This window comes from Leptospira ainlahdjerensis (genome assembly GCF_016919175.1).
In the GTDB taxonomy this organism is placed as follows: Bacteria; Spirochaetota; Leptospiria; order Leptospirales; family Leptospiraceae; genus Leptospira; species Leptospira ainlahdjerensis.
Genome location: NZ_JAFFPU010000033.1, coordinates 115,343 through 161,308, shown reverse-complemented (window position 1 = coordinate 161,308; position 45,966 = coordinate 115,343). Strand labels below are relative to the sequence as shown.

Here is a 45,966-nt window from a genome sequence, read left to right as displayed (position 1 = left end):
ATTTGAATAACTCAGCGCAAAGCTTTCCTATGGGTCGCTTTGAATAACTCAGCGCAAAGCTTTCCTATGGGTCGCTTTGAATAACTCAGCGCAAAGCTTTCCTATGGGTCGCTTTGCGGGGGGAAAGGCTTCCCCCTCGCTTCAGCCGCAAATTGCGGCTTTCGCTCCCCCCTTCGCCGGGAGATCTTTTTCTGTTCTAAGCCCGGACCCCAATTTTTTTGATTTTGAATAAAGCTTTATGGAGACATAGAAACATTCAAAATTTTGAATATATCTGATTTTGAATGTTTCACTTTGTTTCCGGTGTTATCGCCGTTTCGCTCCGTTCGAAACGTTAGATAGATCGCCGGAAGCCGAGGAAGGTAGGACGACCGTCTTAGGGAACGCATTTGTCGGAGTTACGACAACGCTGTGGAGGAGAAATTTTTCTTGAAAGAATTAGAATTTTCTGATAGAGGAAAATTTCCCGATTTTTCCCACCGACCCACCTCCTCCACCCAATTTGGGTGGGGCGCGCGACTTTCACGGAAAGATCGTCGGAACAACGACAAAATCAATCCTCGAAGGTATTTTTTTTTTCTTATGAAAGTCGGAGCTTTGCTTTTAAGGACAAGTCAGAGAAACTTGAACCTCGGAGCGAGGCGCGTTTTCGGGAACGGTGAACGTGGTTTCTCTCACGACCGTCTCCGGGTATCCGTCTACCCGAGCCGTATCTCCTAAACAACGGATTCTATAATCGCCCGCATGAATGTATTTCATCCGAGTCTGAGCTCCTTGAACGGGAGACGCGATCAAAGGCAACTTGGTATCGATATTCGTCTCGCCCAGACGGTAGATCCCGTAGTAGTGTGTCGTGGAGGCGGTTCCGCCTAATACGACTAAGTTGGAAGCGATTTCTGGACGAATGATCCTCGAACGAAGGAGAAGTCCTCCTCCCATATTGGATTGACCGTTGTGATCCGCATCTCCCTTCCAGTCGCTTACGGCGACTATCGTTCGAACTCCACCCAAACCGGAAACGTAGGAATGAACCATAAGGTTTTCTTTCAGATTCATTCTTACTTCCAGAATATAGGGGTCGAATCCCGGATAAACGAGCATATCCCGATCACCTTCCTCAACCGTATAAAGAAGAGGAAACACAAGAGGAGGAAAAAGAGTCTGAGTCGTCGCATCCGCTGTCGGAAGATAACTCATCCTAGGAACAATATTCACTCCGGGGACTCTATAATTGTCGAATAAGGTTAGATTGGAAAACGTTAGACCAGGTTCGTTTGCCCATGCGGTAACAAGGGAGCGAAGATACATCCCCGTATAATAGTATTGAACTGGGCCGTTTCCAAAAGCGCCCCAATCGGTTGCGGAAGTGGGATCGTTCGAAGGATAGGCAACTCCCTCCCCGTTGAAAAATTGAACTGCTTTGAGTTCCCCGTCGTTCAAACGACAAGAATTGGAATTTGTAGTATAAGGAATCGTACAAAAAACCTGACGATTTGGGGCGATTTCATCCCAGAATTTTTTCGTATCTTTCACGTTCTTGATCAAACTCAGATTCAAAAGACCGTCTTGGTATTTGGTGGACATTCGGATTTCACCGATATCGATAAAGATCGGGAGTCCGGCGGCGGTCGGAATTCCTGTCGTATCAAAAACGGGATCTAGTCCCGCGCCGTTTGCGTCTTGATAGATCTGTCCCGTTCCATTGGAATACGACTCAAAACTGATCGGGTTATCTGTGGCATAGGTTCCCTTTGCAAGAAGAAGCATTCTTTGATTGAAAAGAGTGCTAATCACGGGATCACTCGAACCCTTTCCACTCCAATTCCCCACACGGCAAAAGAATAGAAAAGAGCCTGAAATCAGGAGAACAAATAAAAAAGAAGATCGGTTCATAAGAATATACTCACCATCAATCCGAATTGGAAAAACTCAGCGTCTACAACCCTATAATAGTTCGGGTTCGGCAGTCTGGAATCGCTGTAAGGACTCGCATATAAGTATTTCGATTCTGCGGGAGCGTCCAGTTGAGATTCGTAGATCTTATTGTAATCGATTCGAATTCCAATCCGAATCTTTTTCCCCGCGACAAAACTAGTCTCCAAGCCGATTAGCATCATCGGGTCCCAACGAGAAGTGTTGGAAGGTCTCGCGACGACAAACGCTTCTCCGCCGCCGGCTCGAATGATAAAAGAGATTGGAAGATCAAGAGGAATCTTATAACCTAACGCGAGATAAACGGGAATCGTAGTCAGAGCTCTTTCCGTAGCGGAAAGGTAGTTGGCGTAAAAAGCCCCCATCTCCAAGTAAAAAATCCAAGGCCAAGGGATTCTAAAAAAGAAACCTCCGCCGAGTGTGGTATCCAAATATTTCTGAGTTTCGGTTCCGGGCCAAGGATTGGAAGCTCCCATCCAAACGCCGACTTCCGGTTTTCGATTGTCGTAGAACGAACCCGCGTTTTTTTCCGTCTCTTCTTCCTCTGTCTCCGTTTCTTCGTCTTCTTTGGAAACGATTCCACTCGAAGGTAGACTTCCGGATTGAGCCACCGGTTTCGGAATAAAATCGGAAAAGAATTTATTTCTTATAAAGTCGGGTTGATATCCGCCCAAGAGTTCGAAAACTCCCGGCTTTTTCGGGGACGCCGAGAGAATTCCCGTAAGAAAGAATAAAAAAAGAAAAAGGGAACGTTTGATAAAAGTTCGAGAAGAATAAGATAACATGGTTAAGGATCCAAGTCCCGAAGGGAATACATCGAATCGATCTCAGGATAGGAATCGTAATATGCCCTTATAAAATAAAGACCGTGAGGTGGAAGAGTGATACCGGCAATCGTTCTGTCCTTGGAAGAAAGGATCTGGAGAATGTTTGTATCTTTTCGTTTGCCGTTTGCGATTTCCAGAAGGGTACCCGTAAGAATCCGAATCATATTGTGAAGAAAACCGTTCGCCCGAATCCTTACTTTGAAGAGACCGTCAAATTCCGCGCTTCGTTCCAGTTTTGCCTCTAAAATCGTCCGAACCGTGGAGCGGCCTTTCATGGAGACAGCCTTCGCTAAACTTCGAAAGTCGTGTTCTCCCTTTAATAGTTCCAGTTCAGCCTCCAAGCGTGGAACGTCAATCTTATGTTGATACCAGAATGCTCGATTTTTCCAGGTTGGTCTCGGAAACTTCGTATTGAGAATGAGATATTCGTATTCTCTTGCGTTGCAGGAAAATCTGGAATCAAAATTCTCATCTACTTCCGTCATGGAAAGAATGGAAACGCCCGGATCGGTGAGCGCATTCAGACTCAAAAGAAACTTGCTGAAATTTCGTACGGTTTTCTGGGTTTTGAAATTGACCGTCATTCCTCGAGCATGGACCCCCGTGTCCGTCCTTCCGGCTCCGGAGATATCGATTGGTTCCTTGAGAAGAATGGAGGCAGCTTTTTCCAGATTTTCTTGGACGCTTGGCTGTTCTTTTTGAATTTGAAAACCGTTAAAACAAAGACCGTCGTATTCGACGAGGAGGGCGTAGTTTATTTTTCTCCTCCCATTTCTTCGATGATCTTGTTGTATTCGTCGTAAAGCTCTTTCGCCATGTCGATGATTACGGACGGTTTGGACTTGGATCCTTTTCCCGAACCATACAATCTGGAAAGAGTTCTTTTCGCTCTTACCAAAAGATTCAGCTTTGCGGCCGGGTCTTGTGCGAGTTCGTCTTTGAACTTCATCGTAAGATAAGCGGAAAGATAAATCACACCGTCAAAGGCCCAATTCTTATCCGTATCCGGTCCTAAAAGATAGGAAGCCTGATCTACGGGTTCGGAACCGCTTTGCATGATATCCATCGTATCCGTATACCAACTCGCGGACTTTTGATAGAGGAGGTCTCGAATTTTATCGAAACCCATATTCGGAAAATCGTTGTTAAGGTCGTCGAAATACCAGGCCCCTCGAACCGCACAAACCGCTTTTTTTGGGGTAGGGGCCACGGTGACCTTTCGGTTCTGATAACATTCGATTGCAAGAAGATAAGAAGCGGCGCCGAGAACCAGATTTCTTTCCTGATAAAAATCCAAAGGTCCTAAGATCTTTTCGAGATTGGATCGGCGCGTATCGGACTGGGAACGAATCTTTTCGTTTTCCTCCGCGTCTAACGTAGACCAGTCCTTGGAAAAAGCAGAATAAAGACAACGAGGACAGACGCTGATGACATAATCATTCGGGCTGACACGACCGAACTTTCGGTTTTTTTCGTAGAGTCTTCTGAGTTCGATCGTAAGTTTACCGGCGATCAAACGACCGCCACCCTGGAACATATTTTCCTTTTGGTGCACTTCGTGACAGATCGGACAGACCGTATCTTCCTTAGCGCGGAATGAGATCTTTTTTCCTTGTGCGATTGCAGTGGCTGTCATATTCTTATCTTTGAAAAACCCGAAAAAAACAAGCGTAAGCTGTCAATTCGGACACCATTCTAACCGATAGAGTAGGAAGAAAAGCACTAATTTCTGTGTTGCCCCGGGCTTTGAATCCGGAGAAACTTTGGAAAAGGTTAACCGATGAAACGACTGATTCTCATACTAATAGCAATCTCCATTCTTCCCGTTTCCGTATTTGGAGAGGCGGTCTCGAGCAAAGCCTACAAAAAAAGGGTGGAGTTGCTGACTTATCTCCGCGTGATCGAGCCGATCGTACGCAATTACAAAGGTGAGGTTCCCGGAGGGCAGAATCAGCAGAACGCGGGAACTCAGCCTGCGGCCGGAAGCCAAACGGGGACGACAACGCCTGAGCCAGACGGGGACAGAGTGAAGAAATACAAGGAACTGAAGAGGCTCTACCAGGAAGGTCTTCAGTATTACTTTGAAAACAATCACGTAAACGCCTATCGTAGATTTTTAGAAGCGCAACTCGGAACCGAGATGCTTCTGGAAGAACTTTCCCAATACTATGTGGAAAGAAGTGATGAAATTTTGAAAGCTGCTATCGAGAAGAAAAATCAAAACAATCCGGAGGACAGGAACCTCGTGGACATCGCGATTGAGTTGAGTAAAAATTCTTATATCGTTAAAGATATGACGGCGGATCGGGAATCTCCTCTCACAAGAAGAATGTACAACCCGAGAGACTTTCACTACGTAACCAATAAATACGCGATCGAGAAGAATATGGAGACCGGTTACAAGTTTTTAGGTCTTGCGAAAGAAACCCGAAACAATGCACTCAAGATCGAAAAACATCTCGAAAAACACCAGAAATTGCAACCGAGTCATAGAAAGCATAGAATCGAACACTATCTTGCTGCGATTCAACTCTGCAGAGACGCAAGAGCCAATGCGATCAATATCTTCAAATTGAAATATCCTTATGACAATTACTTCCTCTTTAAGAGCGACGCGAAGACCGAGGCGATTCGAGACGACGAAGGAAAAGCGGGTCCGTCCGATGTGGTCACTTTACAAGGCGCGACGTATGACTTCTCTCAAAACCCGACTCTTGAATATGACCATAGGATGAGTCCTGTTTTTGATAGAAGAATTCCGGAAGAATACCGGAGAGATGCGGTGGACGTTTTGGAAAAAATCTATGATGACGAAGTCAAAAATAGAATCTTCCTGAAATGGGATCCTGAAAAAAGAAAACAGTTGATGGGTGAGAAGAAGTAACCCAAAAAAATCGACGTTCCTTTTAGAACTTCGATTCTAAAAAGCTGAATCCTGTTCGGTAAACGAAAGCCCGCCTGCAAAAGCGGGCTTTTTTATTTTCGTCTTTGGATTTTTCTTTTGGAGAATTTCCGTCGGAGCTACGACAATTCTTCCGTGAAACTCGCGCGCCCCGCCCAAATTTCGGGTGGAGGGGTGGGTGGCGGAAAAAACCACAGCGGACCTTCCTCTATCACAAAATTCTAATTTTGCAAGTAAAAATTCCCTTGTAGGAACTCCTACGATGAGCCCCATTTTTTGGGAGAGACAATTCTTGCTTCAGTACCTCCTTTACTCGCGGGTAAGGTTTTGATAGTTGCTTGGAGGAGGAGATTTGGCGAGGGAAAAGGTAAGAATTTCCTGTCCCAGAAAATACGATCTTTGTAGGAACTCCTAAAAAGGAATCAGATTTTGATTGCAATTCCATCCTCGTCTTTCCGGTCTTTCGGTCCAAAACGTTCGAACGGGGAGGGAAACCGCTCTCAAGGTCGATTGATTCTTCGAACAATGGATTCTAAATTCCCTCGAAAACTAGCTTTTCTAAAAATGGAATCCTTCAAAAAATTGCTCACGATGAACCCATTGAAATTTATGGAGAGCCGCTTAGGTCGCTTTCCAAAATCCTATCGCAGGATTGTCTTAAAAACATATTTGATCACACTTCCCCTCGTTTTCAGCCTGGCCTTTCCCAGTCTGATTGCAGGATTATTTTTTGCGATCATTCGCAACCAAGAGAAAAAGAATTTAGCCTTCCTCCGCGGTTCCGCCACTTGGGGTGGAGCGGTTCAGTGGATGACGGGAACCAGATTCCTAAAACTCGGTGAAATCAATATTCCTCAAAAGGGATATATGGTTTTTATCAACCACGTAAACGAACTCGATTTCCCTTACGACTGTCTCGTCGTAAACAAACCCTTTTTGGCAAACCAAGTAATCAAAAAAACCTTGATCGCGTATTGGTGGATGAAGGCGATGGGGTCGCAGGTTTTCGAATCCTCGAAGGCGACGACGATCGCGGTTTCGGTAAGAAGTCTCCTGAAAGGTTTGCACAAGACTTCGTTTATCGTTTATCCGGAAGGACACAATTCTTATACCGAAGAGATCCAACCGATGCAAAAAGGAATGATCAAACTCGCTTTTGAAAATAAAATCCCGGTTGTGGTCGTTTTAAAATCGGGAATCACCGGATATCAAACGAAGGAAAGAGGATTTGTGGTGGCTTATAAACAGATCGGAAATTACGATCCTACAAAGTTCGGAACTTGGGAAGAATTCAGGGACTTCCTTTTTGAAACGATGAGTAGAGAAAAGAAAATTTTAGACGCTTCTCTTTCTTCCGAAGTTCAAAAGGAAACGGTATTGGCCTCTTGATCTCAAAACTATTGATCGCCAACCGTGGAGAAATCGCGGTTCGTGTTATACGCACTTGTAAAAAACTCGGAATCAAAACCGTCGCCGTTTATTCGGACGCCGATCAGGATTCTCCGCACGTAAAACTCGCTGACGAATCGGTCTATGTCGGTGAACCGAGTCCTTCTTCTTCTTATTTAAACATTCCGAATATACTCGAAGCGATTCGTAAGACAAAAGCGGAAGCGGTTCATCCGGGATACGGATTCTTGTCCGAAAAACAGGAATTCGCAAAGGCCCTTGAAAAGGAAGGAATTCTATTTTTAGGACCGACCCCGGAATCGATGGAGCTGATGGGAGATAAAATCAATTCTAGAATCAAGATGGAAGCCGCCGGGGTTCCGGTCGTTCCGGGATACAACGGTCAAAATCAGGATCCGAAAAATTTGGAGAAAGAAGCGCAAAGAATCGGTTATCCTCTGATGATCAAAGCGACCGCCGGAGGCGGTGGAAAGGGAATGAAACGGGTTTATAAACCGGAAGAATTCCATTCTTCTCTCGAATCCGCCCAGAGAGAGGCCCAAAAAGCTTTCGGAGACGGAACCGTCTTTATCGAAAAATACATCGAAACTCCACGGCATATCGAAGTACAGGTGTTTGGTGACAAACACGGAAACGTTATGCACCTTTTCGAGAGAGAATGTTCGATTCAGAGAAGACATCAGAAAGTGATCGAAGAATCTCCAGCTCCGAATCTTCCCGAAAAACTTCGCGACGAGATCTGTCAAGTGGCGGTAAAAGCCGCTCAGTCGATTCATTACATCGGCGCGGGAACCGTAGAATTCATTCTTGGAAAAGACGGAAAATTCTATTTCTTGGAAATGAATACCCGCTTGCAGGTGGAACATCCTGTAACCGAATACATCACAGGACAAGATCTCGTGGAATGGCAGATTCGTGTCGCAGAAGGGAAAAAACTTTCCGAGCTCACACAAGGAAAGGAGATCACTCAGAACGGACACGCGATCGAGGCAAGAATTTATGCGGAAGATCCGGAGAACAACTTTCTTCCGTCCACAGGTATATTAGAATATATTGAATTTCCGGATCGAGAATTTCTCAGAGTGGACACGGGAGTGGAAACAGGATCCTCGATCACGGTGTTCTACGATCCTATGATCGCAAAGATGATCTCTTGGGGAAAAACGAGGGAAGAGGCCGCGACCCGTCTGAGAGAATCCATCGATTCCACGGTGATCTTCGGACCCGTAACAAACACGTTTTATCTTTCCGGAATTCTTTCTCATGATGAATTTAAGAAGGGCCTGACGCACACACACTTTTTGGAAGAACAAACGATCGCGTTTACGCCGGATCGTGAAATTCAAGCCGACGCGTTCTCCTTCGCGGCGGCGGCTCTTTCCGAAAAGAAAAAGTCTTCCGGAATTTGGGAAGCGGTTGGACCGGGAGGTCTTTGGTGATCGAAGAAAATTTTCGTTTTAGACATAGGGACGAAGAAATTCCCGTCCAGGTTCGTTCCAGTTCTCCCGGGGTTACTTCCGTATCGATCCTGTTAGACGGAGTTGCTCATGACTTTCAAATCTCCCGTAACTTTCAGAGCGAGGGGAACGGTTTATTCTCCGGTCCAGGAAATCATTGGAGAATTCTTCGGAGAGGAAATCAGATCTTCATCCACTACAAAGGATGGAATACGAAAATCCTTCTTTCCAATCGGGAAATTCACCTCGAAGAGGGGAGCGGAGGTCTTATCAAAAGTCCGATGCCCGGAAAGGTGATCCGTGTTTTGGTCTCTCCGGGTTCATCCGTCGAAAAAGGGGCGATTCTTGCCATAGTGGAAGCGATGAAGATGGAAAACAATATTCTCGCTCCCGGAGACGGAATCGTGGAAGAAGTCTCCGTCTCGGAAGGAAGTATGGTCTCTCAGGATGATCTGATTCTAAAATTGAACTTAGGTTCTAAAAAATCCTAAGTTTAGAATATTCTAAATATTTGAAATACCGATCAAGACAAGGGTCGGTATTTCAAAATCCCGGATCCGTCAAAATCGGCTCCTTGAAAAAAACGCTTTCGTTTTAGGAATGGATCCTTCTTCTTTCCCAACGGCTTTCGGCTCGAGAGCTTTATCCCAAACCTTCAAAAGAAATCGCTAAAGAATATCCGGAAAGCGCGCCCTAAAAAAAGCGGGAGTTCCTACGGATCCTTTTTTTCGAAACACCTTCCTACTATTAAAAGAAGGATTCTGATTCGATTTGGATTGGAGTCCTACAATTTTTGAAACTCGTCGTCTCGAATCAATGGACGTTCGTTCCAGGGTTTTTGGAAAGCCCTGAAACAGACTCTCCTATAAAAAAATGTTCCATCCATCATCCCGCTCGAAACGTTCGGGACAAAGTATTTGATAACCTTTCGAAAAGAACCGAAACTTTGTTCCAAAACTTAAAATTGTGGGAACTCCACAGCTTTTGTCATCGAATCTATTTCTTAAAAAGGGAAAGGCAGCAAAATGGAGGCCTCTTGGAGAAGCTCCTACAAATTTTTTTCCGTTTTCGGATCGACTCTCAAAGTGCGGAATGTCGAGAGGACGTCCTGGTCTTGTGAGTCGTTCCTTCCTAAAAAAGTATCCTTGGTTTATCTCCTATAAAAACTTCTACTCGATTCTTCTTGGTTTTCTTTTAAGACAGGAAGGGAAGACGTTCCAAGAAGAAAAGAATAAGAAAAATTCTTTTTGGATCAATCTAAGTTGGACCGAACGGTGCGGGCTATGTCGAATTCATTTGGAAACACTCTGCGAAGTTTGCGAAACTCACGGAAAAAAAGTCAGCTGGATCTTTCTTTGGATGCGGGAATTTCGAGTAAACACCTCAGTTTTTTAGAATCGGGGAGAGCCCTTCCGGGTCGGGAGATGGTTCGGAAATTAACGGAGGCACTTGAAATTTCCCATCCTTACAAGAATATATTGTTCCTTGCCGCCGGGTTTTCCTCGGATTTTGAATTTCCTAAAAACGAGGAATCAGAAACGGCGGATCCGATTTTGTTTAAACAGATCGGTGGAACCGCACCGATCTTAATAGTGAATTGGGAAAGCCGGGTCGTTAAGACGAATCCAGCTCTGAAACTTTTGATCTCAGCCTTGAAAGGTTTTGACTTTAGAGCCGAAGGTCTTTCCCTTACCGAGTTTTTGTTGAGCGATTTCGGACTCGGTCCTCATCTTTTGGATTCTCAAGCGCTTAGTCATAGAATTCTTACATGCAGCTATTTGGAGAATTTCGTAAGTCCCTATGAGAGCGCGGTAAAAACTCCCGATCCGGAATCGACTTGGTTTAATAATAGTAACAATGCTCCGATCTCGATTCGTTTAGAATATAATGGAATTATAATGTTTGAAGTTCTTCAGGCCGCGAGCGGACATCCTTTCGAAGTCAATACCCGTTCCCATAGAATTTATACTTGGGTTCCATCCGACCGTTTTACGGAAAACACGATGAGAGACTTGATTTCTAGCGATTCCGATTTTTCCGAATCAGCCGCATGTGAAAAGAGAAACCCACGTTAAGAAAATCTCGAAAATTTAACTCTTTCGTTTTCCGATCTTTGTAAGAATCCTTTGATTCAGAATCAAAAAAACGAAAAGAACTGAAACTTTGAAATCAATTACCTCCTGGTAATTGATTTCAGATTCTAAAACGGTTAGTATGAATCCGGAACAACGACGTCTAAATCGGGCCTTTCCTCTTATCATTCTTCAAGGATATGGATGTAAGAGGGGGAACCAGTGTCCTTAGCAAGATCCAAAGACGAAATATTTTAAATGGGAGTTATCTTTGAAGAAGTTTCTAAAATTCATCTATTCGATCGGCATCGGTCTTATCACCTATGTGCTTTTGGGTCATCTGCTCCATCGTTACGTGTTTCCGGAGCCCTCCGCGATCTCTGATGTTTATCCGATCGTCGGAGACACAATGGAGAATCGCTTTGCCAAAGAACGTTATATCGTCTTAAAGACGGAAAAGGAAACAAACGGAGCTTATGCGGAAGTCGAGTTATATCTCGAACCGGGTGGGGCCATTCCCGAGCCGCATATCCATCCTCATTACGACGAAACCTTTACGGTAAAACAAGGCATTTTGACTTTGATGATCGATGGAGTCGAAATCAAATTGGGACCGGGACAATCTCATACCGTGCCGAAAGGTTTTGTGCATCAGCCGTTCAATCGAGAGGGTAGAATATTTGTGGGAATCGTTCGGGTAAATCCTCCCGCTCTTTGGGCCTTATTCATTACCCAGTTTCACGGTTTTTTGACGGAAAAACAAAAGCCGAGGACGGATCTCGAATTCTTCTTACAAGCGATGTTGGTAACGGACTTCTATGGAGATACGTATTTGGCTTCTCCTCCGATTCCGGTGCAAAAAGTTTTGGCTTTTGTAGTCGCGCCTACGGCGCGTTTGTTGGGTTACCGAAGTTGGAAGAAAGAAAATGCACTGAAGTGGAGACAAAAAAAATAAATCCATTCTGATTCTTTTTTAACCGGAAGAATCAATCGTTTAAAAAATGATTTGCGGACGACCGGTCCGCTTCTTCTTTCGAACCCAAACAAACAAGAAGGCTTGATTTCCAAAGAAAGAATTGAAACCTCGCTTTTTAGTCATGCGATTTTGTACCTTGATTAGAATCAAAAGTTACCGAAGGATACAATTCGGAATTTTTATTTTTGTTTTTTCATTTTCTTGTTTTGAAAATAAAAAAGATCACCTTTGGGCTTCTCCTTCTCAAGAAGAACTTACTTTGGACGAAGCGGAAAAATTCTTCTCAAAACATCCCGATTATATATCCGACGGATTCGATTTTCCGGTCGGAGCGCCGAATGCAAAGGGTTATGTGGACAAACAACCTTTTGGAAAGAATTTTCATCTTGGTGAGGATTGGAACGCAGTCGGTAGAAACGACTATGGAGATCCTGTCTATTCAGTTTCCCACGGAGTTGTCAAGTTTGCCAGAGAAGAAGGGCCGGGTTGGGGGAATGTGATTCTTGTTACACATCGTCTTCCCGACGGAAGATGGATCAACTCTCTCTACGCTCATCTTTCTATGATGTCCGTGAAAAAAGGAGATCGGATTCGAAAGGGCGCGCGCATCGGAAAAATCGGAGACGCAAATCGTCGTTATGGACCCCATCTTCATTTCGAACTCCGCAACAATTTTTTTCTTCCCACAGGCGGCGGTTATGGAAGGGAGCAGAGCGGATATCTCAATCCTAAAGAATTCATTCGAGCTAATCGACGTTATTCAAAAGCTAAGGGGAAAGCATCTGCAAAGTTGAATTCCATACAATCCAATCCGAAGATTCCAAAAAAATCAAAACGTCCTCGGCCTGTGTTGATCCGTTGAACATATTATACCAAATGTTATAAAAAGCTCCTCTGAGACCTAAGATTTACGAACGTATTTCCAAATTCTTGGAAAAATCCTATTGACAGTATGCGCGTGAACAGTTTCCGTTTTGATCTGAAATATAGAAACAGGAACTCCATGAAGAATTTTCTGAAACTCGTAAGTTTTGCATTCGCCTTGCTCCTCCTTTTTGCAGGAAACGTGCAGGCCCAACCCAAAGATCCGAAGGATCCACCCGCAAAAGTGGATGACGTCGGTGTGGACGCCGCTCCTCGGGAGCCGAGAAAGGATCTTCCCTTTCCGATTTCGGAAATGAGACGTCTTTCGGTTCGAGACATCTCTAAAAAGAAAGAAGGTTGGTTTCCGACAGGGCTTCCTCTTTTGAATTCGGATCCGAACGTGGGTGTGGGTTACGGGGTTCGTATTTTTATGATCAACAACGGAAAAAAGACCGATCCGTTTTTTGAATATACTCCGTATCGTTTTAGAATGTTTGCTCAGTATTTTAATACTACAAAGAACAGACAATACCAGGATATCAGTTTCGACGCACCGTATATTTTTGATTCTCAGTGGAGAATGCGAGGAGATTTGATCTACGATACAAATCCGAACACTCTCTATTATGGGGTTGGGGAAAGATCCTTACAAACCCTTTCCTATCAGGAAAGAAATCAGCCCGGGGGAGAGGTTGTTCGTAACGCAACCTATCACAATCGGGAACAAAACATCTTCTTTACGAGACCCGGAGGCCCCGGAGATCCGGTGGACTATCAGGGAACCAACTTTTCGGGTTTACCGGTCAACGACGCGTTTCGTGTAACGGACAGGATGTACAATCGTTATGATATCCGTTCTCCTCAGGCGAACATGAGCGGGGAGCGCAACTTTTTGGGAGGTTTGGTTCGTATGGTCGCCGGTGTGAGAGTTTCTCAGAACATCGTCAAAACTTTCGACGGTCAATTCGTGAAAAGTACGGATCCGCTTACGGAAGGAACCCCTCTCAGTAATTCCGGAACAGCGCCTAACGCAAAAACCAAGGTGACCGAAGACGCCGAAGCTGGAAGAATTCTCGGTCTTCAAGGGGGGAATGTGAACTCCGTAAGAGTTGGTTTGGTTTTGGACACTCGCGATTTGGAGCCGGATCCGAACCGGGGAATCTTCTTGGAAGCCACCTATGAAAAAGTCGCCAAGGCTTTAGGATCCGATTTCCAATATTCCAAATATTTTACCCAGATGAAATTTTTCTACAGTCCTTTTCCGAAAGTTTTTGATAAACTAGTCATTGCCGGTCGAGGCGCTTTTGGAATGACGGACGGAGACGCTCCCTTTTTCGAATACAGAAACCTTTGGTCCACCGAAGGCGGGATCACCGGTCTCGGTGGACTTCGAACTCTGCGGGGTTATAAACAGGATCGTTTTACCGGTAGAGCGATGGGTTGGGGAAACATAGAAGTTCGCTGGAAATTTTTTGATTTCACTGTAGCGGGACAACACTTTGCGCTGAACCTGGTACCTTTTATGGACTTCGGTCGCGTTTGGGACGACGAACACAACGTCGGTTTAAAGGATTACAAGTATTCTCGAGGTTTAGGATTTAGAATCGCCTGGAATCAGAGTACGATCCTTATGTTGGACTACGCAGTTTCCAAAGAAGACAAACAAGTATTTATGAACTTTAACCATATATTCTGAGGAAATCATGAAAAAATATAAGAATATTCTAATACTCAGTATTGCACTTTCATTCTTTGCCAATTGTGAAGAAAAACTGGACGATACAACTCTGGGTTTTATCAACGAGGACGCGAATGTGCTTCTCGCGGGGATGTTATTTTTTAGTCCTTATGCGGCGGACCCCGCATCCGGAACGGTAACCAACTCGATGTCCGGACTCATGTGGAAAATCTGTTCTCAGGGGCAGGTGCTCAGAGTAGGCTCAAACGGCACCTATGACTGTGAAGGAATCAATAATAGTTCCACCGTGATCGGAAGATACGGAGCGACGTTGTTGCAGTATTGTTCTCTCAACTTGAACGATTGTAATACGATCTCACTTCCTCCCGTTCTGGTAGGACAAACTCCCGGATTTACCGGGACCAGTGAAGCGTTTACCTCCTGCAGCCAGGATCGTACGGGTGGATATTCGAATTGGAGACTTCCTTCTCTGATCGAATTGAAAGCTCTGACTTTATCCGGAAGTTTGAACTCACTTCTTGTTAAATTTCCAAACACGGTTGAGGATTTTTATTGGAGTTCTTGGGCGAACGAAAGCACCGTAGATACGGCTCGAGCCGTAAATTTTGCAACCTCTCGTTTCGGAGAAGAGACCTCTTTCTCAAAAACTAGCAGATACTTTGTTCGTTGTGTAAGGAATCTTCCTTAATCCTTCCGAAACTTCTTTCTCCCGAGCCGCATCGAAAGCTCGGGAGAAGTTTTCATTTCCATAAATCTTTAATGTGAGTAAATTCTCATATTCAGTTTGACAATCGAAAAGGGTTGGTTAGAAATTCGTAATCTTTTTGGTGTTATACGATGAAAACGAAAATCCTCCTTGCCATTTTGATCCTTTCCGCTCTAACCTTTTTTGGTTCCGAGGTTTTTTCACAGGAAAATTTTACCGGTTGTGAGAAACCGGAGGAAAGAAAGGATCTTCCCTTTCGAATCGATAGGGTCAAGCAGATGTGTAGGAAGGATTTGGAAAACAAAAAAGAAGGCTGGTATCCGACCGGTCTTCCTCTGATCAATTCGGATCCGAACGAAGGAATCGGCTACGGGGTTCGGGTTTACGGTTATAACAACGGAAAAAAGACGGATCCTTTTTTCGAATACACTCCTTATCGGCTTCGTTTTTTCGCTCAATATTTTAATACTACAAAGAACGCACAGTATCATCAACTGAGTTTGGATATGCCTTATATCGCAAATACTCAGTGGAGATTGCGCGCGGATGCACTCCTTACCATCACTCCTACGACGCTTTATTTCGGAGTTGGTGAATCGACGCTCAAACCTTTGAGTTATCAGGAAAGAAACCAGCCCGGAGCTCCGCAGGTAAACAACGCGCAGTATAACGCGCAAGAATCGACCTTTCTGTATCAAAGACCGGGTGGTCCCGGAGATCCGATTGAACTCGGAGGGCGGACGTATTCGGGAGTCCCTGCGGGTTCGGCCTTCAACGTGACGGATCGTATGTACAACCGTTATACGATTCAAACTCCGCAGTTGAATTTCAGTTCTGAACGTTCCTATTTTCACGGAACGGTCAGGCTCGTCGCCGGTTTTCGTTTTTCGAATAATATCGTGCATTCATATGACGGAAAATTCGTAAAAGCCGTGGATCCGATTTTTGAAGGAACTCCTCTGAGCAATTCGGGAGAAGTTCCGAATGCAAAGACAAAATTGACCGAAGACTCCGAAGCCGGAAAAATTTTAGGATATAACGGCGGTTATGTGAATACCGCAAAAGTCGGTCTTGTCTACGATACGAGGGATTTTGAACCGGACCCTAATTCCGGAGTGTTCTTAGAAGCGACGTATGAGAAAGCGACAAAGACTATCGGTTCTAACTTCGATTTTCAGAAATATTTCGGTCATGCAAAATTCTTCTATAGCCCTTTTCCAAAAACGTTTGAAAAACTCGTCTTGGCTTCCCGTTTCGGTTTCGGAGTTTCGGACGGAGACGTTCCGTTTTTTGAATATAGAAACCTATGGGGAACCGAAAATCCGGTCTCTGGTTTAGGAGGTCTGAGAACATTGCGCGGTTACAAACAGGATCGATTCGTGGGAAGAGCGATGGGATTTGGAACCGTAGAAGTCCGATGGAAGTTTTTCGATTTTTCGGCAGGAGGAGAATATTTCGCTCTGAACTTGGTTCCATTCTGGGATTTCGGTCGGGTTTGGAACGACGAACATAAGGCCGGGTTCAAGGACTACAAATATTCCCAAGGTCTGGGTTTACGGATCGCCTGGAATCAGGCGACGATCATCATGATCGACTACGCGGTCTCGAAAGAAGATAAACAGCTATTCGTAAACTTCAGTCACGTTTTTTAAGAATTCAAATCTTAGAATATACAAATTTTATGATGTTTCTTTCTTTGTGAGAATTCTGATTCTTTTTGTGTTCTTTTGTGGACAAAAAAACGACTTTTACAGATGACCCAATCTTCTTCTCCGTTTACTCTCAAAAATCCGTTTTCTTCTAAAAAAACGGGTGATCATTTTTTGGGGAACTTGGAACTTCTCAGAGGAGCTTAAACGGCTCTCTCGTTCCCATCAAAGACTCCCTTACGATGGATTTGCAAGCCGAAAGAAGTTTGGTTCCGATCCCGATCCGCTCCGAGAGTTTGCGTTTTATCTTGAAAACCTCGTTTGCAAAACTCGGGAGAAAAGCAGAGGCCGATTGGAGGAGTTCCCACAGGGATTTTTAAAAGAGGCCTCGGCTTAGTGACCGGCTGATCGCTACTTTTTTAGGAGTCGTTCTTCTATTGTCCTGAGGGTTAGGGACAAAACTTCCTACAAAATTCTCCATTTCCAATGGTGAAGCGATTCCCAAAAAAACACGTTTTGCTTCAATTTTTAAAGAGGAACCTTGTCGTTTCGAATTTCCGTATCGATACGCGATGGATTTCTATTTTCGGAGTAATCCGTGGTAAAATGCAAACCTCTACTTTCTTTTCGCGAAAGAGCAGAACGAATGATGAGTTCCGCTACGATCACTAAATTTCTAAGTTCTATCAGAGGATTTGTGATCACCGTCCGGTTGTAGTAGTCTTTTACTTCTTCGTAGATCAAGTCCATTCTTCTTTTGGCCCTTTCGAGTCGCAGATTGGAACGAACGATTCCCACATAGTTGCTCATCGTACTTTTGATTTCGTTTAAGTCGTGTGAGATCAAAACCCATTCTTCCGTGTTGACCATGCCTTCTTTGTTCCAGGAAGGAATCCGATCGTGAGAAGAAGTGAATTCCGGTTTTTGTTTTTGGATTCTTTTTGCGATCCGATTGGAGAACACGAGACATTCCAAAAGACTGTTGGATGCGAGGCGATTTCCTCCGTGAACTCCCGTACAAGCCGTTTCTCCCGCCGTCGAAAGATTGGCGATCGTGGTTTTTCCCTCCAAATCCGAGGCGACGCCTCCACAAAGAAAGTGAGCCACAGGAACGACCGGGATCAGATCGGTGGTGATATCGATTCCGAGTTCTTTACACTTTTCATAGATCGAAGGAAAGGATTCTCGGATTTCCGTGGAAGGAAGGTGGGTGATGTCCAACCAGACGTGTTCTTCTCCCCGTTTTTTCATCTCGGAGTCGATCGCGCGCGCGACTACGTCTCTTGGCGCCAGATCCGCCATTGGATGATAACGTTTCATAAACGGTTCTTTATCCAAGGAAAGAAGAATCCCGCCCTTTCCTCGAACGGCTTCCGAAATCAAAAAAGAATCTCCGTCTTCGTGATAGAGGGCGGTCGGATGGAACTGATAGAATTCCATATTCTTAATGAGCGCTCCGGCTCTGTAAGCGGATGCGACCCCGTCTCCGGTTGCGATCTTCGGATTGGTCGTATGCGAATAAACCTGTCCGGCGCCTCCGGTCGCAAGAATCGTTTCTTTCGCGAGAATCGGAAACACCTCTCCGCTTTGATTGGAAAGCACGTAGGCTCCGTAACAAACGAGTCCTTTTTGTTTTAGATGGTGGGGAGTGATCAGATCTACGAGAGTATGATATTCTAAAATTTGAATATTCGGATTTGATTTTACCACTTTTAGGAGTGTTTTTTCGATTTCCCTTCCGGTTCTGTCGTGCGCGTGTACGATCCGATTTTTACCGTGTCCGCCTTCCCGGGAAAGGTCGAACTTTCCGGATGCTTCCAGATTGAATGGGACGCCGTAGTTTAAGAGTTCTTTTACGAGAGGAGGGCCTTCTTCCACGAGGACTTGAACCGCCGCCGGGTCGCAGAGCCAGGCTCCCGCTTCCAGAGTGTCAGCGACGTGGTCCGAAAGTTTATCACCTTCTGCAAAGACGGAAGCGATTCCGCCCTGCGCGTAGTTTGTATTGGATTCGTAGTCCGATTTTTTGGTTACGATAATGACGGAGCCGAAGGGAGCCAGTTTCAGCGCGGCGAAAAGGCCTGTGATTCCGCTCCCTAGGACTAAAAAGTCCGTTTTGATACGGGGCATACTATTTCTTTTTTTGTGTGTTGATCAGCGCTTCTATATAATCCAAGGAGCGAATGAGTTGATAGTCGGGTTTGATCGGGTCATTTTTGTGTTCTGCGATAAACGACGCCGCCTTTCCATTCTTCTGAACCCAAGATTCCAGTTTTTTCACGTCAAACGTGCTTTTTTCTTCCGCAGCCGCCGGCAGTTCGGAAAGGTGATTCCACATATTCTCCTCTCTGAATCGGAACGGAAAGGATCCGTCTTCTTCGGAAGAAATGTCGATATCCGGTTTTACACCCACGACCTGAATCGTGTTTCCTGACGGAGAATAATACCGAGCCTGGGTAAGTTTGATCAGGTAGTCGTTTCCGAGAGGCATCAGTTTTTGAACGGTTGCCTTACCGAAAGTTCTTTCTCCTAAGATCAATCCTCTTCCGTGGTGTTTGATCGCGCTCGCAACGATCTCCGACGCAGAAGCAGACTTCGCGTTGATCAGAACGGCTAACGGTAAATTGGTGATATCCTTATTTTTTGCATAAGCGTCTTCGGGACTTCTGTTCGGGCTTTTTGTAGAAACGATCAAACCCTTTTCGATAAACATATCGGCGATGTCGATCGCAAGATCCAAATAACCGCCGGCGTTGCTTCGAAGATCTAAGATCACAGCCTTGAGTTTGGTTCCCTTTGCTTGGGCTTCCTTTTCGAGTTCCTTGTATTTATCCATCAACTCTCGGTCGACAGAAGGACCGTCTTCCGATTTTACGAAACCGGTGAGTTTGATATAACCGATATGCTCGTGTCCTTCTATGAGTTTGCTACTTAAGTTTTTGATTTCAATCGTGTCTCGTACGACTTCGATGTTCAGGGTTCCGGGAACTCCTTTTCTTTGGATCGTAAGCGCGACCTTGGAACCTTTTTTTCCTTTGATCTTTTCTACGACCTTATCCAGAAGAATTCCTTTGATCGATTTTCCGTCCACTGCAAGGATCACGTCCCCGGAGCGAATTCCTGCGTTGACGGCGGGTCTTCCTTCGAGAGGATTCTCCACCACAACTTCTCTGTTTCCTCCACCGGAAAGAATGGCTCCGATTCCTTCAAAACTTCCGTCTTGAATTTTTGCCATAGATTCTTCCCAAGCCGAACGAAGGAAGACGTTACTGTGGGGATCGAGAGAGGAAAGATATCCGTTCGCCGCGGCGAGAAGGACGTCGTTCATCGTAAACGGTTCTTTGGATTTTTCTTCTGCTTCTCCGAACGGATCTTTGAGAGGAGAATCCTTGTATTTGTCCAGATTGGTTTCGATGTAAGCTAGAATTCGATCAAAGTCTTTTTTGCTAAAACCGGTTTGTTCCCATTTTGCGGAAAGGACGTTCTTACGAACCTTTTCTCTTTCCACGAGTTTTTTGACTTCGTCGTCGCTGACCTTGGTTTTGTTTGCGTCTTCTTTGAGTTTACGATCTCTGATCTTCTCTACTTCTGCGTAGTCCGGATCAAAGAGAACGAAAGAATCATCGGTGGAAATCTTGAAAGTTTTCCCCGGAAACGTTTCGTCCTTTTCCTCATATTTCTCTCTTTCCTTGAAATAACTCTCAGGATAGAGATAGATGGAATGGGGAAGCGATAAGAGGGCGTAGATCGCGGCCTCTCGATAGGCTCGGTTTTTATCGATATTCTTATCGATGTAATACCGAGATACGGTGTTCACCACGTTATCAAAGTCTTTGAGGGTAAAGTCTGCCTTGACCGGGGACTTGCCGGATGTAGGCTCGCAGTACAGGATAAATATGGTCAAAAGAGTGGAAAGTAATAACGAAAGCGCGGCAGATCCTTTTTTCAAACTCGTGTCCCTCAGATTTCAGGAAATTTTCGGTTCATTCTCTATTCAAATCTCAAAGTGTCAATCCCTTTGGGGCGGAAGTTCAGTCTTCCTTCTCTTGATTTTACAATTCGCATTCTCTTGTTCGACGGTTTCTTTCCCCGGCTCGGGAAGATTCGCGCTCGAAATGATACAAGAACAGGCGATTTTAGAATTTTACGGAACCCCCGAAGAAAGAGAATCCGCGATCAAACTTTTAAAATCGAGCTGTCGTTCTCTAAGACCCGATCGAGCCCTTTCTTGTTACAATCTCTCCGTACTTTTTGCATCCACCAAAAATTATCCGGACGCTTTGGAATACGCACTTCGTGCGAGAAAGGCGGAGCCTGAGGACACACTCTATCGAGACCAGGTGTTTCAATCCGCGTATTATCTGGAGTTGGAACAAGGGGAAGCGCTTGCGATCGACGAAGTGGAAAAAAGATATTTCCGAGCGATCAAAAACTGCAAAGAGGGAAAGAAGAATGAAACCCTCGCGGATCTGATGGTTCTCGCCGAAATGAAAGAGATCGGAAAAGAATCTCTCAAAAAAGGAATTTTTTCGGAATGTGTGGGAGAATCGGCTTCCCTTCTCAATCTCAAACCGAATGCGGTGAGTTATACGAAAGAATATTATAAATTTCTGGAAAATTCCCATCCGTATAAGGAAGTCTGGGACGTGACCGGGGTGGTGCGAAAACAAACTCTGGAAAAGACGCAGAATCCGAACCAAGAAGTCACAAAGGTCTGGAAAGAATTTCGTCAATCCGTGAGATCGAAAAACAAACCCAAGGCGATCGAACAACTAAAAAAGTTCAAAACAACTTTGGAAACGATCTCACAAAAAAATCCGAATTCGAAATATCTCGCGCTTCATCTCAAAAAAGCGGCATTCTATCTAATCCAAGGAGATCCTACATTCGAAGGATTTCGAGAACTCACAAAAGAGCTCGAAGATACTCCTTGACGCTTTTTTCGATTCCAACTTCCAGAGCGTAGGAAATCAGGCGATGCCCGATCGAAACTTCCAGAAGACCGGGGAGTTTTGAAAAGAGGAAAAGATTGTTCTGATCCAGATCGTGTCCCGCGTTGATTCCCATCTTTTGCAAAAGAATTTCTTTTGCCGCGGGAACATACAACGTTTCAAAGGATTTTTTTCCTTCTTCGGGAGAACGATCGAAGGCTTCCGCAAAAGGACCTGTGTAAAATTCCACGCGGTCGGCTCCGGAAAGAGAGGCGAGTTTTAGATTCTCCAGATCGGTTTCCACAAAGAGGGCGGTGCGGATTCCTTCCTTTTTTAGAATTTTAGAATATTCTTGAATAGTATCCAAGTCCTTTTGAAAATCAAATCCGTGATCGGATGTGATTTCTCCCGGAGTCACGGGGACTAAGGTCGCCTGATCCGGTTTTGCCGCGAGGACCAATTCGATAAAACGGGAAGAAGGTTCTCCTTCGATATTGTATTCGATCGAGGTTTTGTTTTTTCGATTGTAGTCGGTGAGAAATTCCTTAAGGGAGAAGACGTCGTCTTTTCGGATATGTCTTTGGTCTTCCCGGGGATGGACCGTGATTCCCTCCGCTCCCGCTTTGAGAATCAATTCTGCAAAATGGATGAGATCGGGAATATTTCCACCTCGGGAATTTCGCAGAGTCGCGATTTTATTGATATTTACGCTCAGCTTGGTTTTCAACGGATTCTCCTAAAAGAAAGGGGCTCTTTTGCTAAAAAGTGGATTCGGTTTCATTCTGGGAATTGAAAAAAAACCGAGTTTCAGAGGATTCTTTCCTTGCATTTCTCCTACAAATCGGTTAGGGTTGCGCCCCGTCCGAGTTGGCAGATTCTTGCCCGCCAATGAAGAATAAGAAGGAAAGGGAAATACTTTCGAGAGACGTTTTGAGGAGTTCCTACAGGAAGACTTTTGCTTGCAAAATTACGATTTTGTGATAGAGGAAAGTCCTCCGAAACTTCCACCACCCACCCCTCCACCCAAAGTCAGGGTGGGGCGCGCGAAGTTTCACGATGAGTCGTACCTCCGACGGTTTCCTCTTGAGAATGGAGCGATTTGTGGACAAAGAAGATTTCTCTCTTGGACGGAGAATAATAATATTTCTGCTTGAACGTGAATACCTCTCGCAGAGCATGGTCAATTCCGATGGCAACCAGTAAGAAGACTACTTCCAAAAAAACTGTCTCGGCCGCGGCTAAAAAAAAGGCACCGGCTAAGAAAGCCGCGCCCAAAAAAGCTTCTGCTTCGACAAAGAAGAAAGAAGAAATTATCAAAAAGGCTCTTTCGAGTCCGGCGTCCAAAGCCGCAGGAACTAAAAAGGCCTCGGGGTCCAAGGGCGTAGCTCTCAATCCCCTTGGAAAAAAATGGACCTGCCATACTTGTTCCACGAAATTTTACGATCTCAATAAAGAAGAAAAGATCTGTCCTAAATGTGGGGCCGATCAAAACAAACGTCCGGTAACCCGTACTCGAACTGTTCGTCCGAGAGTGGTCGAAGAGGAAGAAATCATCGACGACGATGCAATCGCCGAAGACGAGGATTTGGAATTCGTCGAAGAACCTCTCGAAGAGGCTTTGGAAGAAGAGGAAGAGGCGGAAGAAACCGAAGAGTAATCTTTCTTTCTTGTCTCATCCGATTCTCATTCTGGCCGCTCCCACGGGAGCGGGCAAAACTTCTCTCATCACGGAACTCGATCCGGAAAGGTTCGAAATTCTTTCCTTTGATTCCAGGCAAATTTACCGCGAGATGCCGATCGGCACCGCGGCCCCTACAAAAGAACAGCAATCTATAATTCGCCACCACCTCGTCGAAGTCCTTTCTCCTTCCGAGAACGTCGACGCCGGTCTTTACAATCGCCTCGCGGACGAAGCCTTACGCAAAGTCTTAAATCAAAACAAAATCCCGGTTTTTACGGCGGGAACCGGATTCTATCTAAAAGCGTTTTTGTTTGGAATGTTTGCCGTTCCCGAAATCTCCGAAGAAGTGAGAAACAAAGTTCTTTCGATGAGTCCGGAACAAAAGAGAAATCGTCTGCAAGAATTGGATCCGGATTCTTTGGAAAAAATTTTTCCCGGTGATGACTATCGTCTGGGTCGCGCTCTTGAGGTAAATCTGATGGGAGAACGTTGGTCTGCATTGAAAATCGATCTCCAAACTTCTGCGATTCAAAAATACAATTTGAACATTCGTTTGGGCGTCTTTCTCGATCTGGATCGGAAAGAACTTTATGATCGGATCAACGTTCGCGCCAAAGAAATCATCGATCAAGGAATGGCCGATGAGGCTTGGAAGATTCAAGAACTCTACGGATCGAATTGTCCCGGACTCAAATCCCTTGGCTATAATTTTGCACTTGAAAATAAAAAAGGAAACTCCAATCTAGAGACATTCCTTATGGATTTGAGCCAATCTCATAGGAATTATGCCAAACGACAGATCACCTGGTTTCGAAAGGAAACATATCTCAAACCAATGGGTCGGACTGAGGCGCTGGAAACAATAAAACATATAAAGTAACGGAAACAAAAAAAGATGTCTGCTAAAAACAACATACAAGACCAACTCTTAAACACTGCCCGGAAGGATAAATTGGATCTTACCATTTATCTATTAAACGGGGTTCCCTTGAAAGGTAAGGTAGTCAGCTTTGATAATTTTACGATCGTTCTGGAGCAGGAAAATAAACAGAGTCTTGTTTATAAACACGCGATCTCGACGATCATTCCCGCAAAGATCATCAAGCTCTACACCGAGGAAACCAAAGACGCAGCCCAAGGATAATGCGATTTTGGATGAAACTGTTCTGGATTCTCATTCCGGGACTATTTGCAACTCTTCTCTATTTTTGTCTGATCCCCCTCAAAGAGGGGGATGCGCTTCTCGTTGTCGACGGTTCCGAGGAAATCTTAGAATATACGGGCGGACCGGGATACGTCTTTGAATGGAAGGCGATTCTTCCCTGGAAATTTCAGGTCCTTCGTTTTCCAATTTCTTCCAGGGTAGCGAATGCAAATCTAAGCGTGGATCTTTCTTCGGGGCTTTTCCCCGAATCTTCCTCCGAAGGAAAGATCAAGATCAAACTCGAAGTCAAATATTCCCTCGATTCTCAACGCGCGCCCGAGTTTTTGGAAACCGCCGGGATTCAAGACGAAAAGATAAGCAACTATATTAGTAAATTATTACATTCTATTCTTCGCAAGAAGATCGAAGAATCTCTAAACAATCCCGCTCTTCTCAAAAACAATCTCGAAAATTATACCCGAAACAATCTGGCCGTCGATCTCCTTGGGGAAGAAAAGACGATCAAAACTCTGAGTCTAAGAATTCTGGATCTACACGTTCCGGACGCCGCTCTGATCAACGGAATTTATCGAAATCAAAATCTTCTCTTACAAAGAAAACTTGAGCTCGTAGCGGCGCTCGGAAAAGCAGAAGCTCTCAAGATCGAAGAGGACGCCAAAACAAGCGCGCTCCTAAAACGTCTGGAAAAAACGAAAGACTTCGTAACGAAAAATCCGGACATGAAAGAATTCGTTCTCTATGAAACCTTATCCGATCACGTGGAAGTGATTCTTCTTCCGTCGGAAATGATCTTGGGAGAAATCCCGACTTCTAAAAAGAAAAAGAACGGCGCAGTAAAAAGACCCAAAGAGGTAGAATGAAACAGGACAAACCCGTAGTATTGATTATGGCCGGAGGCAAAGGAGAACGTTTTTGGCCGCGTTCCAGAGTTTCCACACCGAAACAATTACAGAAAGTTTATTCCAACAAAACTCTTCTCAAGGAAACCTTGGAAAGAGCGCTTACGATCACGACGATCGATCGCATTTATATCGGAACCAACGCGAGTCTCAAAAAATCCATCCTCGCACAGGAAAAAAACTTTCCTGAAAAGAATTTCATCATAGAACCCGAAGGCAAAAACACCGCTCCCATCATCGCACTTGCGTCTCTTTATTTCAAAGAACAATACGGAGACCCGATTCAGGTCGTCTTGTCCGCGGACGCATGGATCAATCCGGTAAAGGAATTTACGAAGACGATCAACAAAGCTCTCGAACAGGCGGAGAATCATCTGGTTCTTCTCGGAATCAAACCGAATCGTCCCGAAGTCGGATACGGTTATATTGAAGCCGGAAAATCGACTGACGGTTGTTTTGCGGTAAAATCTTTTTACGAAAAACCGGACGTCAAAACCGCGCTCAAGTATATCAAAAAGAAGAATTTTTATTGGAACCCGGGAATCTTTCTCTGGAAGACTTCCACTATATTAGAAGAATTTAAAGCACATTCTCCGAAAATTCTCGGACCTCTCGAAGAAAGATTTCCGTTTAAAAAGGCGGGCGAGTTGGGCGCGGCGTTCAAAATTCTTCCTTCGGATCCGGTCGATATCGCGATCATGGAAAAGAGTTCCCGCATTCGTATGGTGGAAGCGAGTTTTGGTTGGGATGACGTGGGCTCCTGGACTTCTCTGGAAAGAGTGATGCCCGGAGATTCTTCCGAAAACAGACACATGGGGAATGCGATTCTATTTCATAAGTCTTCCGGAAACATCACTCAAACTAGAAAAGAATTTACAGCACTTCTCGGAGTTCAAGATCTGATCGTGGTCGAAGAGGAAGACGTTCTCTTTATCAGTACCAAAACGGGAGTAGGCGACATCAAAAACCTCGTCGCGGAACTCCGTAAAAATAAAACTTTACAAAAGTACACAGAATAGTTTTCTGACATGAGGAAATCTAAGGAGTTCTGAATGCCTTCAGGTAAGAAAAGAAAGCGCAGAAAGATCGCGACTCATAAAAGAAAGAAAAAGAGAAGAGCGAACAGACATAAGAAGAAAAAGTAATCCGTAGATCCTCCTTCCTTCTCCGGGAATTCCCGGAATCAAGCTAGAGACATCATAGGACTGTTAAGCCCATTTCCGAATCGACCGATATACTCGGTATGGGCTCATTTCAGGATTATTCAATTTTTCGCAGGTGGTGGAAGAAAGAGTCTCCTCCTGCGAGAGGTTACACAAAATCTTATTCCGCCACAACCCCCACGGGCGACATTCTTCAGGCGGATCTCAATTTTCACGAAAAGAAAGTTCGCATTACCCTCGAAATCGCGGGTGAGAACGGACGTATCTACATCGCCACCATCAAAGACGGAACCGTACTCCAGGAGAAAGATCTTTCGAGCGGGAGAATGGTTCCTATCTATTCGAAGCTTGCTCCGTTTCAGGAAATATTCTCCTGTTTACCGGACCCAGATCTTCTTTCCACTCTCGGTGGACAATACGGAATTTCAAAATCACCGCTCGGTCAAACCGAAACAAACATTCCCCGACCTTGGGAAACTTCGACTCGTTACGATCATATCTTCGGGATCCATCATCAGAAAACATTTTGGCAAAGAATTTTTTCAAGAGAGCGCGAATACAAAGAACCTTGGATCGTTCGTGTTAAGAAAAGATTTTGGAGCGAATTTCAAGACCTTCTTCTCGGAGCTTGTTCGGCGCTCGGGATTTATTATGCCTACACCGATTTCTATCTCTTGGGTTTTTCTCTCGCCGTTTTCGGTTTGCTTTTTGGCGGATTAGACTGGATGCTGAGAAAAAGAAATCCGCTCTTCGTAAAAGTCCTCTTGTTCATGAGTCTGGGATCTTACTTTTACTACGTCGGATATACCCGGTATTGAGGTAAATCATGTCATCCGAAATCGACCACCAGTACATTCTATTCAGTTTGGGGGACGAGGAATACGCGATTCCCATTTCCTTGGTAGACGAGATCATCAAGATCGATAATTTAATCCGAATTCCCAAAGCGAAAGCGTACTTCGCCGGTATCATGGACATTCGAGGAAAGGTCGTAAAGATGGTGGATCTCGCGGTAAAGCTTACCGTACCGAGAGAAGGGGATCTTTCTTACGATCGAGCCATCGTGGTCAAGGTCGGAGGTCATTCGGTGGGAATTATCGTAGACAAGGTGTCTAACGTGGTTCTTTTTCCGCCGGAGTCCATCAATCCTCCACCTCCTTCCGTAAAAGGAATTTCGGGAAGATACATCACCGGGATCGGCAAAAAAGACGATCGATTTATCATCATCATAGACGTGGAAAAGATTTTGGGATCGGAAGAATTGGCCGAATTAGGAAGCAATGTCGGATGAACAAACGCAGTTTCGAAATCGGCAACGTTTCTTTGTGGAACGCTCCGCCTTTTCCCTAAGAAAATTTTTACTAATCATCGGCCTCGTTTTCTTCGGGGGGGCTTCCCTTTTTTCGGACGAACAGGACAGAAGATACGATTCTAAAAATCTATACGATCCTCCCTCGGTAAAAATCACAGAGCAAGACCTCAAGAACGTAAGAGAGGCGCTCGCCGATCCTACCAAAGATCCCATTTCCGAAATCCAAAAAGTTCTCAACAACTATTACAGTCAATTTATCGATTCGAGAAGGATCGAAGAGGAAAAACGTCTCGGAAAAATTTTCGATGAAAACACAAATCGAAATACGATCCGACTTTTGGTTCTGAACATGTTCTCTAAACTTTCCCCTTCCGGAATGATGAGGGATTCTCCTATATTATACGAATTGCATCTACTTCTCTCGAAAGTTTACAACGAAAAAAAACAGAACGCGAAGGCGATCGAAGCCGCGCTTACAGCGATTCGTTATAGGGATTTCAGTCATACCGAAGAAGAATTCTTAGACGAACGTAGATTAGTCGAAATCTTCGATCCCGCCGAAAAACAAACCGCAGCGTCTCACAGACAGGCGCTGGAGAATTTAGAAAAGGCCAGAAAACAAAACAGGGAAACAAAAGATTTCTTTCATCTCGTGGAATCGAACGTCATACGTGGAAGGGAAACGAGGACAACCGAACGAAATCCGGACGGATCGACTTCCGAAAGAACTCTTTTCGCAAAAGATCTTCCCGCTCTAAAAGAGAGAATCACAGCCGCGGATAAAGATTTAAAAACAAAGGAAAAAGAATATTCCGATTCTAAGTCGTCTGGGTACGAAAACTTCCGAAAGAAAAAATCCAAAGAAGACGCGGCCACCGTCTATTATCTCGCCAATCTGATCAAACAAGCGGAGAACGAAAACAAGGAAAGACTCAAAGTGGTGAACAATCTTTCCGTGAGCGGAACCGGGATTTTTGTATTATTCGATTACAAGCGAAACACCGATTTTTTTGCGACCGCGGCTCTCTGGGAACTCGTTACAAAACTCGATCCGGAAGCTAAGGACGCATTCTTAGATCTTGCAAAAGAACTCAAGGCCTCGGGTAAAAAAGCAAAGTCGATCGATTTTTTTCAAAAGTATCTCGAACTCGCTCGCAAAGAAAAAATTGAAGAATCCAAACTCGCCCCGGTTTATATTTCGATCGCGTCTCTTTACACCGAGCTCAAACAGAACGTCCTCGCTTCTTCCTACTACGAACTCTACTACAAAGCGGAAACCGATTCCAAAAAGAGAATCGCATTCGCTTACGAGCTCGGATCCTTTTTTGAAAATCGGACGGGCGATCTGGAAAGGGCCGCTCTTTATTATGGAATCTGGTTGAAAGAACGTCCGAATCCTGAAAATTCCAATCTTCCTTTTGCGGACGTTTGCGAGTTGTATCGTCAGGAATTTCTCGCACAATACGGGATTTCCAAATTCTACGCGTATCAGAGAAAACCTCGAGAGGAGAAAACATTTCTCACCGGTTCCGTAAAATCTTACGAAAAACTCAAAGATATTTTCAAGAATGAAGAATCTAAGAATGCGGTTCTAAAAAAGGAAACCCTCGCGATCAAGAAGAGTCTTTTGGAAAAGACTGACGATTCTACGATGGCGCAGTATCGTCTAAAAGATTTGGATTTTCAGGAATCCACGAGCCGTCTTGGTGTGGTGAAAACCAAACTCCATTCTACACCCGTAACCCTGGCGATGAAGAAGTGGTCCGTTCTTTTGGAAGAGGAAAAGGATTTTATTTCTGCGAGGAAACTCTATGAGGATATCGTTAGAATCGGAAACTCCGTCGAGGTCAATCTTTCCCTAAAAAACATCGATCGGATCAATAAAATTCTGGAAGACGGGATCAAAAGAGAACCTCTTTAGATTACTTCATCGCTTTTTCGATATCGTCATCGGATTGCGAAGAAGCTTCTTCGCTGAAAGAACCCTTCGGAGTTCTTACCAAAAATTCCACCTCGTCGATCACGTCTCCTTCATACGCGACTTTCAAAAGATACTTTCCGGGTGTCAGCCCTTGGAACGATCCTTCGATCGTTTTTGAAATCGGATTCGGTCTTTTGCGAAGAACGTCGAGTTCGTTGTATCCCAATTGAAATCGACTTAAACTCACATAGGTTTCAGCGGTTTCCGGAACGGCTCTGGAGAATCGATAGATGTAGTGAATAGTTTTATCGTCCGGGAAAATCAGATTCTCCCTCGTGATCGTGTATTCTCCCACGGTCATAATTTTCTTTTCGAGGACGTTGAACTTTTCTTCGTCTAACACTGCCCATCCAAAATCTCCGGTGGGTTTAAAACACGAAGTCGAAACGAGAAGGGCGAAAAGAAGACCAAAAATTCTTAAATACAAAGGGGAGAATTTCATTTTTCGTTGAGGGAAGCGGAGTCGATCACTCTTGCCTTTTCGGAAATATCTTTTTCGCGGGGAGGTTGGGAAGAAGGGGGAACGTTCGTATAAAACGTCTTCCATTGTGTGGAAGAGGAATTCTCTTTCGGGTTTGTAAAAAAGCGCGAAAGAAAACGATACACCAGATAGGTCATCAGAATGAAAAGAATCAGTTTCATATTTCTACTTCTACTATGACCCGGCGTTTGTTTCCTGCAATCTGAAAAAAGAGAAAAAAAGAGAGAATTGGATCAGATAAAGCCGTTTTCGTTGTACATATACTGTTTTAGATTCTTATTTTCCTCTTCGGTCTTTTCAATCTTCGCTTTTACGGCGTCTCCGATCGAAACAATTCCGATCAAAATGCCGTCTTCTAAAATAGGCATGTGACGAATTCTTTTGTTGAGCATGATGGAAAGAAGTTCATCCACGTCGCCTTCCGGAGACATCGTGGTCAGGGAAGTGGACATTACTTCGGAAACCGATTTTTTAAAAAAATCCAATCCCAGTTCCGCGGAAAGATGAAGAACGTCCCTTTCCGTAAAAATGCCCTTTAGTTTTCCTTCTCCCAAAATCATCACAGATCCGATATCGTATTTGGTCATAAATTTGACCGCGTCCATTACAGAAGTTTCGGGTTCTACGGAAAGGAGCTTTCTGTCTTTTTTTGCAAGGATTTGTTTTACGTACATAGCATCTCCAGATCTTTCGCCTCATTCCTTCGAAATTCCGAAAAGAAAAACGTCTGTTACTTTAGGAATTCTCGGAGGGATTTCTCCCTCGTGGCCGAAGGACTTTCGGGAGATAACCGTATGCTAGAGGTTTTTGGTCTCAGGTTCAAGAATTTTTCGATCCAAAGCGGGAATATCTTTGGATCGAAAGGTGCTTCCGGTAGAATTCTTCTCTTTGAAATGAAAAAAGGTTTTCAATTCACGTATACTCTTAGATTTTTTTCGCCAAAGGCAATCCCATTCCAGAATGAATCCAAATGACCCCATTTCCACCCCTTCGATCCTAATCGTGGACGATGAATGGCTCATTGCGTTCAATCTTCAGGTTTCTCTCCAAAAACTGGGATACAATATCGCCGGAACCGCTAGAACCGCGGACGAAGCCCTCGAAATCGCGGAACGTACGAAACCCGATTTGATTCTGATGGACATTCGGATCGAGGGAGAATTGGACGGAATCCAAGCCGCGGAAAGAATCCAGAAAAAGATGGACGTTCCCGTCATCTTTATGACCGCATTTGCGGACGAAGAAACCTTCAATCGCGCCGTGGACAAGGCTTCCATGTTCGGATATATCTCCAAACCCTTTCAACCGACTGCCCTTAAGAATTCCATCGAGATCGCACTCAAACAACAACAGAGATTTGGAAAGGCGAGGGAAGAAGGAAAGGAAGCCCGCGACGTTATTCAAAACATCGGAGAAGGCGCGATTTCCTTGGATCGGGAAGGAAAAATTCTTTTTATGAATCGGACCGCAGAATCTCTCACGGGTTGGCTCCTTTCCGACGTTCAGGGAGAACCGGGGGAAAAGGTTCTGAGCCTTTCGACAGACGAAGGGGAAAATATCAAAACGGGGTTGGGGACTCTCAAGCCGAGTCATCTCAAATACATTCCTTCTCTTCTCATCCGTAAAAATGGAACCCGGATCCAAGTCGCTTTCCGAGTATCTCCGATTCGCGACGAAGACGGAAAGATCGCGGGTTCGATCATCACTCTTTCGGAACTTTCCACTCTTTCCGTTTCAGAGAAGGAAATTTCGGAAATGGAAAAGGTGATTCAATCCGAGAGAAGACTGGATTCCATCCAAAAACTTGCAGCCGGGCTCGCGCACGAAATCAACAATCCTTTGATGGGAATCATCAACTACGGCCATATCATTCGAAATCATAAGGGCGGTGACGCCGATACAAAAAATTACGCGAGACTCGTGATCGAACAAGGGGAAAGAATCGCCTCCATCATTCGAAATTTGGTTCTATTTTCCAGACAGGATCCGGAACAACCCCTCAAAACAAACGTAAAACAACTCGTGAGCTCCGTCGAGGGAATGATTTCCGAAATGCTCAAGTCTCATGAGATTCAATTGGAAATAGAAATTCCAGAAAACTTGGAAGTGCAACTCAGGCCCAATCAGATCCGAGAAGTTCTCTACAACATTCTTTATTATTATACGGAGAATCAGAAAAAGGCGAAGATTCAGATGAAAGCTACGTTAGACGGAACCGAAAGCGCTCATCTCAAAATTCTCGTGTCCGGAAAACTCAATATCAACGTGGACGAGGAAAGTCGTTTTGAGCCGTTTGAAAATTTCCGTTCCAACGACGCTCGAATCGGTATGGGGCTTTCGGTTTGTTATGGAATTCTGCAAGCCAATCGAGGGCAACTTCTCCTCAAAAAAATAGGCTCCGGTTGGGATTTTATCATCCAAATCCCGGTTTGATCGGTTTTCTTTGGAGTCTTGGACTTCAAAATTGAGACAGAAAATCGATGGAAAATCCAAGTGGAGTGAAAAAAACTGTATCCAACATTCAAAAACGAGCAAGGAACTTAGGAATGATTGATAAAATCAAAGCCGCCCTGGGCGGAGAAGCGGATTCTCTTTTAAACCATACCTGTAAGACGATTCCAAAAGAATCTTTGAGCCTCCCAGGCGCCAACTACGTAGACGATATTTTTTCCAAAAGTGATAGAAACAATACCGTTCTTAGAAACTACCAGGCCATCTTAAATACAGGAAGATTGTCAGGAACCGGTTATACTTCCATTCTTCCCGTTGACCAAGGAATCGAACACAGTGCAGGCGCATCCTTCGCTAAAAACCCTGCCTACTTTGATCCGGAGAATATCGTAAAACTCGCGATCGAAGGCGGTTGCAACGCGGTCGCTTCCACTTTGGGAGTATTGGGTCTGGTTTCCAGAAAATACGCTCATAAGATTCCTTTTATCGTTAAGATTAACCACAACGAACTTCTTTCGTATCCGAACAAGTTCGATCAGATTCTTTTTGCGAACGTGGAACAGGCTTTCGACATGGGAGCGGTTGCGGTCGGAGCTACGATCTATTTTGGATCCGATGAATCTTCCCGCCAAATCCAGGAAATCACCGAAGCGTTTCATAGAGCTCACGAACTCGGAATGGTTACGATCCTTTGGGCCTACTTGAGAAACGACGCGTTCAAACCCGACAAAATCGACTATCACTTAGCGACCGACCTTACCGGACAAGCAAACCACTTGGCCGCTACGATCCAAGCCGATATCGTAAAACAAAAACTTCCTGAAGTTTATGCGGGTGGTTTCAGAGATCTGAAGTTCGGTAAAAAAGACGACAGAATGTATACAACTTTAACTGCGGATAACGCGATCGATATGGCTCGTTATCAAGTAGCAAATTGTTATATGGGAAAAATCGGTTTGATCAATTCCGGAGGAGCTTCGGGAGAAAACGACCTCGGAGACGCGGTAAAAGCTGCAGTTGTCAACAAAAGAGCGGGTGGAATGGGAATGATTTCCGGAAGAAAGGCTTTCCAAAAGCCGATGAAAGACGGAGTTGCTCTTCTAAACGCGATTCAAGACGTTTATCTTGCCAAAGAAGTAACGATCGCTTAATAAAAATAAAGAATATTCCTTTTGGAGAATATTCTAAAAGAAGAATATGGAAAATACTCCGCACCTATGCGGAGTATTTTTGTTTCAGGGTCTACTCAGAAGTTTAGAGCATTCTAATATACAAACGGAAGGCGCTGTGAACGTTAAAAAAGATTTTTCCAATGCGGTCGGAAACACGCCGCTCATTCTACTTCGCAGTTTTAGCGAAGAGACCGGATGTAATATCTACGGAAAGGCAGAATTCTTAAATCCTGGGGGTTCCGTAAAAGACCGAGCCGCTCTTTTTATCGTGGAAGACGCGGAGAAAAAAGGACTTTTAAAACCCGGGGGAACCGTCGTCGAAGGAACTGCGGGGAATACCGGAATCGGTCTGACTCATATCTGCAATTCCAAGGGATACAAAACCCTGATCGTAATTCCGGATACGCAGTCCCAAGAAAAAATCGATCTCTTAAAAACCTTAGGTGCGGAAGTGAGAACGGTTCCCGCAGTTCCATACAAGGATCCAAACAACTACGTAAAAGTTTCGGGAAGAATCGCGGAAGAACTCGGGAACGCAGTTTGGGCGAATCAGTTTGACAACCTCGCCAATCGAAACGCTCACTACGCGACGACCGCTCCGGAAATCTGGGAACAGACAGACGGTAAAGTAGACGCTTGGATCACCTCGCTCGGAACGGGCGGAACCTACGCGGGAGTTTCCCTATTCTTAAAAGAAAAAAATTCTAAGATCAAAACGATCGTCGCGGATCCATACGGTTCCGGAATTTATAATTTTGTAAAAAAGGGTGAAGTCACTGCGGAAGGAAGTTCTTTTACCGAAGGAATCGGTAACGGAAGAATCACCGAAAACATGAAAGGCGCTCCGATGGACGACGCGATCCGAGTCACGGACGAAGAATGTCTAAAGGTAGTTTATCAACTTCTACATAAAGACGGTTTGTTTTTGGGAGGCTCTTCCGGAATCAACGTGGGGGCGGCCGTCAAGTTAGCGAAGGAACTCGGACCTGGTCACAATATCGTTACGATCCTCTGCGATTCGGGAGCCAGATATCAATCTCGGATTTTCAACGAAGAATGGTTGTTGTCCAAAGGTTATTCCGTTCCGAAATGACTTTGGGCGTTGCGATTCTCGCCGGAAAACGATTGGGCAAATTAGATTTTTATAATATGAGGGAGTTCCTATAAAGGCGTTTTTTTGTGAAAAATTGGTCTCTATAAAAGAAGGTTCGGAGTTTTAAGAAAGGGAAGAAGAGATCTTTCACTCGCAAAACGTATGTTCTTTTGATAGAGAAAGTCCGCGAGCTTTTCCCGCGACGCGATCCGTAGAGAAGCGTCACGCTGAATTAACGTGATCGGTCTCTTCCAATCAAAAAAACTCAACCCAAAACTTTGGACGGAGCGCTTTTTGCAGCATATCCTTTTTCTACAAGTTGTGAGGACGCTGGAATGGAAATTGTTTCGTTTTGTTAGAGTTCCTACACAGGGATTTGAGCTTGCGAAAAGTTTGATTTTCTGATAGAGAAAAGTTTCCGGAATTTTTCCCGCCACCCACCCCTCCACCCAAGATCAGGGCGGGGGGCGCGACTTTTACAGAAGGACGTCGTAGTTCCGACGGATTTTCTCTGAGAATTCAGTCATTTGCGGGTAAATCGCTTTTAGAAATATCTACTCATACGCAGGAGTTCCCACAGTTTTCTCAAATCGGATCGTTTGCAAACATCGGACTCATTTTTCTCGTCCAGAATTTGTGAGAGTTCCCACAGTTTTAATTTCGGGAAAACCTCAGTAAAAAACCGAATAGAGAATCTGTCCTCCTATGTCGATGCTTCTGGAACCGCTCGAAAGATCCTTTGCCACCATTGGATTTCCACGAATGCTCAAACCTTCCGAAACGGTTTCCCCCGTTGGTGTTTGGATCACGTTGTTTTGAGCCCAGGTTTTTCCGGAAAAATAGGCATGAGTCAATTGGATCAGATAGACTCCAACGGCGACGAATGCTGCGGTATGTTTGGCGTTTTTGTAACCGGCTTCGTCTGAACGGATCGAATCGAGAGAATTCAAATTTTTGAAAGTATTGAGTTGGTTGTATTGCTCCAAAACGGTAGCCGGTAGTAAGGAGGTGGGGATGAGAATACTCGTGAACTGTTGTTCGAAAATCTTTTCTATCTTTTTGTCATAGGCTTTGGTCCTTTCCTTTTCCGCGGCGTCTAATCCGAAGTAGGCGATCAGAGAGACAAAGAAAAGGGACGAATACGTGGAACTCCAAGCGCCTTGTCTCATGGAGCTATGACCCCAACCCGGAAGAATCGCGGATTTCCAAACCGGTTCCCAGGGATTTCTTTTTGCGGAAATATAACTTTCCCAATCCCCGTCGCGTTCTTCTAAATACTTTTCCATCAGAGCCAAACGTTTTTGGACGATCTTATAACTGTTTTCTTTGATCATCTGTTCAAGAAAGAGTGTGTCCAGTTGTTCTTCCTTCTCGCTTTTTTTTCCCTCTTTGTTGAGTTTTTTTTTCTCGGCTTCGATGATCCTTACGATTTCCTGATCATCCTTGATTTCTTTAAAAATGATTTTAAGAATTTTGGATTTTCCCAGTTTTTCTCTTTTTCCGTCTCGGATGATCGTAATCGTGCTCGAGTCTTGGTCGATGACGGTCGCGTAAATTCTTTCTCCGGATTTAAAAAGAATCGTTTCTCCAAAAAGCCACTGAGGAAAAAAGAGAAGAACGGAAAAGAGAAGGGTATTTTTTAACTTCCGAAACCGTCGAATTGATATTGAAAAATTCATACTTTTACGATCCTATACTTTCAAGATTGAGTTAGAATTTGGTTTCTAAATTCAAAAAAAGCAATTGAATTTAGAATTTGCCTTTAATTTATGAACCATCCAAAGGATAGAAAAAAAAGAAAAACGAAGTTTCGGCTTCTAAAATCTTATCTTAAAAGAAACCAAGAGAAGATTCAAAATCTTACATTCTTTCCGATAGGAAAAGGAAAGAGATCTAAAAAAGGAATGGCGACGATGAAACTATGGAAATGGGTCTTACTATTTTTGTTTGTGGGCGGTCTCTTGTATTCTAAGGACGGAGAAAAAAAGAATCCGGAGCGAGGAGCCGATTCTACAAGTAAAACTTCAGCCCAAGGTTGTTGTAGAATCAAGATGACAGGGGGCGGTTACGATTATTTCGTAGCCACAGAAGAGGAATGCGCATCTCACAAACAGTTTCATTCTTTTTTAAAAGAAAGAACTCTTTGTTTTGAATCCTTTCCGGAATAACATTCGATTCTTTCTTCAATACAAAAAGTTCAGCAAATACTCAGGATTTTTTTAAGAATTGATTTTAGAAGCGGAAGGGAACTGGTAGGGGAGTCCTTACAAAGAGCCTTCCATTTCGCAATTTTCTGGATTTCGCAAGCCCTTAAAAACGAGGAATGCCCCGTTTTTGGAAACGGCGTTTAGGGAAAAAAGCGGACTCTTACGAGGAAGCCGTGATTCTTTTCCACTTCCAACTCTCCCCGAAGTTGTTGACAGAGTGCTTCGATGAGACTCATTCCGAGAGAGGAATTTTCAGAAGAATTTTTTTCTTCCGAAGCGTTTCCAATTCCATTGTCAGCCACTTCCAAAGTCAAAAAACCGGAATCCGATTTTTGAAAAACAACGGACACAGTTCCTTTTCCGTTATCGGGAAAAGCGTGTTTGAAGGAATTGGAGAGGAGTTCGTTGATGATCAGACCGCAAGGAATCGCTTTTTCCATCGGAAGGTAAATTTCTTCTATGTTACAATTCGACTGGATTCTTCCGTCGCTCGGTCCGTAGGAAACAAAAAGATGCCGAACCAAAGAGTTGAGATAATCCTTTGCGTGAATGACCTTGTAAGAATCCTTAAAAAATAAATAGTCCTGAACCATCGCCATCGAATGAATTCGATTCATCGCCGATGAGATTGCTTTTTTGGCCGGCTCCGATTTTGTTTTGTCTTGTTCGAGCGCCATCATCGAAAGAATCAACTGAGTGTTGTTTTTTACCCTGTGCTGAATTTCTCGAAAGAGAGTTTCCTTGTCGTTCAAAGACTCGGTCAACTGGATCTCTGCCTCTGTTCTCGTCGCGATCTCATTCTGAAGTTTGGTGTTAGTCTTCCTGTGCAGAAGGATGAGTTGTTTTTGTTTTCGAATGCTCAGCGCGAGTCCTCTCAGAATCGCGATCACGGAAAAGGTGAGAATTCCGCATAAAAAAGAAAAATTGGCCCCGACCACAAGAATTTGAATCGGAGTTTCGTTTCCGACCCAGATTTTATAATGAGCAAGAAGCGCGCCCCCAAAAACCGAAATCGTGGAGACGACCCAACCCCAAAACGCGAGCGTAGGATTTAGAAAAATTCCACAAAAGACCGGAATCAAAAAGAACCAGAGAATTCCCGCACCCGCAAGCCCGATCTTTGTATAAAGCAAAGCCGCCATAATTGAAACAAGGGCCAAAAAGAAATAAGATTTGGATTTGTAGTATCGATTTGGAAGTAGAAGGAGAAACCAAACCAGAAGAAGTGCGAGCGTGTCAACGATCACAACTTCTCCCAAACCTTCTCTTGCTGCGAGATACACGCTCGGGATATAGATGATCAGTCCGAAAACGGAAGATACAAAAAGAAGAATGTGAATGATATTCCTCTTCCAAGCATTGGGATGTGTAGAACTGGGGGAATTGACTCGAAACAATTCTCGAATGTTAGAAGATAAGCTCATCGGTCCATTCAATCCCTAAACAACGCACCCGTTCTTTTACATAGATAACGAGCGTTCGAATATAATTCTGGAAAAATCTCTCTCATCAAATTTTTGTCTTGAGTTTTAAATAAATATGTGAGCAAATGCTCATTATTCTGAAGGAATGTTTGCGAGCCAATTATAGATCGAGAATGGTCTATTTTTTTACTTTGCAACCCTCTGTATGGGATTACGAATGAGCATTCCAATTCCTATCAAACTTCAGTTTAAGTATACAATAAAATTCCGGAAAACCCGAGGGTTCAATCAAAAATGAAAAAACCAGGTTTCGAAATCAAAAAAGTTCTCTCTCTCATCGTTCTTCTCTTAGTAGGAGTTCTGTTTGGAATTCTTGTCTCGGCTTGTTCCGGGGAGAAAAAGGATGAGATCGAGGGTTTCGCTCATGTTCTGATGATCGATAACTCATTCTCTCCTCCCATGCAGAGAATTCCCGTAGGCGGGGTCGTGGAGTTTGTAAACTCGGGAAGCAATCCGCATAACGCAATTGCAGTAGATAAGAATTGGTCCACGGAAAAAACCTACGGTAATATCGCCATGCCCCGAGGATCAAAATCCAAAGTTACCTTTCCGAAGGAAGGTGTGTTTCCTTACTTCTGCTCTTTCCATGCGACTCCCGACGGTAAGAGTGGAATGGTCGGCGATATCGTAGTCGGTGACGTTCCCTATAACCCGGCGGCGAAGGCCGGAAAATCTTGGAAGAATGTGGAGAAGTTTTCCGGAACCACACGTAAGGTTCCTTCTCAATATCCTACGATTCAAAACGCGGTGGATGCAGCCGCTCCCGGAGATCTCGTCCTGATCAGTGAAGGTGTTTATTTTGAAGAAGTCACGGTGACTACCCCTTCAATTACAATTCGTGGAATCGATCGTAACAAAGTCATTATCGACGGTCAGTTCCAAAGAGGGAACGGAATCATGGTCGTTGCTGCGGACGGTGTTGTGATCGAAAACATGACCGCAAGAAATGCTACCCTGAACGGTTTTTATTGGACCGGAGTAAAGGGTTTTAGGGGTTCTTATCTTACCGCGCACAATAACGGAGACTACGGTGTTTATGCGTTCGATTCTATGAACGGAGTGATCGAGCATACCTACGCTTCCGGTTCTCCCGATTCGGGAATCTACATCGGGCAGTGTTATCCTTGTAAGGCGATTCTCTACGACGTCGTTTCGGAATACAACGCACTGGGTTATTCCGGAACCAATTCCGGTGGAGAACTCTATCTGATCAGCTCGGTCTGGAAGAATAACATCGTCGGTCTAGCTCCGAATACCCTGGACCGCGAGCTTCTTCCTCCGGAAAGAGAAACCACGATCATAGGCAATCTTGTTTATAATAACAACAACCCGAAAGCTCCGATCGCCGCTCTGGAATATCCCTCTTTCGGAAACGGAATCCTGATCGCAGGAGGGCTTTCGAATATCATTCGTAAGAATGTTGTCGTAGATCACCTGAATAACGGGATCGTGATTCTTCCGAACCTGGATGAAAAATTCTGGATTTCGCATAACAACGTTGTGACGGACAATATCGTCTACAATTCCGGAAGAGCCGACTTGGCCCTCGTCGGTCCGATGAGCACCGGGAACTGTTTTTCGGGGAATGAATATAGAACCGAACTTCCGGCATTTTTGGAAAAATGGAACGGATGTAATTCGTTTATTCGTCTTCCAATGGGCGGGGATCTTTCTATGATGCTCGGGGCTCTGGGTTTGATGGTTCAGGCTTCCGGAGGAAGATTTCCTTCAGGGAACTACAAAGAACAACCGATTCCTGGACCTCAGCTCAACATGCCCGGAGGAAGTTCCGCTCCCGTAAAACCTGCGTTAACCGCCTTTGAGGACTTCAATTTGGATGTGAACAAAATTCAACTTCCAAAAGAAGCGGAGGAAATTCTAAAATCGGTTCCGAGAAAACCGGCCCCGACGACGGGCGCGATCACTCTCGTGAAACCGGTTAGCCTCTTTCCGTTCTTCTATCATTGGTTGGGTTTTTTACTACCTTTCGCCATTTATATCTGCTGGACTTCGATGTCTTTGTTCGATCTGAAAGATCGTTCCGATTTGGATGACAACAAAAAACTCTCTTGGATCGTTGCGATCACTTTGATTCCGATTTTAAGTCCCGCGGTTTATCTCTTGAGCGGAGGGAGTAAATATCCCACTTGGTTTAAGAGGACATTGGTTTGGGGAGGGCTTATTGCATTCTTCCTTCTGCTCCTTTATACCGGTCTTTCGTTGATGAACGGTGTGGGAACTAAAACAATCAGTTAAGAATTTTAGAATATTCAGAAATTATCATAGGAGAAAAAATATGGAACAAACTGTCATCGGCGGCCCCGGATTCTTCGCTTTACTTTTCAACTTTTACGGATATTACTTTCCGTTCATTCTTTACACCCTTCTTGCGCCCTTAGCGCTTGTAGATCTCGTAAAGAGACAAGACGTGGATTCTAAAACCGGTTCGATCTGGACCGGTGCGATTCTTCTGGTTCCAATCGTGGGAGCCGCCGCTTATTTGATTGCGGGCGGATCCAAGGTTCCCGCTTGGTTGAAAAATTCCCTCGTCTACGGGGGAGTGGGGTTTTTGGCGATGATCATCCTGATCACATCGGTCGCCAAATTCTAAAGATCTTGAATCGGAAACAGTTTCTCAAATGGATCGGAATCGGAGGCGCCGGCTTAGCGGCGGGCGCCGGAATGAGCACGATCGGAGATTCAAATGGAAATGGGGGACTTCTTTGTAAGGTTCGGCCCGGAATCGTAGGAGTCAACAAAGAGGCCACAATCCCAGGAAATCCGGGAAACAATTCCTACGGGAGTATGGTGCATCCTCCCTTTCAGACCGACCCCGCGTTTCTTTCTCGGATGGAGTTGAATAATCATCCAGGCGCGACTAACGGACCGATTCTAAAACAACACTTGAACATCGTCGAGATGCCTTTGACCGTTGCTCACAACACAGTGGTCAAAGCGTGGACCTTCAATGGAATCGTTCCAGGTCCCGTTGTCCGTGCAAAGCTTGGACAAAAGATGGAGATCACCCTTCGAAACGATTCCGAACATCCTCATTCGATTCACTTTCACGGAAGTCACGATCCCAACGAAGATGGTTGGGAGCCGATCGTCACAGGCGGGGAAAAAACTTATAAACTCACGGCGGGGCCGATCGGGTTTCACCCGTATCATTGTCACGTGCCTCCGCTTGCGAGTCACATGGCCAAAGGTCTTTACGGGGGGCTGATTGTGGATCCTCCGGCTGGACGTCCTCCCGCTCACGAGTTTATGTTGATTCTTTCGGGTTGGGATCTTGGCGACAAAGGTAAGAACGATATTTTTTCCTGGAACGGGATGGCCGGTTTTTACGATCGTTATCCGATTAAGGTTCCCGTGGGACAAAAAGTAAGATTATACATCGCTAATATGTGTGAATACGAACCCATTGCTTCCTTTCACTTACACGCTCAGACCTTTGACGTTTTTAGAACCGGGACAAGATTGACTCCGGATGATCACACGGACGTGGTTACGCTCGGACAAACGGAAAGAGTCATTATAGAATTTACGCTTCCAAAAAGAGGAAGATATATGTTTCATCCTCACCAGACAAAGATGGCGGAGAACGGAGCGATGGGCTGGATCGTCGCGGTATGACGTCTAACGTTTTTGGGAGAATGTTTTGAAAGAGAAAATTCTTTTTATCCTCGTCCTGGTCCTTGGAATCGGAATCGGCTTCTTTGGTTGGAAAGAATGGAAGAGCGTATCCAAGGACGCTCCCGTTTTTGTGGAAGAATGGTCTAAGGCTTCTTTGAAAGACACGAAAAATCAGGAAATTCTTCTGAGCGCCATTCCGGGAAAACTGAAACTCGTTTACTTCGGCTTCTCGCATTGTCCTGATATGTGTCCGAGGGCGCTCTTGGATATGTCGACCGCGGTAAAGGAATTAGGGAACGATGGAAACGACCTGACTCCGGTTTTTATCAGCGTGGATCCGGAGCGAGATTCTCCCGAGTTGCTTTCAAAATACGTAAAACAGTTTCCGAGCGAACGTTTGGTCGCTCTGACTGGAGATAAGAATACGTTAGGTGTTCTTCAGGCTGCGTTCGGAGCCGTTTCCAAAAAGGTGAACAATCCTTCCATCGAGGGTGGTTATACCGTGGATCACACCGTCTTTTTGTACGTAGTCGATGAACAAAGTCGAATTCTTGCTACCTTTCCCGGGGGAATAGAAGGAAAGGCCCTCGCCAAAGAGATCAGACGCTTTCTTTGAGGGGTGATCAAAAGAAGGATCGATTTTTGTCTCCGAATGAAAAGAATAAGAAGATTCATTTTTTAGAATTCTTTTTTTTGCTCCGAGGTCTCTTTTGAGTTCGGTTTCAAGCTTTTTTCGGGAAAACGTTTGTCGAAAGAGTTTGTTTTGTTCTTGAATCGAAGTAGGAACTCCTTCGTTTTTGAAACTTCCGAAAGAGTTTGTTTTGTTCTTGAAACGAAGTAGGAACTCCTTCTCGAGCGTTCTTCCTTCGGAAAATCTTAAAAATTCTTACCAATAATCCTTCATCAGTTCTCCGACCCAAGAAGGTTGGACAATTTTTTCTTTTGGGAGAAATTCTTGAAAGACGGGCTTTATATCCAAGATCGGAGTCCCGTCTATCCCATCGAACCCTTGGATCCGAAGGATTCTTCCTTCCTTTCGAATGAGTCTTACGATCGTGGCGCCAAGACGATTGGGTCGTGCTTTCTTTCTCTGGGAAAAAATTCCAACTTTCGGCCAAAGCGAATTCTCCCTCGGGTGTTCCGCTCCAAGAACAATCTTGGATTCTTCTTGGAGATGAAATAAATAGATCAATTCGAGATGCGAAAAAGAATCGATTCCGTCTAACGTTGATTCCGGAATTTCTTCTGAGAGAATCACCTCCGATTCGATCGTGTTCCAGTTGTCGTCGATCGGGGTCTTCCTTGAGTTTTTAGCAAAAGCAATCGGTTTGAGTTGAATGTTCATTAGAGAATTCTCCAAAAGATGTGTTTAAACGAATCCTTATTTTATATTCCTATTGAGGAGGGGCTTTGTCATAGAATGCAAATGCGACTGCGCCTAAGATCAATAAAAAGCTGACAGCATGATTCCACTTAATTTTTTCTTTGAGAACGAGCGATGCAAAGACTATAAAAATCGAAATTGTGATTATTTCCTGTAAAATCTTGAGTTGAAAAGCGCTATATCCTTCCTCTCCATACCCGATTCGATTTGCGGGGACCATAAGAATGTATTCAAAAAGTGCGATTCCCCAACTCAGAAGAATGGTGAGAGGTAGGCTCCAACCGTGAAAGAATTTGAGATGTCCGTACCAGGCAAAGGTCATAAAAAGATTCGAGCAAAGGAGAAGGAAAAATGTTTTCATAAGAATAGGATTTTACGATAGCGAGTCGATTGACAATCGGAAATCACCTTCTCTGGAGGAAATCCTTTTGAAAGGTGTTTTTTAAAAAATTAAGTCTCTCAAGATTTTTCATCAAGTCATCATTCATGCGTAAGATTCTTAAATTCGATAATTGAAAGGATGGAGAAAATGCAGTTTTTCTTATGCACTTTCGAAAAGTCTGAAAATCTAAAATTTAGAAAACCGGCCTTTCTAAAAAAGAAAACCCCGTCTCCGGGGTATAAAAAGGGTTTTAGACTTCAGGTAGTATAACAAATTCCTATTCGGGATTTTTCATTCCGCTAGGAGCGTGGGGTTTTTCGCCTGCCAGGATCCTTAGAGAAGAATCCGGACAGGCGGAAGAAGGGTGTTATTCGGTGCGAACTTCTATTTTTTTCACCAGAGGTTTTCTCTTGGGAAGAGTCAGGTTTAAAACCCCATTCTTATAAAGCGCAGAAATTTTATCTTCTTCGACAGCTTCGGTTAGAGTAAAAGACCTTCTGTATTCTCCCGTTCTGTATTCGGAATAACGAAGTTCTCCGGGAATATTTCTTTCCACGGTTTTTCCAGAAATGCTCAGTTGATCTTTTTCGATTTGAACCTGAACGTCCTTTTCTTCTACTCCGGGAAGGTCCGCGAGGAGATATATATTTTCATCATCCGAATAGACATCAACTCGGGGAGTAAGGATTCTTACTTTCTCCTTTTTTACTTCTTGAGAAGCGGAATGTTCCTGCGTTACATTTGTTTCCTTGTTTAGAACTGCGTTAGTCATCTTTGTTCTCCTTTTGATAGTATTAATTTGTCTGAATTTGGATCTTTCGAGGTTTTACACTTTCTCGGATTGGAAGCGTAAGGACCAAAATTCCATTCTTAAATTCTGCGGTTGTTTTTTCCGGATCGACTTCGGTCGGGAGTTCGAGAGTTCTCTGAAACTTTCCCTGAAATCTCTCCACTCTTTTTGCTCCGAAGTTTGTTTTCGGGGCATAGGAAGGCGCTTCTCCGCTCAGGCGGAGTTGGTTCCCGCTCACTGTGATGTCCAGAGAGTCAGGGGTAATTCCGGGAATGAGGGCGGTGATCGTCACCGATTCGCTTCCCTTATGGATATTGAGCGATGGATAAGCGCTTCCGCCGGCGGCCACGAAGGGATCCCAGAGGCTCGAAAATTGATTTTGGAGTTTATGTAGGTCTTCTATCATTCTGAATTCGTTGATCATCTTGCATTCCTCTATTTAGCAATCTAAATCTTAGAGTGCCAATATTTAAAAAAAGTTCAAGAAAAAAAATAAAAAATTAGCAGTCTATTCTTATAAGTGCCAAGGTGAATCTGTGGGAACTCTCACGAAAGCAAATCTGTAGGAATTCTCACGAAAGCAAATCTGTGGGAACTCTCACGAAAGCAAATCTGTGGGAACTTTCACGAAAGCAAATCTGTGGGAACTTTCATATAACTCAAATCTGTGGGAACTCTCACATAACTCAAATCTGTGGGAACTCTCACATAACTCAAAGTGTGGGAACTCTCACATAACTCAAAGTGTGGGAACTCTCACATAACTCAAATCTGTGGGAACTCTAACATAACTCAAATCTGTGGGAACTCTAACATAACTCAAATCTGTGGGAACTCTAACATAACTCAAATCTGTGGGATGGTCGGGTTGAAATTCGAGAAAGAGGAGAAAGGAAGAAAAGCTCGGAGTCGGGCGAAAGCCGAACTCCAAGCTCTTGAAGAAGAAGGGAAAGAAAGTGAAAAAGAAAGATTATCTCTTCTTAGTTTTTTTCTTCGCAGTTTTCTTTTTAGCGGCTTTTTTCTTAGCCACAGTCTTACGAACCACTTTTTTCTTAGCTGCCTTCTTTTTGGGAGAAGCTTTTTTCTGAGCGGGCTTTTTCTTCTTTGCCGCCACTTTCTTTTTCGCTGCCTTCTTCTTGGCACCTTTTTTCTTCGCGGCTTTTTTGGTAGCCGCCTTTTTTGCGGCAGCCTTTTTAACGACAACCTTGTCTTCCACATTCGCACGGAAGAATGTCTTTTCAAAATCACGATTCTTAAAAGAAA

At 44.4% G+C, this 45,966-nt stretch carries 44 protein-coding genes and 1 pseudogene (1 of these 45 running past the window's edge); 27 read left to right on the top strand and 18 right to left on the bottom strand.

Annotated features, from left to right (window positions below; genetic code table 11):
• Positions 1-603: 603 nt before the first annotated feature.
• The 4 genes from JWG45_RS09525 to JWG45_RS09510 are packed head-to-tail and all read right to left on the bottom strand — an operon-like array spanning position 604 to position 4,395.
• Positions 604-1,893 carry an LIC11270 family surface protein gene (locus JWG45_RS09525; RefSeq protein WP_205279518.1) on the bottom strand — a complete coding sequence of 430 codons (1,290 nt, stop codon included), beginning with the start codon at positions 1,891-1,893 and terminating at the stop codon, positions 604-606.
• On the bottom strand, positions 1,890-2,717 hold the full coding sequence (locus JWG45_RS09520; RefSeq protein ID WP_205279517.1) for a hypothetical protein: 828 nt from the start codon (positions 2,715-2,717) through the stop codon (positions 1,890-1,892). Before JWG45_RS09520 ends, JWG45_RS09525 begins: the two co-directional genes overlap by 4 nt.
• A gap of 2 nt (positions 2,718-2,719) precedes the next feature.
• Positions 2,720-3,517 carry a tRNA pseudouridine(38-40) synthase TruA gene (truA, locus tag JWG45_RS09515; protein WP_205279534.1) on the bottom strand — a complete coding sequence of 266 codons (798 nt, stop codon included), beginning with the start codon at positions 3,515-3,517 and terminating at the stop codon, positions 2,720-2,722.
• Positions 3,514-4,395, bottom strand: a complete 882-nt coding sequence (locus JWG45_RS09510) for a DUF2225 domain-containing protein (protein WP_205279516.1) — start codon at positions 4,393-4,395, stop codon at positions 3,514-3,516. The genes truA and JWG45_RS09510 overlap by 4 nt, the downstream gene beginning before the upstream one ends.
• A gap of 144 nt (positions 4,396-4,539) precedes the next feature.
• On the opposite strand from JWG45_RS09510, the gene JWG45_RS09505 reads away from it, so the two are divergent.
• Positions 4,540-5,643: an LIC11274 family protein gene (locus tag JWG45_RS09505; RefSeq protein WP_205279515.1), complete on the top strand. Its 1,104-nt coding sequence runs from the start codon at positions 4,540-4,542 to the stop codon at positions 5,641-5,643.
• A gap of 36 nt (positions 5,644-5,679) precedes the next feature.
• Here JWG45_RS09505 and JWG45_RS09500 read toward each other — a convergent pair whose 3' ends face one another.
• Positions 5,680-5,934, bottom strand: a complete 255-nt coding sequence (locus JWG45_RS09500) for a hypothetical protein (RefSeq protein WP_205279514.1) — start codon at positions 5,932-5,934, stop codon at positions 5,680-5,682.
• Positions 5,935-6,252: 318 nt separating this feature from the next.
• Between JWG45_RS09500 and JWG45_RS09495 the strand changes: the two genes are divergently transcribed.
• The 9 genes and pseudogenes from JWG45_RS09495 (at position 6,253) to omp85 (JWG45_RS09455) (ending at position 16,497) form a co-directional block, all read left to right on the top strand.
• The gene (locus JWG45_RS09495; RefSeq protein ID WP_205279513.1) at positions 6,253-7,050 is read left to right on the top strand and encodes a lysophospholipid acyltransferase family protein; all 798 of its coding nucleotides are present in this window, start codon (positions 6,253-6,255) and stop codon (positions 7,048-7,050) included.
• Positions 7,047-8,510 (top strand): acetyl-CoA carboxylase biotin carboxylase subunit, encoded by a 1,464-nt coding sequence (locus tag JWG45_RS09490; protein ID WP_205279512.1) that lies wholly within the window; start codon positions 7,047-7,049, stop codon positions 8,508-8,510. The genes JWG45_RS09495 and JWG45_RS09490 overlap by 4 nt, the downstream gene beginning before the upstream one ends.
• Positions 8,507-9,019: a biotin/lipoyl-containing protein gene (locus tag JWG45_RS09485; protein WP_205279511.1), complete on the top strand. Its 513-nt coding sequence runs from the start codon at positions 8,507-8,509 to the stop codon at positions 9,017-9,019. The genes JWG45_RS09490 and JWG45_RS09485 overlap by 4 nt, the downstream gene beginning before the upstream one ends.
• Before the next feature lie 792 nt (positions 9,020-9,811).
• A complete protein-coding gene (locus JWG45_RS09480) occupies positions 9,812-10,603 on the top strand; it encodes a helix-turn-helix domain-containing protein (protein WP_205279510.1) in 792 nt (263 codons plus the stop codon).
• 268 nt (positions 10,604-10,871) lie between these two features.
• Positions 10,872-11,555 carry a cupin domain-containing protein gene (locus JWG45_RS09475; protein WP_232380608.1) on the top strand — a complete coding sequence of 228 codons (684 nt, stop codon included), beginning with the start codon at positions 10,872-10,874 and terminating at the stop codon, positions 11,553-11,555.
• Positions 11,556-11,757: 202 nt separating this feature from the next.
• Positions 11,758-12,333, top strand: a pseudogene (locus JWG45_RS09470) (M23 family metallopeptidase); the annotation flags it as partial.
• Between the two features lie 246 nt (positions 12,334-12,579).
• A complete protein-coding gene (omp85, locus tag JWG45_RS09465; RefSeq protein WP_205279509.1) occupies positions 12,580-14,136 on the top strand; it encodes an Omp85 family outer membrane protein in 1,557 nt (518 codons plus the stop codon).
• A 7-nt stretch (positions 14,137-14,143) separates the two neighbouring features.
• The gene (lsa25, locus tag JWG45_RS09460) at positions 14,144-14,827 is read left to right on the top strand and encodes a surface adhesin Lsa25 (RefSeq protein WP_205279508.1); all 684 of its coding nucleotides are present in this window, start codon (positions 14,144-14,146) and stop codon (positions 14,825-14,827) included.
• A gap of 149 nt (positions 14,828-14,976) precedes the next feature.
• Complete coding sequence (omp85, locus tag JWG45_RS09455) at positions 14,977-16,497, top strand: Omp85 family outer membrane protein (protein WP_205279507.1); 1,521 nt, start codon at positions 14,977-14,979, stop codon at positions 16,495-16,497.
• Positions 16,498-17,022: 525 nt separating this feature from the next.
• Here omp85 (JWG45_RS09455) and nadB read toward each other — a convergent pair.
• Together nadB and JWG45_RS09445 are read right to left on the bottom strand one after the other, a co-directional pair.
• Positions 17,023-18,621 carry an L-aspartate oxidase gene (gene nadB, locus JWG45_RS09450; RefSeq protein ID WP_205279506.1) on the bottom strand — a complete coding sequence of 533 codons (1,599 nt, stop codon included), beginning with the start codon at positions 18,619-18,621 and terminating at the stop codon, positions 17,023-17,025.
• Position 18,622: 1 nt separating this feature from the next.
• Positions 18,623-20,440, bottom strand: a complete 1,818-nt coding sequence (locus tag JWG45_RS09445) for a S41 family peptidase (protein ID WP_205279505.1) — start codon at positions 20,438-20,440, stop codon at positions 18,623-18,625.
• On the opposite strand from JWG45_RS09445, the gene JWG45_RS09440 reads away from it, so the two are divergent.
• Complete coding sequence (locus JWG45_RS09440) at positions 20,388-21,425, top strand: hypothetical protein (protein ID WP_205279504.1); 1,038 nt, start codon at positions 20,388-20,390, stop codon at positions 21,423-21,425. The two genes, JWG45_RS09445 and JWG45_RS09440, sit on opposite strands and share 53 nt — an antisense overlap.
• Here JWG45_RS09440 and JWG45_RS09435 read toward each other — a convergent pair.
• Positions 21,397-22,149 carry a pyridoxine 5'-phosphate synthase gene (locus tag JWG45_RS09435; protein WP_205279503.1) on the bottom strand — a complete coding sequence of 251 codons (753 nt, stop codon included), beginning with the start codon at positions 22,147-22,149 and terminating at the stop codon, positions 21,397-21,399. The genes JWG45_RS09440 and JWG45_RS09435 overlap by 29 nt on opposite strands.
• Before the next feature lie 462 nt (positions 22,150-22,611).
• On the opposite strand from JWG45_RS09435, the gene JWG45_RS09430 reads away from it, so the two are divergent.
• The 8 genes from JWG45_RS09430 to JWG45_RS09395 all read left to right on the top strand — a co-directional run bounded on the left by JWG45_RS09430 (position 22,612) and on the right by JWG45_RS09395 (position 29,563).
• Positions 22,612-23,079 (top strand): TIGR02300 family protein, encoded by a 468-nt coding sequence (locus tag JWG45_RS09430; protein ID WP_205279502.1) that lies wholly within the window; start codon positions 22,612-22,614, stop codon positions 23,077-23,079.
• A 10-nt stretch (positions 23,080-23,089) separates the two neighbouring features.
• Entirely contained in the window at positions 23,090-23,983 is an 894-nt protein-coding gene (gene miaA, locus JWG45_RS09425; RefSeq protein WP_205279501.1) for a tRNA (adenosine(37)-N6)-dimethylallyltransferase MiaA, read from the top strand.
• Between the two features lie 15 nt (positions 23,984-23,998).
• The gene (gene hfq / locus JWG45_RS09420) at positions 23,999-24,247 is read left to right on the top strand and encodes an RNA chaperone Hfq (protein ID WP_003009702.1); all 249 of its coding nucleotides are present in this window, start codon (positions 23,999-24,001) and stop codon (positions 24,245-24,247) included.
• Positions 24,247-25,128, top strand: coding sequence for a hypothetical protein (locus tag JWG45_RS09415; RefSeq protein ID WP_205279500.1), 882 nt, complete (start codon positions 24,247-24,249; stop codon positions 25,126-25,128). The genes hfq and JWG45_RS09415 overlap by 1 nt, the downstream gene beginning before the upstream one ends.
• The gene (locus JWG45_RS09410; RefSeq protein ID WP_205279499.1) at positions 25,125-26,186 is read left to right on the top strand and encodes a mannose-1-phosphate guanylyltransferase; all 1,062 of its coding nucleotides are present in this window, start codon (positions 25,125-25,127) and stop codon (positions 26,184-26,186) included. Before JWG45_RS09415 ends, JWG45_RS09410 begins: the two co-directional genes overlap by 4 nt.
• A gap of 224 nt (positions 26,187-26,410) precedes the next feature.
• Positions 26,411-27,148: a hypothetical protein gene (locus tag JWG45_RS09405; RefSeq protein ID WP_205279498.1), complete on the top strand. Its 738-nt coding sequence runs from the start codon at positions 26,411-26,413 to the stop codon at positions 27,146-27,148.
• A gap of 8 nt (positions 27,149-27,156) precedes the next feature.
• Entirely contained in the window at positions 27,157-27,621 is a 465-nt protein-coding gene (locus tag JWG45_RS09400; RefSeq protein WP_205279497.1) for a chemotaxis protein CheW, read from the top strand.
• Positions 27,611-29,563: a hypothetical protein gene (locus tag JWG45_RS09395; protein ID WP_205279496.1), complete on the top strand. Its 1,953-nt coding sequence runs from the start codon at positions 27,611-27,613 to the stop codon at positions 29,561-29,563. The genes JWG45_RS09400 and JWG45_RS09395 overlap by 11 nt, the downstream gene beginning before the upstream one ends.
• Position 29,564: 1 nt before the next feature.
• On the opposite strand, the gene JWG45_RS09390 is transcribed toward JWG45_RS09395, so the two are convergent.
• From JWG45_RS09390 to JWG45_RS09380, 3 genes are all read right to left on the bottom strand, one after another.
• A complete protein-coding gene (locus JWG45_RS09390; protein WP_205279495.1) occupies positions 29,565-30,065 on the bottom strand; it encodes an LIC_12238 family plasminogen-binding lipoprotein in 501 nt (166 codons plus the stop codon).
• Complete coding sequence (locus tag JWG45_RS09385; RefSeq protein ID WP_205279494.1) at positions 30,062-30,265, bottom strand: hypothetical protein; 204 nt, start codon at positions 30,263-30,265, stop codon at positions 30,062-30,064. Before JWG45_RS09385 ends, JWG45_RS09390 begins: the two co-directional genes overlap by 4 nt.
• Positions 30,266-30,337: 72 nt before the next feature.
• Positions 30,338-30,778 (bottom strand): CBS domain-containing protein, encoded by a 441-nt coding sequence (locus tag JWG45_RS09380; protein WP_205279493.1) that lies wholly within the window; start codon positions 30,776-30,778, stop codon positions 30,338-30,340.
• Between the two features lie 286 nt (positions 30,779-31,064).
• On the opposite strand from JWG45_RS09380, the gene JWG45_RS09375 reads away from it, so the two are divergent.
• The 3 genes from JWG45_RS09375 to JWG45_RS09365 all read left to right on the top strand — a co-directional run bounded on the left by JWG45_RS09375 (position 31,065) and on the right by JWG45_RS09365 (position 34,820).
• Positions 31,065-32,537: an ATP-binding response regulator gene (locus tag JWG45_RS09375; protein WP_205279492.1), complete on the top strand. Its 1,473-nt coding sequence runs from the start codon at positions 31,065-31,067 to the stop codon at positions 32,535-32,537.
• Between the two features lie 113 nt (positions 32,538-32,650).
• Entirely contained in the window at positions 32,651-33,706 is a 1,056-nt protein-coding gene (locus tag JWG45_RS09370) for a class I fructose-bisphosphate aldolase (protein WP_205279491.1), read from the top strand.
• 136 nt (positions 33,707-33,842) lie between these two features.
• Positions 33,843-34,820, top strand: a complete 978-nt coding sequence (locus tag JWG45_RS09365; RefSeq protein ID WP_205279531.1) for a cysteine synthase A — start codon at positions 33,843-33,845, stop codon at positions 34,818-34,820.
• 671 nt (positions 34,821-35,491) lie between these two features.
• Here the strand turns inward: JWG45_RS09365 and JWG45_RS09360 are convergent.
• Positions 35,492-36,499, bottom strand: a complete 1,008-nt coding sequence (locus tag JWG45_RS09360) for an LA_0442/LA_0875 N-terminal domain-containing protein (RefSeq protein ID WP_232380606.1) — start codon at positions 36,497-36,499, stop codon at positions 35,492-35,494.
• A gap of 225 nt (positions 36,500-36,724) precedes the next feature.
• Between JWG45_RS09360 and JWG45_RS09355 the strand changes: the two genes are divergently transcribed.
• Positions 36,725-36,988 (top strand): LIC_11321 family protein, encoded by a 264-nt coding sequence (locus JWG45_RS09355; RefSeq protein WP_408611618.1) that lies wholly within the window; start codon positions 36,725-36,727, stop codon positions 36,986-36,988.
• A 179-nt stretch (positions 36,989-37,167) separates the two neighbouring features.
• Here the strand turns inward: JWG45_RS09355 and JWG45_RS09350 are convergent, their stop codons facing one another.
• On the bottom strand, positions 37,168-38,451 hold the full coding sequence (locus JWG45_RS09350; RefSeq protein WP_232380605.1) for a sensor histidine kinase: 1,284 nt from the start codon (positions 38,449-38,451) through the stop codon (positions 37,168-37,170).
• Positions 38,452-38,745: 294 nt separating this feature from the next.
• On the opposite strand from JWG45_RS09350, the gene JWG45_RS09345 reads away from it, so the two are divergent.
• The 4 genes from JWG45_RS09345 to JWG45_RS09330 are packed head-to-tail and all read left to right on the top strand — an operon-like array spanning position 38,746 to position 42,763.
• The gene (locus JWG45_RS09345) at positions 38,746-40,767 is read left to right on the top strand and encodes a right-handed parallel beta-helix repeat-containing protein (protein WP_205279489.1); all 2,022 of its coding nucleotides are present in this window, start codon (positions 38,746-38,748) and stop codon (positions 40,765-40,767) included.
• Between the two features lie 40 nt (positions 40,768-40,807).
• A complete protein-coding gene (locus tag JWG45_RS09340) occupies positions 40,808-41,122 on the top strand; it encodes a PLDc N-terminal domain-containing protein (RefSeq protein ID WP_205279488.1) in 315 nt (104 codons plus the stop codon).
• 5 nt (positions 41,123-41,127) lie between these two features.
• On the top strand, positions 41,128-42,147 hold the full coding sequence (locus JWG45_RS09335) for a multicopper oxidase domain-containing protein (protein WP_205279487.1): 1,020 nt from the start codon (positions 41,128-41,130) through the stop codon (positions 42,145-42,147).
• Positions 42,148-42,172: 25 nt separating this feature from the next.
• Entirely contained in the window at positions 42,173-42,763 is a 591-nt protein-coding gene (locus tag JWG45_RS09330; RefSeq protein WP_205279486.1) for an SCO family protein, read from the top strand.
• Between the two features lie 270 nt (positions 42,764-43,033).
• Here JWG45_RS09330 and JWG45_RS09325 read toward each other — a convergent pair whose 3' ends face one another.
• The 5 genes from JWG45_RS09325 to JWG45_RS09305 all read right to left on the bottom strand — a co-directional run.
• The gene (locus JWG45_RS09325; protein ID WP_205279485.1) at positions 43,034-43,492 is read right to left on the bottom strand and encodes an SAM-dependent methyltransferase; all 459 of its coding nucleotides are present in this window, start codon (positions 43,490-43,492) and stop codon (positions 43,034-43,036) included.
• Between the two features lie 49 nt (positions 43,493-43,541).
• Positions 43,542-43,892, bottom strand: coding sequence for a DMT family protein (locus tag JWG45_RS09320; RefSeq protein ID WP_205279484.1), 351 nt, complete (start codon positions 43,890-43,892; stop codon positions 43,542-43,544).
• A gap of 388 nt (positions 43,893-44,280) precedes the next feature.
• The gene (locus JWG45_RS09315) at positions 44,281-44,685 is read right to left on the bottom strand and encodes an Hsp20/alpha crystallin family protein (protein ID WP_205279483.1); all 405 of its coding nucleotides are present in this window, start codon (positions 44,683-44,685) and stop codon (positions 44,281-44,283) included.
• A gap of 22 nt (positions 44,686-44,707) precedes the next feature.
• Positions 44,708-45,124 (bottom strand): Hsp20/alpha crystallin family protein, encoded by a 417-nt coding sequence (locus JWG45_RS09310; protein WP_205279528.1) that lies wholly within the window; start codon positions 45,122-45,124, stop codon positions 44,708-44,710.
• A gap of 549 nt (positions 45,125-45,673) precedes the next feature.
• A protein-coding gene (locus tag JWG45_RS09305; protein WP_205279482.1) for a hypothetical protein crosses the window boundary here: on the bottom strand, positions 45,674-45,966 show its end. 337 nt of this gene lie beyond the right edge of the window; 293 of the gene's 630 nt are visible here — the last part of the coding sequence; its start codon lies beyond the right edge, outside the window; it ends in the stop codon at positions 45,674-45,676.

Coding starts and splice junctions, on each gene's coding strand:
- JWG45_RS09315 (WP_205279483.1), bottom strand. CDS start 44,685: ATGACTAACGCAGTTCTAAACAAGGAAACAAATGTAACGCAGGAACAT.
- JWG45_RS09395 (WP_205279496.1), top strand. CDS start 27,611: ATGTCGGATGAACAAACGCAGTTTCGAAATCGGCAACGTTTCTTTGTG.
- nadB (WP_205279506.1), bottom strand. CDS start 18,621: ATGCCCCGTATCAAAACGGACTTTTTAGTCCTAGGGAGCGGAATCACA.
- JWG45_RS09390 (WP_205279495.1), bottom strand. CDS start 30,065: ATGAAATTCTCCCCTTTGTATTTAAGAATTTTTGGTCTTCTTTTCGCC.
- JWG45_RS09325 (WP_205279485.1), bottom strand. CDS start 43,492: ATGAACATTCAACTCAAACCGATTGCTTTTGCTAAAAACTCAAGGAAG.
- JWG45_RS09405 (WP_205279498.1), top strand. CDS start 26,411: ATGGGCTCATTTCAGGATTATTCAATTTTTCGCAGGTGGTGGAAGAAA.
- lsa25 (WP_205279508.1), top strand. CDS start 14,144: ATGAAAAAATATAAGAATATTCTAATACTCAGTATTGCACTTTCATTC.
- JWG45_RS09350 (WP_232380605.1), bottom strand. CDS start 38,451: ATGAGCTTATCTTCTAACATTCGAGAATTGTTTCGAGTCAATTCCCCC.
- JWG45_RS09380 (WP_205279493.1), bottom strand. CDS start 30,778: ATGTACGTAAAACAAATCCTTGCAAAAAAAGACAGAAAGCTCCTTTCC.
- JWG45_RS09430 (WP_205279502.1), top strand. CDS start 22,612: ATGGCAACCAGTAAGAAGACTACTTCCAAAAAAACTGTCTCGGCCGCG.
- JWG45_RS09355 (WP_408611618.1), top strand. CDS start 36,725: ATGGCGACGATGAAACTATGGAAATGGGTCTTACTATTTTTGTTTGTG.
- JWG45_RS09385 (WP_205279494.1), bottom strand. CDS start 30,265: ATGAAACTGATTCTTTTCATTCTGATGACCTATCTGGTGTATCGTTTT.
- JWG45_RS09500 (WP_205279514.1), bottom strand. CDS start 5,934: ATGGGGCTCATCGTAGGAGTTCCTACAAGGGAATTTTTACTTGCAAAA.
- JWG45_RS09415 (WP_205279500.1), top strand. CDS start 24,247: ATGCGATTTTGGATGAAACTGTTCTGGATTCTCATTCCGGGACTATTT.
- JWG45_RS09345 (WP_205279489.1), top strand. CDS start 38,746: ATGAAAAAACCAGGTTTCGAAATCAAAAAAGTTCTCTCTCTCATCGTT.
- JWG45_RS09400 (WP_205279497.1), top strand. CDS start 27,157: ATGTCATCCGAAATCGACCACCAGTACATTCTATTCAGTTTGGGGGAC.
- JWG45_RS09340 (WP_205279488.1), top strand. CDS start 40,808: ATGGAACAAACTGTCATCGGCGGCCCCGGATTCTTCGCTTTACTTTTC.
- omp85 (WP_205279507.1), top strand. CDS start 14,977: ATGAAAACGAAAATCCTCCTTGCCATTTTGATCCTTTCCGCTCTAACC.
- JWG45_RS09505 (WP_205279515.1), top strand. CDS start 4,540: ATGAAACGACTGATTCTCATACTAATAGCAATCTCCATTCTTCCCGTT.
- JWG45_RS09525 (WP_205279518.1), bottom strand. CDS start 1,893: ATGAACCGATCTTCTTTTTTATTTGTTCTCCTGATTTCAGGCTCTTTT.
- JWG45_RS09370 (WP_205279491.1), top strand. CDS start 32,651: ATGATTGATAAAATCAAAGCCGCCCTGGGCGGAGAAGCGGATTCTCTT.
- JWG45_RS09520 (WP_205279517.1), bottom strand. CDS start 2,717: ATGTTATCTTATTCTTCTCGAACTTTTATCAAACGTTCCCTTTTTCTT.
- JWG45_RS09320 (WP_205279484.1), bottom strand. CDS start 43,892: ATGAAAACATTTTTCCTTCTCCTTTGCTCGAATCTTTTTATGACCTTT.
- JWG45_RS09495 (WP_205279513.1), top strand. CDS start 6,253: ATGAACCCATTGAAATTTATGGAGAGCCGCTTAGGTCGCTTTCCAAAA.
- JWG45_RS09440 (WP_205279504.1), top strand. CDS start 20,388: ATGGTCAAAAGAGTGGAAAGTAATAACGAAAGCGCGGCAGATCCTTTT.
- JWG45_RS09410 (WP_205279499.1), top strand. CDS start 25,125: ATGAAACAGGACAAACCCGTAGTATTGATTATGGCCGGAGGCAAAGGA.
- JWG45_RS09480 (WP_205279510.1), top strand. CDS start 9,812: ATGTCGAATTCATTTGGAAACACTCTGCGAAGTTTGCGAAACTCACGG.
- JWG45_RS09360 (WP_232380606.1), bottom strand. CDS start 36,499: ATGAATTTTTCAATATCAATTCGACGGTTTCGGAAGTTAAAAAATACC.
- omp85 (WP_205279509.1), top strand. CDS start 12,580: ATGAAGAATTTTCTGAAACTCGTAAGTTTTGCATTCGCCTTGCTCCTC.
- hfq (WP_003009702.1), top strand. CDS start 23,999: ATGTCTGCTAAAAACAACATACAAGACCAACTCTTAAACACTGCCCGG.
- JWG45_RS09375 (WP_205279492.1), top strand. CDS start 31,065: ATGAATCCAAATGACCCCATTTCCACCCCTTCGATCCTAATCGTGGAC.
- JWG45_RS09510 (WP_205279516.1), bottom strand. CDS start 4,395: ATGACAGCCACTGCAATCGCACAAGGAAAAAAGATCTCATTCCGCGCT.